General features: G+C 66.7%; 44 protein-coding genes and 1 tRNA gene (1 of these 45 running past the window's edge). 15 read left to right on the forward strand and 30 right to left on the reverse strand.

The features are described 5' to 3' along the window. The 6 genes from der to MF607_RS06550 all read right to left on the reverse strand — a co-directional run. On the reverse strand, window positions 1–526 hold the start of the coding sequence (gene der / locus MF607_RS06525; RefSeq protein ID WP_242116755.1) for a ribosome biogenesis GTPase Der. 848 nt of this gene lie to the left of the window's left edge; only the first 526 of its 1,374 coding nucleotides appear in the window; the start codon lies at window positions 524–526; its stop codon lies off the left edge, out of view. A 181-nt stretch (window positions 527–707) separates the two neighbouring features. Next, a complete protein-coding gene (locus tag MF607_RS06530) occupies window positions 708–2,039 on the reverse strand; it encodes an outer membrane protein assembly factor BamB family protein (protein ID WP_242116756.1) in 1,332 nt (443 codons plus the stop codon). A gap of 28 nt (window positions 2,040–2,067) precedes the next feature. Then, a complete protein-coding gene (locus MF607_RS06535; RefSeq protein ID WP_242116757.1) occupies window positions 2,068–2,772 on the reverse strand; it encodes a tetratricopeptide repeat protein in 705 nt (234 codons plus the stop codon). A gap of 357 nt (window positions 2,773–3,129) precedes the next feature. Beyond that, window positions 3,130–3,990 (reverse strand): 3-methyl-2-oxobutanoate hydroxymethyltransferase, encoded by an 861-nt coding sequence (gene panB, locus MF607_RS06540; RefSeq protein WP_242116758.1) that lies wholly within the window; start codon window positions 3,988–3,990, stop codon window positions 3,130–3,132. 23 nt (window positions 3,991–4,013) lie between these two features. Next, window positions 4,014–4,454: a hypothetical protein gene (locus MF607_RS06545; protein WP_242116759.1), complete on the reverse strand. Its 441-nt coding sequence runs from the start codon at window positions 4,452–4,454 to the stop codon at window positions 4,014–4,016. 67 nt (window positions 4,455–4,521) lie between these two features. Then, window positions 4,522–4,878 carry an ArsC family reductase gene (locus MF607_RS06550; RefSeq protein ID WP_242116760.1) on the reverse strand — a complete coding sequence of 119 codons (357 nt, stop codon included), beginning with the start codon at window positions 4,876–4,878 and terminating at the stop codon, window positions 4,522–4,524. Window positions 4,879–4,957: 79 nt separating this feature from the next. Here MF607_RS06550 and MF607_RS06555 point away from each other — a divergent pair, with 79 nt between their 5' ends. Further along, on the forward strand, window positions 4,958–5,335 hold the full coding sequence (locus tag MF607_RS06555; protein WP_242116761.1) for a VOC family protein: 378 nt from the start codon (window positions 4,958–4,960) through the stop codon (window positions 5,333–5,335). 3 nt (window positions 5,336–5,338) lie between these two features. Here the strand turns inward: MF607_RS06555 and MF607_RS06560 are convergent, their stop codons facing one another. Continuing rightward, window positions 5,339–7,087 carry a methyl-accepting chemotaxis protein gene (locus MF607_RS06560; protein WP_242116762.1) on the reverse strand — a complete coding sequence of 583 codons (1,749 nt, stop codon included), beginning with the start codon at window positions 7,085–7,087 and terminating at the stop codon, window positions 5,339–5,341. A gap of 182 nt (window positions 7,088–7,269) precedes the next feature. On the opposite strand from MF607_RS06560, the gene MF607_RS06565 reads away from it, so the two are divergent. Both MF607_RS06565 and MF607_RS06570 read left to right on the forward strand, forming a co-directional pair. Beyond that, on the forward strand, window positions 7,270–7,698 hold the full coding sequence (locus MF607_RS06565) for a hypothetical protein (RefSeq protein WP_242116763.1): 429 nt from the start codon (window positions 7,270–7,272) through the stop codon (window positions 7,696–7,698). A 9-nt stretch (window positions 7,699–7,707) separates the two neighbouring features. Then, on the forward strand, window positions 7,708–8,526 hold the full coding sequence (locus MF607_RS06570; RefSeq protein WP_242116764.1) for a ferredoxin--NADP reductase: 819 nt from the start codon (window positions 7,708–7,710) through the stop codon (window positions 8,524–8,526). A 185-nt stretch (window positions 8,527–8,711) separates the two neighbouring features. On the opposite strand, the gene MF607_RS06575 is transcribed toward MF607_RS06570, so the two are convergent. The 6 genes from MF607_RS06575 to MF607_RS06600 all read right to left on the reverse strand — a co-directional run bounded on the left by MF607_RS06575 (window position 8,712) and on the right by MF607_RS06600 (window position 14,137). Further along, complete coding sequence (locus MF607_RS06575) at window positions 8,712–10,844, reverse strand: TonB-dependent siderophore receptor (protein ID WP_242116765.1); 2,133 nt, start codon at window positions 10,842–10,844, stop codon at window positions 8,712–8,714. Window positions 10,845–10,924: 80 nt separating this feature from the next. Further along, the gene (locus MF607_RS06580) at window positions 10,925–11,344 is read right to left on the reverse strand and encodes a GNAT family acetyltransferase (RefSeq protein ID WP_242116766.1); all 420 of its coding nucleotides are present in this window, start codon (window positions 11,342–11,344) and stop codon (window positions 10,925–10,927) included. Beyond that, window positions 11,341–12,225: a hypothetical protein gene (locus tag MF607_RS06585; protein ID WP_242116767.1), complete on the reverse strand. Its 885-nt coding sequence runs from the start codon at window positions 12,223–12,225 to the stop codon at window positions 11,341–11,343. Before MF607_RS06585 ends, MF607_RS06580 begins: the two co-directional genes overlap by 4 nt. Before the next feature lie 61 nt (window positions 12,226–12,286). Beyond that, entirely contained in the window at window positions 12,287–12,670 is a 384-nt protein-coding gene (locus MF607_RS06590; protein WP_242116768.1) for a hypothetical protein, read from the reverse strand. A gap of 302 nt (window positions 12,671–12,972) precedes the next feature. Continuing rightward, window positions 12,973–13,284 carry a hypothetical protein gene (locus MF607_RS06595; RefSeq protein WP_242116769.1) on the reverse strand — a complete coding sequence of 104 codons (312 nt, stop codon included), beginning with the start codon at window positions 13,282–13,284 and terminating at the stop codon, window positions 12,973–12,975. 112 nt (window positions 13,285–13,396) lie between these two features. Further along, window positions 13,397–14,137 carry a Bax inhibitor-1/YccA family protein gene (locus tag MF607_RS06600; protein ID WP_242116770.1) on the reverse strand — a complete coding sequence of 247 codons (741 nt, stop codon included), beginning with the start codon at window positions 14,135–14,137 and terminating at the stop codon, window positions 13,397–13,399. A 116-nt stretch (window positions 14,138–14,253) separates the two neighbouring features. Between MF607_RS06600 and thpR the strand changes: the two genes are divergently transcribed. The 4 genes from thpR (at window position 14,254) to MF607_RS06620 (ending at window position 17,000) form a co-directional block, all read left to right on the forward strand. Beyond that, window positions 14,254–14,805 (forward strand): RNA 2',3'-cyclic phosphodiesterase, encoded by a 552-nt coding sequence (thpR, locus tag MF607_RS06605; RefSeq protein ID WP_242116771.1) that lies wholly within the window; start codon window positions 14,254–14,256, stop codon window positions 14,803–14,805. Between the two features lie 110 nt (window positions 14,806–14,915). Next, window positions 14,916–15,248, forward strand: a complete 333-nt coding sequence (locus MF607_RS06610) for a glycine zipper 2TM domain-containing protein (RefSeq protein ID WP_242116772.1) — start codon at window positions 14,916–14,918, stop codon at window positions 15,246–15,248. A gap of 77 nt (window positions 15,249–15,325) precedes the next feature. Then, the gene (locus MF607_RS06615) at window positions 15,326–15,751 is read left to right on the forward strand and encodes an OsmC family protein (RefSeq protein WP_242116773.1); all 426 of its coding nucleotides are present in this window, start codon (window positions 15,326–15,328) and stop codon (window positions 15,749–15,751) included. 79 nt (window positions 15,752–15,830) lie between these two features. Then, window positions 15,831–17,000 (forward strand): glycosyltransferase, encoded by a 1,170-nt coding sequence (locus tag MF607_RS06620; RefSeq protein ID WP_242116774.1) that lies wholly within the window; start codon window positions 15,831–15,833, stop codon window positions 16,998–17,000. Here the strand turns inward: MF607_RS06620 and MF607_RS06625 are convergent. Genes MF607_RS06625 through yajC form a run of 4 tightly spaced genes read right to left on the reverse strand, consistent with a single transcriptional unit; the run spans window position 16,988 to window position 20,267 of the window. After that, window positions 16,988–17,359 (reverse strand): MTH938/NDUFAF3 family protein, encoded by a 372-nt coding sequence (locus tag MF607_RS06625; RefSeq protein ID WP_242116775.1) that lies wholly within the window; start codon window positions 17,357–17,359, stop codon window positions 16,988–16,990. The genes MF607_RS06620 and MF607_RS06625 overlap by 13 nt on opposite strands. Continuing rightward, window positions 17,356–18,318 (reverse strand): protein translocase subunit SecF, encoded by a 963-nt coding sequence (secF, locus tag MF607_RS06630; RefSeq protein ID WP_242116776.1) that lies wholly within the window; start codon window positions 18,316–18,318, stop codon window positions 17,356–17,358. The genes MF607_RS06625 and secF overlap by 4 nt, the downstream gene beginning before the upstream one ends. A gap of 12 nt (window positions 18,319–18,330) precedes the next feature. Continuing rightward, on the reverse strand, window positions 18,331–19,923 hold the full coding sequence (secD, locus tag MF607_RS06635; RefSeq protein WP_242116777.1) for a protein translocase subunit SecD: 1,593 nt from the start codon (window positions 19,921–19,923) through the stop codon (window positions 18,331–18,333). Continuing rightward, a complete protein-coding gene (yajC, locus tag MF607_RS06640; RefSeq protein ID WP_056456166.1) occupies window positions 19,923–20,267 on the reverse strand; it encodes a preprotein translocase subunit YajC in 345 nt (114 codons plus the stop codon). The genes secD and yajC overlap by 1 nt, the downstream gene beginning before the upstream one ends. Before the next feature lie 159 nt (window positions 20,268–20,426). On the opposite strand from yajC, the gene MF607_RS06645 reads away from it, so the two are divergent. Next, window positions 20,427–20,503, forward strand: a tRNA-Pro gene (locus tag MF607_RS06645). 27 nt (window positions 20,504–20,530) lie between these two features. On the opposite strand, the gene MF607_RS06650 is transcribed toward MF607_RS06645, so the two are convergent. From MF607_RS06650 to glmM, 7 genes are all read right to left on the reverse strand, one after another. Then, the gene (locus tag MF607_RS06650; protein ID WP_242116778.1) at window positions 20,531–22,879 is read right to left on the reverse strand and encodes a hypothetical protein; all 2,349 of its coding nucleotides are present in this window, start codon (window positions 22,877–22,879) and stop codon (window positions 20,531–20,533) included. A gap of 22 nt (window positions 22,880–22,901) precedes the next feature. Beyond that, on the reverse strand, window positions 22,902–23,978 hold the full coding sequence (gene folP / locus MF607_RS06655) for a dihydropteroate synthase (RefSeq protein WP_431311910.1): 1,077 nt from the start codon (window positions 23,976–23,978) through the stop codon (window positions 22,902–22,904). After that, window positions 23,978–25,093: a site-specific DNA-methyltransferase gene (locus MF607_RS06660; RefSeq protein ID WP_242116780.1), complete on the reverse strand. Its 1,116-nt coding sequence runs from the start codon at window positions 25,091–25,093 to the stop codon at window positions 23,978–23,980. Before MF607_RS06660 ends, folP begins: the two co-directional genes overlap by 1 nt. Before the next feature lie 320 nt (window positions 25,094–25,413). Next, window positions 25,414–26,010, reverse strand: a complete 597-nt coding sequence (rnhB, locus tag MF607_RS06665) for a ribonuclease HII (protein WP_242116781.1) — start codon at window positions 26,008–26,010, stop codon at window positions 25,414–25,416. Next, window positions 26,003–27,157 (reverse strand): bifunctional hydroxymethylpyrimidine kinase/phosphomethylpyrimidine kinase, encoded by a 1,155-nt coding sequence (gene thiD, locus MF607_RS06670; protein WP_242116782.1) that lies wholly within the window; start codon window positions 27,155–27,157, stop codon window positions 26,003–26,005. The genes rnhB and thiD overlap by 8 nt, the downstream gene beginning before the upstream one ends. A 175-nt stretch (window positions 27,158–27,332) precedes the next feature. After that, a complete protein-coding gene (locus tag MF607_RS06675) occupies window positions 27,333–27,509 on the reverse strand; it encodes a DUF1272 domain-containing protein (RefSeq protein ID WP_242116783.1) in 177 nt (58 codons plus the stop codon). Beyond that, entirely contained in the window at window positions 27,509–28,852 is a 1,344-nt protein-coding gene (gene glmM, locus MF607_RS06680) for a phosphoglucosamine mutase (RefSeq protein ID WP_242116784.1), read from the reverse strand. Before glmM ends, MF607_RS06675 begins: the two co-directional genes overlap by 1 nt. Before the next feature lie 71 nt (window positions 28,853–28,923). On the opposite strand from glmM, the gene MF607_RS06685 reads away from it, so the two are divergent. After that, the gene (locus MF607_RS06685; protein ID WP_242116785.1) at window positions 28,924–30,189 is read left to right on the forward strand and encodes a dicarboxylate/amino acid:cation symporter; all 1,266 of its coding nucleotides are present in this window, start codon (window positions 28,924–28,926) and stop codon (window positions 30,187–30,189) included. Window positions 30,190–30,373: 184 nt separating this feature from the next. Here MF607_RS06685 and gorA read toward each other — a convergent pair whose 3' ends face one another. Together gorA and pgi are read right to left on the reverse strand one after the other, a co-directional pair. Then, window positions 30,374–31,723, reverse strand: a complete 1,350-nt coding sequence (gorA, locus tag MF607_RS06690; protein WP_242116786.1) for a glutathione-disulfide reductase — start codon at window positions 31,721–31,723, stop codon at window positions 30,374–30,376. Continuing rightward, entirely contained in the window at window positions 31,720–33,228 is a 1,509-nt protein-coding gene (pgi, locus tag MF607_RS06695) for a glucose-6-phosphate isomerase (RefSeq protein ID WP_242116787.1), read from the reverse strand. Before pgi ends, gorA begins: the two co-directional genes overlap by 4 nt. Window positions 33,229–33,386: 158 nt before the next feature. Between pgi and MF607_RS06700 the strand changes: the two genes are divergently transcribed. The 4 genes from MF607_RS06700 (at window position 33,387) to MF607_RS06715 (ending at window position 37,249) form a co-directional block, all read left to right on the forward strand. After that, entirely contained in the window at window positions 33,387–33,650 is a 264-nt protein-coding gene (locus tag MF607_RS06700) for a GIY-YIG nuclease family protein (protein WP_242116788.1), read from the forward strand. Window positions 33,651–33,809: 159 nt separating this feature from the next. Continuing rightward, window positions 33,810–34,631: a signal peptidase I gene (lepB, locus tag MF607_RS06705; protein WP_242116789.1), complete on the forward strand. Its 822-nt coding sequence runs from the start codon at window positions 33,810–33,812 to the stop codon at window positions 34,629–34,631. Further along, window positions 34,568–35,296: a ribonuclease III gene (gene rnc / locus MF607_RS06710; protein WP_242116790.1), complete on the forward strand. Its 729-nt coding sequence runs from the start codon at window positions 34,568–34,570 to the stop codon at window positions 35,294–35,296. The genes lepB and rnc overlap by 64 nt, the downstream gene beginning before the upstream one ends. Window positions 35,297–35,662: 366 nt before the next feature. Then, a complete protein-coding gene (locus MF607_RS06715; RefSeq protein WP_242116791.1) occupies window positions 35,663–37,249 on the forward strand; it encodes a choice-of-anchor L domain-containing protein in 1,587 nt (528 codons plus the stop codon). Window positions 37,250–37,335: 86 nt separating this feature from the next. Here MF607_RS06715 and MF607_RS06720 read toward each other — a convergent pair whose 3' ends face one another. The 3 genes from MF607_RS06720 to MF607_RS06730 all read right to left on the reverse strand — a co-directional run bounded on the left by MF607_RS06720 (window position 37,336) and on the right by MF607_RS06730 (window position 39,584). Next, window positions 37,336–37,785, reverse strand: coding sequence for a hypothetical protein (locus tag MF607_RS06720; protein WP_242116792.1), 450 nt, complete (start codon window positions 37,783–37,785; stop codon window positions 37,336–37,338). 86 nt (window positions 37,786–37,871) lie between these two features. Then, complete coding sequence (locus tag MF607_RS06725; RefSeq protein WP_242116793.1) at window positions 37,872–38,597, reverse strand: phosphatase PAP2 family protein; 726 nt, start codon at window positions 38,595–38,597, stop codon at window positions 37,872–37,874. Window positions 38,598–38,873: 276 nt separating this feature from the next. Then, a complete protein-coding gene (locus MF607_RS06730; protein ID WP_242116794.1) occupies window positions 38,874–39,584 on the reverse strand; it encodes an SDR family NAD(P)-dependent oxidoreductase in 711 nt (236 codons plus the stop codon). A 141-nt stretch (window positions 39,585–39,725) separates the two neighbouring features. Here MF607_RS06730 and MF607_RS06735 point away from each other — a divergent pair, with 141 nt between their 5' ends. Continuing rightward, entirely contained in the window at window positions 39,726–40,676 is a 951-nt protein-coding gene (locus tag MF607_RS06735) for a hypothetical protein (protein WP_242116795.1), read from the forward strand. A gap of 39 nt (window positions 40,677–40,715) precedes the next feature. On the opposite strand, the gene MF607_RS06740 is transcribed toward MF607_RS06735, so the two are convergent. Continuing rightward, the gene (locus tag MF607_RS06740; protein WP_242116796.1) at window positions 40,716–42,971 is read right to left on the reverse strand and encodes an NADP-dependent malic enzyme; all 2,256 of its coding nucleotides are present in this window, start codon (window positions 42,969–42,971) and stop codon (window positions 40,716–40,718) included. 170 nt (window positions 42,972–43,141) lie between these two features. Between MF607_RS06740 and mutS the strand changes: the two genes are divergently transcribed. Further along, window positions 43,142–45,712: a DNA mismatch repair protein MutS gene (mutS, locus tag MF607_RS06745; RefSeq protein WP_242116813.1), complete on the forward strand. Its 2,571-nt coding sequence runs from the start codon at window positions 43,142–43,144 to the stop codon at window positions 45,710–45,712. The last annotated feature ends 579 nt before the right edge of the window (window positions 45,713–46,291 follow it).

Raw genomic sequence — 46,291 nt, forward strand, 5'->3', positions numbered from 1 at the left:
CCTCCTCCTCCGGCTCAGGTTCGTCCTCGCGCTCGATATAGGGCTGGAGCGCTTCGAACAGGTCGGCGACGCCCTCGCCATGTTCGGCGGACATCTGCACCGGATCGCCGAACCCCAGCGCCAGCGATTCGAGTACGCCATTCTCGCCCGCGCGCCCCTCCGCCTTGTTGGCGACGAGCACGACGGTGCCGTCGGCCGAGCGCAGCCAGCGGGCGATTTCCTCGTCCAACGGGGTGATGCCGGCGCGCGCGTCGATCATGAACAAGGCGACATCGGCCATTTCGACCGCCGCCTGCGTCTGCATCCGCATCCGGCCCGGCAGCGTCGCGGCATCCTCATCCTCGAACCCCGCCGTGTCGACGATGGTGAAGTCGAGGCCGAGCAGCGTCGCCTGCCCTTCGCGGCGGTCGCGGGTCACGCCCGGCTGATCGTCGACCAGCGCCAGCCGCTTGCCGACCAGCCGGTTGAACAGCGTCGACTTGCCGACATTGGGACGGCCGATGATGGCGACGACGGGTAAAGGCATGGAAATTCCTGGAGTACGGGGTTGCCGCCGAGTGTAGGGGGTAAGGGAGGTTGGGTCGAGGGCGTTACCTCCCCAACGTCGTTCCCGCGCAGGCGGGAACCCATATACGCCAACGCAGCGCTTCCATCGGGAGCGCTGCGTTTATGGATCCCCGCCTGCGCGGGGATGACGACGGGTGTCGTTACTTCCAGGCGGTCAGTTCGCCCGCATCGTCGAGCAGATACAGCACGCCGTTCGCCACCACCGGCGACAGGGTGTAGCCGGCCTTCGACCGGGTTTCCTGCGTCGTGGTGATGCTGCCATCGGCGGTCGCGACCGACACCAGCTGCCCTTCGGTATTGGCGAGGAGCAGGCGGTTGCCGGCAAGGATCGGGCCGACCCAGCCGATCGGGTTCTTGCGCTTCTTCAGGTTGCGGAAGCCGGGCAGTTGCTGGACCCAGCGCAGCTTGCCGCTGCCGCGCGAGATGCACAGCAGGCGGGCATCGTCGGTGACAACGAAGATCCATTCGCCCGCGACCCATGGCGTCGAGATGCCGGCGAGATTCTGTTCCCACAGCCGCTGGCCCGACGTCAGTTCGAGCGCGACCATGCGCCCCCCCTGCCCGACCGCATAGACGCGGCCATTGTCGATCACCGGCTCGGCATCGATATCGGCCAGCGCCGACACCGAGGTCGAGGCCGAGGTGCGCGACAGGCTGTCACCCCACACCGACCGGCCATTTTCATAGCGATAGGCGTTGAGTTCGCCCGAGGAGAAGCCGGCGACGACGGTGCCCTGCGCCGAAGCGGGGGCGGCGACGCCGAACACGCCCTGCGATTCGAGGCTGCCCGACTGGGTCCACACGACCTTGCCATCGGCCTGGTCGAGCGCGAACAGCTGATTGTCCTGGCTGACGACATAGACCTGGTTGTTGGCGACGGTCGGGGCGCCGCGCAGCGGGCCGCCCGGCTTGGCGCGCCACACTTCCTTGCCGTCCGCCGTGTCGAACGCGACGACATCACCAAGGCCATCGGTGGCGAAGGCACGGTTGCCGTCGACCGACACGCCGCCGCCGAAGCGCGCGCGCGGGTTCTCGTCGCCCTTGACGGTGCGTGCGGTCCACACGGTCGCACCGGTATCGGCCGCCATCGCGGTGACCATGCCGTTAACGTCGATCACATAGAGCCGGCCATCGGCGACGACCGGCGCGGCGGCGAGGCGGGTGCGGGTATTGCCGCCCTCGATCCGCGCCGACCAGAGCTGGCTGAGCGTATCGCCCAAGGCGACATGGCCCATCGACTTGGACGGATTGCCGCCGGGCTGCGCCCAGTTGGCGTTGGTTTCGGGCAGCGGCAGCACGACCTGCAGATTGGCGAGCGCGGGATCGACCTCCGCCAAATTTTCCGAGGCGAGGATCGGCACGCGCTGTCCGACGATCGGGGTGCGCGCCGGGCCCTTGCCCTTCAAGGCGCCGCAACCGCCCAGCAGCGCCAACGCCGCGACCGCCGCCGAGAGTTTGAGATGCGTCTTCATCGAAGGGGTTCCGGAAACTGGAGAGAGGTTATTGCGCGGCGGTCTGGTTGGCCGACGCGTCGACGGCATCGACGCCCAGCGACCCGGCCATCTGCACCGCACGCGCGCGCAGCGACTGCGGCACGCCATCGGTCTGCGCGATCAGGGCGAAGGTCTGGCCCGCCTGTTGCAGCTTGTTCTGGCGGAGATAGGCGACCGCGACCATCTCGCCCGCGCTGCCGAGCCACGGGCTGCCCTTGTCGGCCAATCCGCGCAGCCGGTCGATGACCTGTTGCGGTTGCAGGCTGTCATATTCGACCGCGGTCTGGCGGACGAGCGCCATGTCGCGGAACGGCTGCGCCAGCGATTCGTCGGCGGCGACCTTGCCGAAGGCGGCGGCCGCGCCCTTCTGGTCGTTCTTCGACAGCAGCAGGTCGGCCTGCGTCAGCAGCGCGGTGGCGCGCACCGCGTCGCGATCGGACGTGGTCAGCTTCGCGACCTCGGCCGTGCCCTGCGCGACGCGGCCCTGCGCGATCTCGTCGAGCGCGGTGGCAAGTTGCTCGCCCTGTTCGGCGGCGAGGCTGGTCTGGTGATGCTGCCACCAGGTCCAGCCGCCGAACGCCGCCAGCGCCAGCAGCACCGCGGCGATGATCCACAGGCCATAACGGCGGCCGATCGCCGACATCTGCTCGCGACGCATTTCGTCATCGACTTCGCGGATGAAGGCATCGTTGTTCTGCGGGGTCAACGCCAAGGGAACAGCTCCAGGGGATGGGTCAAGCGCGCTCCTTTAGCCGAGCGTCGATGGAAACGAAAGCGAATGGTCATGAGGGCGCGATGCCGGGGTGGGACCATGGCAAATCGAGGCTGTTCGGGGGATGAACGGAGAGGTTCGTCGCTCCGGCCTTCGTCATTCCCACGGAGGCAGGACCTTTGCGAAAGTCCACTGCGCCGTGTCCCCGCGAAGGCGGGGACCCAGGGCCACAGGCGCAAACCGTTGTTTTGCTTGGCTTTGGGCCCCCGCCTGCGCGGGGGTGCGGCGGGGCTCGTGGATGGGTAGCGATTTTCGCAGACGTCTTACGCAGGCGGGAATGACGAAGAGGCGACCGCTTCAATCCTTCGACGCGTACAGCTGCCCCGGCCCCGGAAAGGCACGCGCGCGGACCTCTTCGGCATAGGACGTGACCGCGGCCGAGACCTGCCCGGCCATGTCGCCGAACGTCTTGACGAACCGCGGCGTGCGTTCGAACAGGCCAAGCATATCCTCGGCCACCAGCACCTGTCCGTCGCACTGCGCCGATGCGCCGATACCGATCGTCGGGACCGCGATGCGGCGGGTGATGTCGATCGCGATCGGTTCGACCACGCCCTCGATCACCACCGCGAAGGCGCCCGCTTCGGCGACGGCGACGGCATCGGCGACGATCTTTGCTGCTTCCTCCGGACTGCGGCCGCGTGCGCCATAGCCGCCGAGCTGGTTCACCGCCTGCGGCGTCAGGCCGACATGGCCCATGACCGGAATGCCCCGCTGCGACAGGAAGGCGACGGTTTCGGCCATCGCCGTGCCACCCTCCAGCTTGACCGCGGCGGCGCCGGTCGCCTTCAGCAGCATCGCCGCGCTTTCGAACGCCTGCTGCGGACTGGCTTCATAGCTGCCGAAGGGGAGATCGATGACGACCAGCGCGTGATAGCTGCCGCGCACCACCGCCGCGCCATGCGCCGCCATCATGTCGAGCGTGACCGGCACGGTCGAGGGCAGGCCGTAGATCACCTGCCCGAGGCTGTCGCCGACCAGCAGCATGTCGCACTGCGCGTCCATCAGCTGCGCCATGCGCACGGTGTACGCGGTCAGCATCACCAGCGGCGTCCTGCCCTTGGCGGCGCGGATGGCGGGGATGGTCAGCCGTTTCATCGGTGCCGGGGTCGGCGTCGCGCGGCTGGTGGCGGTGTCGATGGTGAAGGTCGTGGACATGGCCGTCCCCTAGCGGACCGCCCTCAGCTAAGCCACCCACGGGCATCGGCATGGCGCGCCACCGCGACCTGCAACAATGCGACGGCGAGGATCGCCAGCGGGAACGGCACGACCGTCGCCGCACCCTTCGCCGCGATCAGATCGGTCGCGGCGAACACCCAGCCGAACTGGAGGACGACCGCGAGCAGCGACACGACGAACAGGATCGTGGCGAACCGCCGCCGCAGCAGCAGAGCGATTCCACCGAGCAACCCGCCCCAGGTCGCCAGTCCGTAGATCCAGACGAACCAGCCGGGCAGCGCGAGGATATAGGCGCGGTCATAGTCCGGCATCGCGGCCAGCTGGTCCGGCCCGGTGGCGACATGGGCATAGAAGGCGGCGACCCCGGCCGCGCCCCATAAGGTGAACAGCAACGCCACCGCCCGGAACCAAAGCGGCGTCAGCCGGAACATCGTGGCAGCCATGTCTCTCCCGCAACCGAATCGCTGCGGTATCGCCGACCGGCCCCCGCACGGGCGGATGATAGCGCAATCAGCCGGCGGCCGACAATCGTTTCGCATATCGATCGGGCTTGAAACCGACCTCGATCCAGTCGTCCGCCACCAGCACCGGACGCCGGATCATCGACGGCTGGGCAAGCATCAGATCGATCGCGCGCGTGGCATCGAGGTCGGCCCTGTCGGCCTCGGGCAGCTTGCGGAAGGTGGTGCCCGATCGGTTGAGCAACGCCTCCCAGCCGAGCGCATCGACCCAGCCGGCAAGCACGGCACGGTCGATGCCGGCCTTCTTATAGTCGTGGAAGCGATAGGCGATGCCATGGCCGTCGAGCCAGACGCGCGCCTTCTTCATCGTGTCGCAATTGGGGATGCCGTACAGGGTCGGGGTCACGGAAAGCCTTTCCGAAGCATGGTGCGGTGCAGGTAGATCGACGCTGGAACGATCGCAACGTCGGTGCGATGATCGTGTCATGCTGCACCATGTCTCGCTCGGAACCTCGGACCTCGACCGCGCCCGGCAATTTTACGACCCGGTGATGGCGGCGCTGGGGCTGCGGCGGACGCTCGATGTGGCGGCGGCGGTGGGCTATGGTGCGGGGATCACGGTGTTCAGCCTGAACCTGCCCGCCAATGGCCAGCCGGCGCGTGCGGGCAACGGCGCGCATGTCGCGTTCGAGGTCGAACATCGCTCGGCCGTCGACCGGTTTTTCGCGGTCGCGCTGGCGCAGGGTGGCAGCGGCGACGGGCCGCCGGGGCTGCGGCCCGAATATGACGCGCATTATTATGCGGCGTTCGTTCGCGACCCCGACGGCAACAAGATCGAGGCGTTGACCTTCGCCGCCGGCTGAGCGCTACGCCGCCGCGCGCAGGCTGCGCGGGTGGTCCCGGCCGGCCTCTTCCGCAACACTGAAGCGCGCGACGTGATGGGTGAGCGCCTCGGCCTCGCTGGCGAGGCTGCGGGCGGCGGCGGTGGCTTCCTCGACCATCGCCGCATTCTGTTGCGTCACCGCGTCCATTTCGCCGACGGCGATGTTGACCTGTTGCAACCCGGAGGATTGTTCGTCGGCGCCCCGAGCGATCGTCGCCACCAGATCGGCGATCTCGGCGATGCGCCCGACGATGCGTTCGAGCGCGCCGCCGGTCTCGCCGACCAGGTTGACGCCGATCTCGACCTGGCTGCCGCTGGCAAGGATGCGTGCCTTGACGTCGTTGGCGGCGTCGGCGGAGCGTTGCGCCAGTGCACGGACCTCGTTGGCGACGACGGCAAAGCCCTTGCCAGCGTCACCGGCCCGCGCCGCCTCGACCCCGGCATTCAGCGCCAGCAGGTTCGTCTGGAAGGCGATGCCGTCGATCACGGTGATGATCTCCGAAATCTCGTCCGAGGCGCGCTTGATCCCGCTCATTGCCGTTACCGCCTCGCGCACGATGCGCACGCCGTCCTCGGCATCGCCCCGCGTCGCGGTCATGGTGGTGTTGGCCTGTGCCGCGCCCGCAGCGGTGCGGCGGACGGTGGCGGTGATCTGGTCGAGCGCGGCGGCGGTTTCCTCGAGGCTCGCCGCCTGTTGCTCGGTACGGCGCGACAGGTCGTCGGACGCGGTGCTGATCTCGGTCGCGCCGGTGCGGATGCCGCCCGCCGAGCGGGTGACCGAGCGCATCGCATCGGCAACCGCCGCCATCGCCGAGTCGAAATCGCTGCCGATCTTGGCGAAGGCGCCGCTCAGCCGGCCGCCGATCCGCGTATCGAGCCGTCCGCGTGCGAGCGAATCAAGTCCCGATCCGACCGTCGCGACGACCCGCTGCTGCTCGGCCTCGCGCTCGGCGGCGACGATCGCGGCACCGCGGAAGGTTTCGAGCGCGGCAGCCATCTCCCCCACCTCGTCGATGCGCTCACGACCCGGGATCGGGGTCGCGGTATCGCCAGTGGCGAGCGATCGCATCCGCGCCGACAGCGCCTCTACCGGCTGCGAGATCGAGCGGCCGATGCGGTAGGCGCAGAAGGCAACGATCAGCAGCACGACCAGCGCCAGCGCGCTTTGATACAGCGCCGCGCTCCAGATCGCGCCGTTCACCCGGTCCAGATACACGCCCGACCCGATCACCCAGCCCCATGGCGCGAAACCGGCGACATAGGACAGTTTCGGTTCGTCATGGCTCTTGTCCGGCGTCTTCCACAGATAGCGGACGAAGCCGGCGCCGTGCGCCTTCACGACCTGCGCCATTTCGACGAAATGCGCCTTGCCGGTGGCGTCGCGATTGTTGGTCAGGTCGGTATTGTCGAGTTCGGGCTTGGTCGGATGCATCAGCATCGTGGGATGCAGATCGTTGACCCAGAAATATTCCTTCCCCTCGTAGCGCATTTCCCTAAGCGTCGACAGCGCGGCCCGTTGCGCATCGGCCCGGTTCATCCGGCCGGCGACTTCCTCGCTGTGATAATGCGCCACGACCGATCGGGCCGTTTCGACCACCTGCCGGGTGTTGCGTTCGATATCGTCCTGCATGATCGCCGAAGTACGGAAGATGCTGATGCAGAGCAGCGCGATCAGTCCGAGCGCAGCAACGACGCCGATCAGGTTGATACGGCCACGGACCTTCAATTTCATGGAGTCGCCCCTCTCTTTCAGCGTGATGTGCGCCGAAAAGCTGAAAAACTCCTTTATCCGATCGTAACTTCCGCCGACCGGTCGGGGCGCGGAACCGAAATCGCCGCGATATGCCTTCCGGCCAATGACGCCCCGATCAAACACCGATAGCCTTTGCGAATGAGTATCAATAGCGAGGCTCTATGTACGATCTGATCGACCGGCCGATATCGATATTGTCGCGCGGCGACCGTTTCCTGTTGGATGCGATCCGGCTGTGGGTGGCGGCGCGCAGCGCGTGTCAGAACCCGTCGGCGTTGCTGGCGGCGCGCTTCGCACAGGCAGGCGCGCTCGACGCATTGTGCGATTTCGATGCGTGGATGACGCAGTTGTCGGAACATGCCCGGGTGCCGATCCAGATTAATTGTAAATGCGGGCTTGTGACCGACGATGAATCGGTTCTCTTGACCTTGGCGCGCGATCTCGTAACGGGTCGCGATGCGAAGGCACGCACCACGCTTTCGCTGCTGGTCGCCGACGGGGCGATCGCACCAACCTTTTGCGCGCTGGCCCGGACGGCGGCGATGCTCGGCCAGATCGGGCTGCCACCGGGGACCAGCGTCAGGACGTAAGGATTATCGATGACCGACCGCACCGCCGTCGTCCACGGCCTCGAACCCACCAACGCGCTCAGCGTCGAGCGCGTGCGTTCGGTGCGTCACTGGAACGAACATCTGTTCAGCTTCACCATCACCCGCCCGCCGAGCTTCCGCTTCCGCTCGGGCGAATTCGTGATGATCGGCCTGCCCGGCGACAACGGCAAGCCGCTGTTGCGCGCCTATTCGATCGCCAGCCCGGCCTATGCCGAGGAACTGGAGTTCCTGTCGATCAAGGTGCAGGACGGGCCGCTCACCAGCAAGCTGCAACAGATCGTGCCTGGAGACGAAGTCTATCTGGGCAAGAAGCCGACCGGCACGCTGGTCACCGACGCGCTGAAGCCCGGCGAGCGGCTGTTTATGCTGTCGACCGGCACCGGCCTCGCGCCGTTCCTGTCGCTGATCCGCGATCCCGACGTGTATGAGATGTATTCGTCGATCGTCGTCGTCCATTCGGTGCGCCGCGTGTCCGACCTCGCCTTCCGCACTACGCTGGAGGCGAACCTTGCCGGCGATCCGCTGGTCGAGGATCAGGCGGCGCAGCAATTCACCTATGTGCCGACGGTGACGCGCGAGGAATTCCACACCACCGGCCGCATCGACGCGCTGGTCGAGAATGGCACGCTGTTCTCGGCCCGCATCGGCGGCGCGCAGGCCCTCGACCCGGCGACCGACCGCGTCATGCTGTGCGGCTCGACCGAGATGATCCGCGACTTCTCGGAATATCTCGAAGGACTGGGGTTCGAGGAAGGGTCGAACGCGAAGCCCGGCGATTATGTGATCGAGCGGGCGTTCGTGGGGTAATACCCTGATCCCATACCCGTTTGGTTCGAGCAGCTTCGAGCGAAGTCGAGAAGCGTCCGTCGAGAACGCACCGTTTGGGGCAAGACGTTCTCGACAGTCGCTTCTCGACAGGCTCGAAGCTGCTCGAACCAAACGGTTGGGAGCGTAGGAAAAGAAGGGGGCGGCACCACCGCCCCCTTTTCGCGTCAGTAGCGGACCCGCACCGTGCCGAGCACCGTGCGCGGCGCGATGAAATAGCCCTGGTCGTAATTGATCGCGCTCAACGCCTTCGCGTCGTTGATGTTGCGGACATTGGCGCTGAGCGCGATGCGCGGCGTCAGTTCGTAGCGGGCCATCAGGTCGACCGTTGCATAGCCGTCCTGCGTGATCTGCACCGGCTGTCCGGTGGTCGCGGTGACGCCGGGTTCGAGATACATGCGGCTCTGATACTGGCCCGACGCGCCCAGTTTCAGCGCCGGCAGCATCGTCGGCGACCAGACGATGTTCAGCCGCGCGGTGTTGCGCGGGACGAAGGTGCGGACCGCAGCGTCCCCCTCCCCGCGGATGCGCATGGTCGTGAAGCCGCCGGTTGCCTGCAACCCCGGCGCGACCTGTCCGCTGACCTCCAGCTCGATGCCCTGCGACTTGGCATCGACCCCGCGATACAACGTCTGGCCGATCGTCGCGTCGAACCCGGCGGCTTCGGCGGTATTGTTCTGCCGCGCCTGGAACACGGCGATACTGGCGTTCAGGCGGCCATCATACCATTCGCCCTTCAGCCCCGCCTCCAGATTGTCGCCCTCGATCGGGTCGAGCAGGCGGCGGTTCGCATCGACCTGATCCTGCGGATTGAAGATCGTGGCAAAGCTCGCATAGGCGCTGATATTGCCGGTCAGGTCATAGGTCGCCCCGACGAACGGCAGGAAGCGGGCGCGATCGTAATCGGTCGGCGCGCCATAGGACACGCCCTCGCTGAACGCGCGGGTGGCATTGCCGCCAATCATGACCTTCAACGCATCGGTCGGGTTCAGGCGGACGAGGCCATAGACCGTCTCGCGCCGGACATGGGTGTCGAGGCTGCGCGAAAAGTCCGGGAAGTTCGGTTCGGGAAACGATCCGTCGAACCCGCTGAACAGCGGCAGCGAGACGCCGATCGTCGACACGTCATAGGCCGAATCCTGCGTATAACGCTGTGCCGAGCGGTTGACGCCGAACATAACGTCGTGCGCGCGGCCGAACAGCGACACGGTACCGCCGATATTGGCATCGATCGTCAGGTTGCGCGCGAACGACCGGAACGCGCCGGGATAGCTGACGATGCCGAGACCGGTCGCACGATCGGGGGCACCGTTGCCGCCATTGGCGTAGTTGTTGCCATAGACGTAGAACAGCCGGTCATCTTCGTCGATCGCGCGGCGCTGCACGGTCAGCTTCGCGGTCCAGTTGCCGAAGCGGTGGGTCACGTCGCCAAAGATCTGGCGGTCGGTGACGTCGAAGCTCGACCAGTCGGGCGCGCTGTTGGTCGAACGCGCATAGTCGATGCGGCTGCCGTCGCTATAGTAAAGCGGCAGCGCGCCCCACATCGCCGCGCGACTCTTGTGGTTCTGATAGCCATAGCCGGCACTGACGACGGTATCGGGGCCGAGGTCCGCCTCGACGATGCCATAGCCGGTCCAGCGCGTCAGGCCGTAGCGGTCGAGATAGCTGTCGGTGTTCAGATAGGAACCGACCGCGCGGGCGCGGACCGATCCGCTGCTGGTCAATGGGACGCTGACATCGCCGTCGAGGCGGAGATTGTCGAACGACCCATATTGCGCGCTTGCCGAGGCGGCGAGGTCGCGGGTCGGACGCTTGCGGATGAAGTTGATGACCGCCGACGGATTGCCGGTCGACGACAACAGCCCCGGCGCGCCGCGCACCACCTCGATCCGGTCGTACATCGCGGTGTCGATCGACCCGTTCTGGATGCCGAACGGGAATGGCAGCCCGACGCCGTCGATCTGGAACGTCTGGATGTCGAAGCCGCGCGCGGAATAATAGAAGCGATCGGTTTCCTGCGCCTGCACGTTCACGCCGGGTACCGTCGCCAGCAGCTGGTTGATGTCGTTGAGCTGGAAATCCTCGATCTGCGCGCGCGTCACGACGCTGATCGATTGCGGGGTTTCGCGCTGGCTGAGCGGCAGGCGCGTCGCCGTGGTCTGCGTCTTCACCGCATAGTCGTCGCTGCCCTCGGTCCGCGTGCCGGTGACGATGATATCGTCGCCGCGCTGCAGTTCCTCGGTCGGCGGCACCTCCGGGACGGCGGTGGCGGCGGCGAGGAGGATAGCGAAGGCGGACATGCGAAACGATTCCCTGACTGTTTCGCGCCGGGTACGCCGCCGTTACTGCTTTTGCAAGTGACTATCAGTAGCCTAGCATGTCAGGGTACGGCGTCGGTCAGGAAGCGACCGAGCACGACGACGTCCTGCCGCGCAAGGCCGATCGCGGCATAGAAGCCTAGCGCGGCGGCATTGTCGCTGCGGACCATCAACTGCACCTTGGGCGCGCCGGCATCGCGTAGCCAGTCCTCGGCAGCAGCGAACAAGGCGCGGCCGATCCCCTGCCCCTGCAGATCGGGCGTGACCGCGAGATAATAGATCCAGCCGCGATGTCCGTCATGGCCGACCATGACGCTGCCGATGACGTCGCCATCGTCGCGGGCCAGCAGCACGGTCGATGTCGCGCCCGTCAATGCCCTTGCGAAATCGGCGTGCGGGTCGTTCCACGGCCGGGTCAGGTCGCAACGCTGCCACAGCGCGACCACCGCCGCCGCATCGTCGGGCGTTGCCGGCGCGATCACCGGGCGATGCAGGTGCTGCCCGCCCACAAAGCGGTGACATTGTCCTTCGCGTCATAGATGCCGGACAGGCCGCCGCTGCTAAATTCGCGGCCGAGGCTGGTTTCCTCGACCGGCGCGTCGATCGACGATTCGACGGTAGCGCGCTTGGCGCCGATGCCGACTCCGCTCATCGTCGTGAGGCCACGACCGCGCGCCGACCAGCCGACGAAGCGGCCCTCCTGGAAATAGACCGCAATCTTCGGATAGGTGGCAATGTCGAGCGGCCCTTCGCCGCAATCCTCGTTGCGCGAACGTTCGGGCAGCGTCTGGGTCGCCGCCTCGACGACGCGCAGCACGATCTCGCTCGGGCTGCCGAAGGCGAGCGACCGGCTGCTGGCCCCGGCAACGGTCTGCAACCCGTCGGGGGCGAGGTTGAGCGCGATCGCGTTGCGCGCCGCCGCCTCGGCACCGGCCGGCGCATCGCAACGGACACGACGGACCGGCCCGGCATCGCCGTTCATGTCGAGCGTCCCGCCCTCGCCCAGCGCAAGGCGATAGCGGCGCTGCTCGGTAATGCCGCCACGGTCGCCGACGACATCGACATCGATCGCCCCGGCATCGGCGACGGTAATGCCGCGCACCGGCACGTCGCGCTCGCCGATGCGCAGGGCGTTGGCCGTAACGATCAGCCGGTTCGCACCGGCCGGATCGGCGGCACAGGCGGCGCCGTCGCTGTCCCAGCTGCCCACGAAGCGCGTCGGGATCGCCGCCATCGTCTCCGGCGTGGGCGACGGGAAGGGCAGGATCGGATCGTCCTGCGACAGATTGACCGACGCAGCGGGTTCGTCGGCCTGCCCGCATCCGGCCAGCAACGCCAGCACTCCGATCGTCCACCGCCGCATCCACCGACTCCCGTTACCCGACAGTGCAGGACTGCCGGATTTCCCCCGAACGCGAAAGAGGTCAGTGCGGCAGCGGCGCCGCTCCGACCGCGACGACCGGGGGGCCGAGCGACGCGAAATAGGCCTTGGCCGGCAATTCGATCACGGTCACCCGTCCGGCATTGGCGCGTTCGAGCGACTGGGTGAAGGAGCGCGGCTTCTTCATCAGCTTCCGGTCCTCGACGACGGTCAGGCCCGATCGTCGCGCGGCCTCCGCGACGAAATGGACGCAGTTGCGGCGGTTGAGATTATAGTGCGAATCGCCCGCCTCGCCCCATTCGTCGATCAGCGACCGGACCGCGGCATATTGCGCATCGGTCAGCACGACCGAGAAATGGGCGTTGCTGCGATCGATATAGGATGGCTTCGGGCGGTCGATCCGCCCCCCGACCGATCCGGTCAGCAAAAGCGGGCGTAATCGCCTTCGCCGTGAAGCCATAGCTGCCATCGACCGCTGGTCCGCCGGCATCGGGCGTGCCTGAAAAGCTGAAAAAGGCGTGCGGGAAATTCTGGCCGAATTCCTGCGACCAGAAGGTGATCGTGACCGCCGCCTGTGCCGGCACCACCGCCTGCACCGCCAGCAACAGCACCGCGAGGACCCGCAGCACGGGCCGGAACCACCGATCGGTCGTCATGCCCCCTCCATAGCGAACGCGGCGCGCCGGCACCAGCCGACACGCCGCGTCCTGTACAACCGCTTCCGTACGGTCAGTCGGCCTTGCCGTCCCGCGCCAGTTTCGCTTCCTGCTCGGGATCATAGCCCGACGACGGTGCCGGACCGTTATTGTGGATCGGCTGGGTCGAGGCAGGCGGGTCCGACGCGTCCATCGATTCGTCGAGCCCGCGGTCGAGCCGCGCATCACTGTCGCCCGGATCGCTTTCCATCCGGCCGGCGATGCTGTGATCGCCACCCGCATCGCCGCGTCCCGGCGGGGTGTGCGCTTCGCTTTCATTGCCGTCCGGGGCGACCGACAGCGACGAGAGCGCCTTTTCGTCGATTCCGGTGGTGTCGTTGGTCATGTCCCTCACTCCTTCACGCACAAAAACGAAAGGATCACGAAGGACGTTCCCCGAATACGAAAAGGCCCGACGGTTTCCCGCCGGGCCTTTCGCATCGTCGGTGATGCAGCGATCAGTCGCGATTGCCGAGGAACGACAACAGGAACTGGAACATGTTCACGAAGTCGAGATACAGCGACAGCGCACCCATGATGACCGCCTTGCCCGCGAAATCGGTACCGGCGACCTGGTAATAGAGGCCCTTGATCCGCTGCGTATCATATGCGGTGAGGCCCGCGAACAGCAGTACGCCGATCGCGCTGATGACCATGCTCATCATGCCCGACTGGAAGAACAGGTTGAGCAGCGACGCCACGATCAGACCGACCAGACCCATGATGAGGAAGGTGCCGAACCCGGTCAGGTCGCGCTTCGTCGTGTAGCCATACAGGCTTAGCGACAGAAACGCGGCCGTGGTCGCGAAGAAGGTCAGCGCGATCGAAGAACCGGTGTAGCGCAGGAAGATCGTCGACATCGACAGACCCATGATCGCTGCGAACGCCCAGAACAGCCCCTGCGCCGCGCCGGTCGACAGACGGTTGATGCCGAAGCTCAACACCATCACGAAGATCAGCGGCGAGAAGATGATCGCGTATTTCAGGATGCCCGGCTGATAGAAGACGGCCGCCGCCGGCGAGGTGTCGCCACCCCACGAAAACAACAGCGCGACGATGCCGGTCAACAGCACGCCGGAGGCCATGTAATTGTACACCGAAAGCATGTAGGACCGCAGCCCTTCGTCGCGCGCCATGTCGCGGTCGCGCGTACGGGTAATCGGTGCGGCCGTCGTCCGGGGATCGGACCAGTTCGCCATTGTAAACTCCTCTTCCCGGCACTCATGCCGGATGATGGAAATATCGTCCGCCGCGGCGGCGATTTCAAGCCATACGCGGGGAGCAACATTTTGTTACGCTGCCGGGAGAATCCGCAATGCACCGTCTGTTTATCGCCCTGCGCCCGCCGTCGCCGATGCGCGAGACGCTGTTCGACGTGCAGGACGGCGTCGAGGGTGCACGGTGGCAGGATGACGAGCAACTGCACCTGACACTGCGCTATGTCGGCGAGGTCGAACGACCGATGGCCGAGGATATTGCCGTGGTTCTGCAGGGGGTTCGCGCGCCCGCGTTCGACCTCGCGCTATCGGGTGTCGGACAGTTCGATGCCGGGCGGCGCGGCCGCGCCCTATGGGCGGGGGTGACGCCGCACAATGCGGTGGCGGCGCTGCATCGCAAGGTCGACCATGCGCTGGTCCGGCTCGGCCTGCCGCCCGAGGGACGTGCGTTCCTGCCGCATATCACTTTGGCCCGGCTCAACAAATCGAGCGGACCGACCGAAGCGTTTCTGGCTGCCCATGCGGGCCTCGCCTCGCCGCCGATGCGATTCGATCACTTCATCCTGTACGAAAGCCATGTCGGCCATGCCGGCGCATGGTACGAGTCGGTGGCGCGCTATCCGCTCGGGTTCTCGCCCCAGAGCGGCTGACGAAACGTCCCGTCGGGGGACAGGTGCAAGCTGTCGTTTCGTTCATGAAACCGTCAGGCGGAGGGTGCGTTAAACCGGCCAGCAACGACATGGACGAAAGGAAATCCCCCATGCGCAATATCATGCTGGCGCTGGCCGCCGCATCGCTGATGGCCCCGGTCGGGACGACCTGGACCAAGCACGGCATTTCGGTCGGCAAGACCGAGGCGGAGGCGCAGCGGCGCTACAAATATCGCGAATGGCGGGGCCGTGACGGACGTCGCTATTGCCGCAAGCCCAATGGCACGACCGGGCTGGTCGTCGGCGGCGTGGCCGGCGCGCTGGTCGGCCGCACGGTCGATACCCGCGGCGACCGGACGCTCGGCACGCTGCTCGGCGGTGCCGCCGGTGCGCTCGCCGGCCGCGAGATCGAACGCAGCGGACAGCGCGGCCGCTGCCGTTGAACCTTCGCCGGTGTGACGAATTCTGAAGGGCGGGTCCAGCAACGGGTCCGCCCTCTCTCTATCGCAAAGGTTTCCGCATGATCCGCAGTGCATCCGCTCGCTATGAAGGTCTCGGCAAGGACGGCAAAGGCCATGTCTCGACCCAGTCCGGCGTGCTCGACAACCAGCAATATGGCTTCAACACCCGGTTCGAGGACGGCAAGGGCACCAATCCCGAGGAACTGATTGCGGCTGCCCATGCCAGCTGCTTCACCATGGCGCTCAGCTTCGCACTGGCTGGTGCCGGCTATAGTGACGGCACGCTGGAAACCACGGCGAAGGTCAGCCTCGACAAGGATGGCGACGGGTTCAAGGTGACGAAGTCGGCGCTGACGCTGACCGCCAACGTCCCCGGCATCGACCAGGCGAAGTTCGAGGAGATCGCGGCGGGCGCCAAGGCCGGCTGCCCGATTTCCAAGCTATTGAATGCCGAAATCACGCTGGACCACACGCTGAACGCCTGATGCGGATGGGGCCGGGGCCTGCCGCCCCGGCCCGTTTTCGCGGCAAAGCCTTCACCATTATCGGCTATGGCGGGCGGCGATGTTGCGCGTCCTGACCCTCGCCACGCTGTTCCCCGACGCCACCCGGCCGAATTTCGGGGTGTTCGTCGAACGGCAGACGCTGGGTCTCGCGGCGCTGGACGATGTGGAGGTCCGCGTCGTCGCGCCGATCGGGCTGCCGCCCTTTCCGCTTTCGCTCCATCCGGGCTATCGTCCGCTCGCGCGCCTGCCGCTCCACGAAGACTGGAAGGGTCTGAGCGTCGATCGCCCGCGCTTCCTGAACCTGCCCGCCACGCACGGCCGGTTTCATGCCGACGCGCTGGTGCGATGCCTGACGCCGCATCTGGATGGCTTGCGCGAAACATTCCGGTTCGACGTACTCGACGCCGAATTTTTCTTTCCCGACGGGCCGGCGGCGGTGGCGCTGGGGCGGCGCTATGGCGTTCCGGTGTCGATCAAGGCGCGGGGCGCGGACATTCATCATTGGGGCCATGCGCCCGCGACCGCCAAGCAGGTCCGGGCGGCGGGGCGGGACGCCGATGGCTTGCTGGCAGTGTCGCAGTCGATGGCCGCCGATATCGCCGCTGCCGGGATCGACCGCCCGGTCCGGGTGCACCGCACCGGTATCGACCGCAGCCGGTTCGGCACCGTCGACCGGGTCAAGGCGAAGGCACGGTTGGGCGTGGCCAGTCCGCTGGTCGTGTCGCTCGGCGCGCTGATCGCGCGAAAGGGACATGGCATCGTGCTGGAGGCGGTCGCCGCCCTGCCCGGCGTGACGCTGTGGATCGTCGGCGGCGGACCGGATCAGGCGGCGCTGGCGGGGCGGATCGCGGAACTGGGGGTTGGCGACCGGGTCCGGCTATGCGGGGCACTGCCGCATGACAGCCTGCCCGATCTGCTGGCGGCGGCGGACGTGATGGCGCTGGCATCGTCGTCGGAGGGGCTGGCCAATGCATGGGTCGAGGCATTGGCGAGCGGGACGCCGATCGTCATTCCCGACGCCGGAGCAGCACGCGAGGTCGTAACCCGGCCCGCCGCCGGCCGCATCGTCGCGCGCAACGCGGCGGCATTTTCGCAGGGGATTGCAGCAGTGCTGTCGCAGCCAGCCGATCCGGCCGCGACGCGCGCGACGGTCGATGGCTATAGCTGGGAGCGCAATGCGCTGGAGCTACGCGATCACCTGACCGCGCTGGTCGGTCAGAAGGGGTAGAAGGCCGCGACGATCCGCCGCCCTTCGTCGCGAAGCACGCCCCAGGCGCGTGCCGCCGCGCGGCTGTCCATCGCCTCGATCCCCAGCCCGCGCGCATCGAGCGCACGGACCAGCGCGCGCGGCGGCTGGCGCAGCGTCGCGCCGGTGCCGAGCAACAGGAATTCCGGCGCCGGGTCGATGCCCAGCACCGCCGTCAGCGCATCGGCATCGAGCGCCTCGAACGCGGGCGGTTCCCACAGGTCGGCTCGCTGCGGCGTCATCAGCAGCGCCGGATAGATGCCGTCATCGACCCGGAACCCGCCGGCCGTCATGCCCGATACGAGCGGGCCGTCGCCCCGGCGGGTCCGGTCGAGCTTCACCGCGCGCCCTTTTGCGGGACCGGTTCCTTGACCGTCCCCTCACCCACCGGCGCACCGGGCTTCAGCCCCAGCGTGATGAGCAGCGACGACGACACATAGATGGACGAATAGGTACCGACGATCACGCCGAGGATCATCGCCGCGGTGAAGCCGCGCAGCACATGGCCGCCGAACACGATCAGCGCGGTCAGCGCCAGCAGGATGGTCAGCGAGGTCATGACGGTGCGCGGCAGCGTTTCGTTGACCGACAGATCGATCAGCTCGCGCATCTCCATCTTGCGGTACTTGCGCATGTTTTCGCGGATACGGTCGTCGATCACCATCTTGTCGTTGATCGAATAGCCGATGATCGTCAGCACCGCCGCGACGATGGTCAGGTCGAACGCGAACTGATCGCGGAACAGCGCGAAGAAGCCGAGCGTCATCAGAACGTCGTGGATGATCGCGACCGCGGTCGACACGCCGAACTGCCATTCGTAGCGGAACCACGAGAAGATCGCGATACCGACGATCGCCAGCAATACGGCGAGCACGCCGTTGGTCACCAGCTCCTCGGACACCTTGCCCGACACGGTCGAATAGTTGCTGAAGGTTGCTCCCGGAAATTCGCTGGCGAGCGCGGTCTTCACCCGTTCGACCAGACGGTCGGTCGCGCCGGCATCGCCTTCCGGCACCGGCAGACGGATCGACACCAGGGTCGGGTCGCCGAACTGCTGGATCGCGGGTTCGCCCACACCCAGCCGCTCGATCGTCGCGCGCACGCGATCGATCGCCGGCGGGCTGGCGAACTTCTCTTCGATCGCGACGCCGCCCATGAAGTCGACGCCGAAGTTGAGGCCGCGGACGAACACCAGCCCGACCGCCAGAATGCTGAGGATCAGCGTGACGGTGAACGCGATCTTCCGCAGCGCGACGAAGCGGATATTGGTGTTGTCGGGGACCAGCTTGATGAGACGCATGACGGCCGGGCCTTAAATATGGATGTCGGTCGGACGGTTGCGGCGCATCCATCCGGCGACCAGCATCCGCGTGAAGGTGACGGCGGTGAACACCGAGCTGGCGATGCCGAGCAGCAGCACGACCGCGAATCCGCGGATCGGGCCGGAACCGAGGATCAGCATGATCCCGCCGGCGATGGCGTGGGTCACGTTCGCCTCGAAGATGGTACGGCTCGCTTCCTTATAGCCCAGTTCGAGCGACTGGAGCACCGATCGGCCGCGCCGCCGTTCCTCGCGGATACGTTCGTTGATGAGCACGTTGGCATCGACCGCGGTACCGATGGTTAGCACGAAGCCGGCGATGCCGGGCAACGTCAGCGTCGCCTTCAGGAACGCCATGACCGCAAGGATCATCAGGATGTTCAGCACGACGGCGATCGTCGAGTAGATGCCGAACCGGCCATAGGTCATGACCATGAACGCGATGACCGCCACCGTGGCGATGATCGCGGCGGTGACGCCCGCCTTGATCGAATCGGCGCCCAGTTCGGGGCTGACGGTGCTTTCCTGCACGACGGTCAGGTCGACCGGCAGCTTGCCCGAGCGCAGTGCAATCGAAAGCTGATTGGCGCTGTCGACGGTGAAGCCACCGCTGATCGTCGCGCTGCCGCCGAGGATCGGTTCGTTGATGTTCGGCGCGGAAATGACCGAATTGTCGACGATGATCGCGAACGGCTTGCCGGTATTTTCCTGCGTCACTTTCGCGAAGCGGCGACCGCCTTCCGAATTGAAGTTGATCGTGACGTTGGGCTGACCGTTCTGGTCATAGGTCTGACGCGCATCGGCGAGCTGATCGCCCGAGATGATCGTCGAGCGCTTGACCGCAATCGGCGCACCCTGCGCCGGATAGGGCAGGATCTGGCTGCCGGCCGGTGCCTGTCCGCGCGCGACGGCGGCCGGATCGGCGGTCAGGTCGACCAGCTTGAATTCGAGCCGCGCGGTCTTGCCGAGCAAGTCCTTCAGCGCCTTCGGATCGGAAAGCCCCGGCACCTGCACGACGATGCGGTTGGTGCCCTGCTGGATGATCGTCGGTTCGCGCGTGCCCAGTTCGTCGATGCGGCGGCGCACGACCTCGGTCGCGTCCTTCATCGCATTCTCGACGGTCAGGCGCAAACCGGCCTGGGTCGGGGTCAGGACGAAGCGCGTGGTATCGCGCACCTCGATGTCCCATTCGCGCTGGCCGGTCATGCCGGCACCACCGCCGGTCAGGCTGAGCAGCTTCTCGCGCGCGGCATCGACCTGCGTCGCGTCGCGGACCATGAAGCTGATCTGTCCGCCCCGCGTCGAGATATCGCCGATGGCGACACGCGGCTGGCGACGCATCTCGGTCGCGATCCGCTCGCGCATCGCCTCGATCTGGGTCGCGGCGACGTCTTCGGTCTTCGCTTCGAGCAGGATGTAGCTGCCGCCCGCAAGGTCGAGGCCGAGATTGATCGTCTGCGACGCGTACCATGCAGGCAGCTTCGCCCGCATGGCTTCGGGCAGCAGGCTCGGCACCGCGAACAGCGACAACAGGATCACGGATGCCCAGATGGCGATCCGTTTCCAGCGCGGAAAGTCGAGCATCAGTCGTTCGCGGGCTTGGCGCCGGCGGGCGGCGTGACCTCGGCGATGGTCGCCTTGACCACGCGGACGCGGGTATTGGCGGCGATCTCGACCTCGACAAAGGTCTCCTCGACCTTGGTCACCTTGCCGATGATGCCGCCGGCGGTGACGACCTGGTCACCGCGCTTCACGGCAGCGATCGACGCTTGCAGCGTCTTCATCCGCTTCGACTGCGGACGGATCAGCAGGAAGTAGAAGGCGACGAAGATCAGCAGCAGCGGCGCGATGCCGATCAGCGTGCCGAGGAAACCACCCGATGCCGCGGGCGCGGCAGCGGACTGGGCAAAAGCGGAAGGTACGAGCATTGCTGGCCTGAATGTCCGAGATAGCGGACGCCGCGAACACGGCATCCTGTCAATTGCGGGCAGCTATCATCTGCACGGGTCGCACGCAACATTTGCCCGCTTGCACGCTTCGGGCTTGCATGGGCCGGAAACCCGGCCTAAAGGCACGCCCTCTCTGATCGGGGCGTAGCGCAGCCTGGTAGCGCATCACACTGGGGGTGTGGGGGTCGCAGGTTCGAATCCTGTCGCCCCGACCAGAGAGTTCGGGCGAATCGCCCTTCCCCTTATTTGGTCGGCATCTTCACCCGCAGCACCGCATCGGGCGCGTCGTGCAGCCGCAGGTAGAGCGCGTCCTGCGCCGCAGGCACTTCGACCGATCCGCCGACGAATCCGGCGGGCAGCGGCGTCGCATCCTTCATGTCCGGCGTCGTGCCGATCGCGGCGACGACGAACAGGTCGCGACCGCTGACCGTGCAGCGTTCGCGACACGCGGCCCCGCTCAGCACCGGCAGGCGGACCAGCGACCCCAGCGGCTGCCACGCCCCCGCCGCCCCGCCGCGCCATGGCCGGAAGCGCAACGCCCCCGCCGCCGCCGCACCGAACGCCGATTGCGGGGCGATCGTCGTCACCGCGATATCGTCGCCGACCCGCTGCACCGCCCCCGAGGCGATGGTCAGCCGCTTCGTCGTGTCGCCATTCGCGATCTCGACCCCGTCCTCACCACCACTTAGGCCCCCGGCGATCCGCGTCGAGAAGGTCAGCGTCGCCCCGGTCGGCACCAGCCCCTCGGGCAGTTCGATCGGCAGCGCACCCGTCGGCGTGTCATAGGCGACCCGGCGGTCGAGCAACGTCGCCACCGGCCGGGCCGGAGCGATCATCGCCGCCACCGTCGCCGTCCGCCCGTCGCGAAGCTGCACCGCAGCGTTCTCCCCCGCTTCGGCCAGCGGCTGTTCGCTGCTCAGGGTCAGGCGATCCCCCTCCCCGACGCGCGTGAGCGCGCCCGCCGCGAAGCGGGTGGCGCCGACCGTCAGCCCCGTCACCTGATCGAGCCGCGCCCCCTCCAGCACGCCCTCGCGGTCGCCGGCATGGATGGTGAAGCGATCGAGCCGGCTCGGTTCGGCACGTCCGGTCAGCGCGATCTGATCGGGCGCGACCGCGCCGAAGCGGACGACGGTCAACGCCAGCGCGCCGGGGCGGGTCTTGGCCAGCGGTAATGTCACATCGAGCGCATCGGGCGCGGCCGACTTCCACGTCAACGACCGACTGAGACCCGCTGCGTCGCGCAGCGTCAGTCCTGCAACGCACGCCGCCGCGCCGCCACGCAGGGTCAGCGGATGGTCGCGCCCGACGATCACCGTCGCATCGGGCTGCACCGTCCATGCCCCCGGCCCGTCGAGTTGCGCCGGCACGCGCGGACCGCTGAACGCATCGAAGCCCCAGCGTCCCTGCACCACCGCTTCGGTCACCGGCCCCGCCGCCTGTACCGCGCCGGTCGCCAGCACCAGCCCGCCGCGCTCGGCATCGGGGGTCAGTGGCAGTGTCGCCACCTTCCCATCGGCGCCCGTCACACGCAGCACCAGATCGCGCGCATAATCGGTCGCGAACAGCAGCGACGCATCGTCGAGCGGCAGCACGAGGTCGGGCCTGGCAAGGCAAAGCGCGCCGGGCGCCGCCGACCGCCACAAAGGCGGCGGCGCATCGCCGATCGGCGGTAGCGGCGCGACCAGCACCGATCGCGGATTCTGGAACGACGGCGCGCTGTTCAGTTGCAGGTGGATCGCCTGACCCTGCCCCAGCGCCAGGGCCGGAAGATATTGATATTGCGCGCTGCGAAACGCCCCGAACAGCCGCGCCAGATCGCGCGCAAGGCCGATATAGGGGCTGTAATAGCCCGCCCCGCCCTCGCGCGTCGCCGCCACCCGGTAGGCGAGGTCGACCGGGGCACCGGTCAGCGTCTCGGTCAGCGTCGCGCCGCGCTGCGCCTGCAATACCAGCGAATCGCGCTGCTGGGTCAGGCATGTCGCCTGCAACGCGCGCTGGCGCAGCAGGCAGTCGGCGTTGAGCTTGATCCGGAGCGCATCGGCGAGCACCGGCGCTGCAGTGGCGAGTCGTTCGGGCGCGCGCTCGCCGATCCGGCCGATCGCGCCGACGAACGCGTCCAGTCGTTGCCGGTCGAGCGATGCCTGATACAGATCCTGCGCCGCGCGGACGAACACGCCCGGCCGGCCCCGCACCGCGCCGCGCACCGCCGAAAAGCCGCCACCGGCTTCGGGGGCGAGGAACAGCAGCACCTGCTCGGCGCCCTCGGGCACCGTCACGGTCAGGACGTTCTTCTTCCGGTTCCACGTCTCGACCGAGAAGAACCAATCCTTGGGCGGCGGATTGGTCGCCCCGCGCAGAAAGGCGACGACCAGCAGATAGCGCGCCGCCTGATCGTCGGGCAGCAGCGCCTTCGCGGTCAGCGTGTCGCCGCCGCGCAGCGCCGGCACCGCCGCGACCGGCAGTTCGACGTCGCCGCGCCTGACCATGACCGACACGTCGGGACCGGCCAGATCGAAGCCATTTTGCTGCGCCTGCGCGGCATTGGCGAACAGCGCCGACAGCGCGGCGAGCAACAGGAGAACGCGAACCATGCGCGCCGCTATAGCGGACGCCTTATGGCGCGACCAAGGCAGCATCACGCAGGCCGCGCCAGACGCGGATCGCCTGCACCGTTTCGGCCACGTCATGCACCCGCACGATCTGCGCGCCACGCTCGACCCCGGCCAGCGCCAGCGCGACCGATCCGCCGAGGCGCTGGTCCGCCGCCGCCTCGTTCGACAGCGCGCCGATGATCCGCTTGCGACTGGCCCCCAGCAGCACCGGACAGCCAAGGCCATGGAACAGCGCCAGCCCGTTCACCAGCGCCAGATTGTCCGACAGCGCCTTGCCGAAGCCGATGCCGGGATCGACCACGATCTTCGCGCGATCGACCCCGGCGGCGACCACCGCCTCGACCCGCGCTTCCAGCCAGTCGAACACGTCGAGCAGCGGATTGCGATAGCCGTTTCCGCCATGCGGCCCCTGCGCCGGGGCGGGCGAATGCATCAGCACCACCGGGCAGCCGCTTGCGACCACGACGTCCAGCGCGCGCGGATCATAGGCCAGCGCGGCGACGTCGTTGACCAGATGCGCGCCCGCCGCCAGCGTCGCCTCCATCACCGCCGCCTTGCGCGTGTCGACCGAGATCGCGACCCCCGCCGCCGCCAGTCGCTCGACGACCGGCACGACGCGGGCGATCTCGTCGCCTTCCCACACCGTCGCCGCGCCGGGCTTGGTCGATTCGCCGCCCAGATCGATCAGCGCCGCGCCCGCCGCCGCCATCGCCACCCCGACCGCCGCCGCACCCGCCGGATTGTCGACATGCCGGCCGCCGTCGGAGAAACTGTCGGGCGTGACGTTGAGGATCGCCATCACCTGCGGCTGATCGAAGCGCACCACCCGCTCGCCGAGCGTCAGCGGAGCACGCGACGTCGTGATCCGCCGATGCAACAGCCGCGCGCGCTCGGCCTTCTCCAAAGGCAGGCCCGCCGCCCACGCATCGAAGCCGGCGACCGGCACGACCGTCCGCCCGCCACCGCGTTCGCGTACCTCATAGGCCGCGAACCACAGCATCCCGCCCGCCAGTCGCGCCACGCTGCCATCGGGCAACCCGACCGGTGTGTCGACGAAGCGGACCGGCCGCAGATACATCAGGGCTGAGTCGCGAGCAGCCATTGCTGGCGCAGTGCATCGACCGGGGTCAGCCCGTTCGGCCCCTCGCTATGCCAGAAGGTCCAGCCATTGCACGACGGCGCATTCTGCAACGTCGAACCGAGCTTGTGGATCGACCCCGCCGTGCCGCAGTCGGACAGCAGCGACCCATCGGCCAGCACCGTCGCGCGGAACCGGCGCTTGGCATCGGTGACGACCGATCCGGCTGGCAACAGGCCGTTTTCGACCAGCACGCCGAACGCCACGCGCGGCGGCTTGGTCGGGGCGCGCATCGCCCGGATCGCCGATTCGTCGAGCGGCAGTGCCGCCTCGATCCGCGCCGTCGCCGCCTCGACATAGGTCGCGTCGCGCTCGATGCCGATGAAGTGCCGCCCCAGCCGCTTGGCGACCGCCCCGGTCGTGCCGGTGCCGAAGAACGGGTCGAGCACGACATCACCAGGATTGGTCGATGCCAGCAGCACGCGGTACAGCAGCGCCTCGGGCTTCTGCGTCGGATGGACCTTCGTCCCGTCCTTGCGCAGCCGCTCCGGCCCGCCGCAGATCGGGAATTCCCAATCCGACCGCATCTGCAGTTCGTCGTTCAGCGTCTTCATCTGCCGATAGTTGAAGGTGTAGCGCGCCTTTTCGCCCATCGATGCCCAGATCATCGTCTCATGCGCGTTGGTAAAGCGTGTGCCCTTGAAATTGGGCATCGGGTTCGACTTGCGCCACACGATGTCGTTCAGGATCCAGAAGCCCTGGTCCTGCACGATCGACCCGACGCGGTAGATATTGTGATAGCTGCCGATGACCCAGATCGTGCCGGCGGGCTTAAGGATGCGGCGCGCCTCGCCCAGCCAGTCGCGGGTGAACTTGTCATAGGCGGCGAAGCTGTCGAACTTGTCCCAATCATCGTCGACCGCATCGACCTGGCTACCATCGGGACGCAGCAGGTCACCGCCAAGTTGCAGGTTGTAGGGCGGGTCGGCGAAGATGCAGTCGATCGACTTGGCCGGCAGCGAGCGCATCGCGTCGATGCAATCGTCCATCAGGATCCGGTCGAGCGGCAGCGTCACCGTCTTGGGCGCCTTTGCCCGGATTTTCGTCGCTACCATCGTCGCCAGTCCCCCTTGAATCGGCTCCATTTCGGGGAATCAGCGAGTCGCGGTCAAGCGGAAATGCTTGACTCTTGTGGTTTGGTAGATTCGTTCCGGCGACGAATCGAGTCGCCGAAGGGCAGATATTGAGTCTGTCGAACGCACCCGGACTCAACATCTGGTAGCCATCGGTTCGTCGCAAATCCTCCCCGGCACGGGGAGGGGGACCGCCGCGACGCGGTGGTGGAGGGGGATCGCGGCATACGGAGCCGTTGCGTTGCACCGACAGCCCCCTCCACCAGCTTCGCTGGTCCCCCTCCCCGCGGAGCGGGGAGGAATTAAAGCGCCAAACACATCTGCGCGACCGGTGCGAAACTGCGCCGATGCAGCGGCGTCGGCCCGAGCGTCCGCAGCGCGTCCAAATGCACCTTCGCGCCATAGCCCTTGTTCGACGCCCAGCCATAGCCCGGATGCAGCGCATCGGCTTCGACCATCATCGCGTCGCGCGTCTGCTTGGCGACGATCGACGCCGCCGCGATCGACAGGCTGATCGCGTCGCCGCCGATCACCGCGACGCTGGGATGACTCCATTTCGGGCAGCGATTGCCGTCGACCAGCACCATGCCGCACGCCATCCCCAGCGCATCGACGGCGCGTTCCATCGCCAGCATCGTCGCCCACAGGATGTTGAGCCGGTCGATCTCCTCGACGCTCGCGATACCGACACCGACGGTCGCGCAATCGAGCAATCGCGCGTGCAGATCGGCGCGCCGCTTCGCACTCAACTGCTTCGAATCGTTGAGGCCATCCGGAATGCAATCGCGGTCGAGCACTACCGCCGCCGCGACGACCGGCCCGGCGAGCGGCCCGCGCCCGGCTTCGTCCACCCCCGCCACCGGCCCGACATGGCGCGCCTCGTGGCTCCAGTCAGGCATCGGCGATGCGCCACGGCGGATAGCGCCGCATCTCGCCCGCCTGATACAGGCAGACCTCGTTGCCCGCCGGATCGAACAGTCGCGCCTCGCGCCAGCCCCAGGGGCGGTCGACCGGTTCCTGTGCGAAGGACACGCCTTGCCCCTTCAGATAGGGCACGATCACGTCAAGGTCGCCGACCTCGAAATAGACCGCCGGCACCTTGCGTTCCTCGGTCATCTCGATCGAAAAGGTCGCCCCGCCCTCGGTCTCGAAACGGGCATAGCGGCGGCTGGAGCGGACGATGGGTTTGAGGCCGAGCAGGCGATAGAAATACTCGCTGGCCGGCACGTCGCTCGCGGGCACCGTCACCTGATTGAGCATCGGCGACCAGCGCGACTGGTTGAGGTCGAGCCGCACGTCCTGCTGCGCCATCGGCCCCGCACCGCGCCCCAGTTCCTCGGCGCCCTGCATCGCGATCCGCACGAAGCTGCGCGCCCGGCCGATCGCCTCGGCCAGCGTCCATTCCTTCGCCAGTTCGCAGGCGATGGCGGTCGACAAAGTGCAGCCGGTGCCATGCGTCGCCATGCCGTCGACGCGCGGCGCCGACCATTCGACCAGCGGCGCGGTGCCGCCCTTGCGCTGGTGCAGGCGGTCGATCACCACCTCGCCCTCGCCATGGCCACCCTTTTCGAGCAGCGCGCAGCCATGATCCAGCACCGTATCGGCCCCGCCCAGCGCCGCCAGCTCGAGCAGGTTGGGCGTGGCGACCGTCGCCACCGCCATCAGCCGTTCGAACGCCGCGACCGTCGCCTCGTCGGCGAGCCGCGCGCCACTGGTCGCGATCATGACGGGATCGAACACGACCGGAATGCCGCGCAACTCGCGCAACCGGTCGGCCAGTGCATGGGCGGTGCGCGCCGATCCGATCATGCCGATCTTGACCGCGTCGACGCCGATGTCGCGGACCACCGCGTCGATCTGCGCCATCACCATGTCGGTCGGCACCGGATGGACGGCATCGACGCCCAGCGTGTTCTGCGCGGTGATCGCGGTGATCGCGGTCATGGCGTGACAGCCGAGCATCGTCGCGGTCTTGATATCCGCCTGGATACCGGCGCCGCCACCGGAGTCGGAACCGGCGACGATCAGGATGCGGGGCGTGGTCATGTCGGTGGCGTTAGCATGACCGGAGCGGAGAGCAAGTTCCTCCCCGCCTGCGGGGAGGGGGACCGTCCGCGCAGCGGATGGTGGAGGGGGATCGGCGGCGCAACGCAACGGCTCCGTATGCGCCCCCCCCCCCTCCACCAGCTTCGCTGGTCCCCCTCCCCGTGCCGGGGAGAATTTATTTGCGGCGCGTCGGCCGATCGACCAGTTCGCCCCGACAATTCGGGCACACCTCATCAAGTTCGTCGGCGCAATCCGCGCAAAAGGTGCATTCGTGCGAACAGATGAACGCGCCATGCGCCGCCGCCGGCAGCGACGCATCGCAGCGTTCGCACTTGGGCTTCATCTCCAGCATCAGGCAGCCGCCTGCCGCACCGCGTCGCAGATGCGGTCGACGACCTGCTCGACCTGGCCCCGGTCGTCGCCCTCGGCCATCACCCGGATCACCGGCTCGGTCCCCGATGCGCGGAGAACCAGCCGCCCGCGTCCCGCAAGTTCCGCCTCGACGCCCGCGACGACGTCCTTGACCCGCGGATCGTCGAGCGGCTTGCCGCCGGCGAAGCGGACATTCTTGAGCAATTGCGGCAACGGGTCGAAACGGTGCAACACCTCGCTCGCCGGCGCGCCCGCGCGCTGCACTTCGGCCAGCACCTGCAACGCCGCGACCAGCCCGTCGCCGGTCGTCGCATAGTCCGACAGGATGATATGCCCCGACTGCTCGCCGCCGACATTATAGCCCGAGGTCCGCATTTTTTCGAGGACGTGCCGATCGCCGACCGCGGTGCGCACCAGCCCCAGCCCCTGCGCCGAGAGATGGCGTTCGAGGCCGAGGTTCGACATGACCGTCGCGACCAGCCCGCCGCCCTTCAACCGGCCGGCCCGCGCCCAGCTGGCGGCGATCGTCGCCATCAACTGGTCGCCATCGATCACCCGCCCCGCTTCGTCGACGACGATCAGCCGGTCGGCATCGCCGTCCAGCGCGATGCCGATCTGCGCGCCCGACGCCACCACCGTTTCCGACAGGAGCTGCGGCGCGGTCGATCCGACGCGGTCGTTGATGTTCTTGCCATCGGGGGTCACGCCGATCGCGATCACCTCCGCCCCCAATTCCCACAGCGCGGCCGGCGCGACATTATAGGCGGCACCATTGGCGCAATCGAGCACCAGCTTCATCCCGTCGAGCCGAAGGTTCTCGGGAAAGGTCGCCTTGGCGAAATGGATATAGCGGCCGCGCGCGTCCTCGATCCGCTTGGCGCGGCCGATATCGCCGGGTGCCGACAGTTCGATCTCGTCGCTATCGATCAACGCCTCGATCGCCAGTTCGTCGGCATCGGACAGCTTGTACCCGTCCGGCCCGAACAGCTTGATGCCATTGTCGTGGAACGGATTATGGCTGGCGGAGATCATCACGCCCATATCGGCGCGCATCGAATGGGTCAGCATCGCCACCGCCGGCGTCGGCATCGGCCCGACCAGCACCACGTCCATCCCGACCGAAGTGAAGCCCGCGACCATCGCGTTTTCGAGCATATAGCCCGACAGCCGCGTGTCCTTGCCGATCACCACGCGGTGACGATGATCGCCGCGCCGGAAATGCGCGCCCGCCGCCATGCCGATCCGCATCGCCATCTCGGCGGTCATCGGCTTGCTGTTGGTCAGCCCGCGTATACCGTCGGTGCCGAAATATTTCCTTGCCATCGTGCCATACGCCTTCAGGTTGAGCCTTTGCGTGGCGCGGCTATTACCGCCACTTTGTTAAAAGGGCGAGCATGTCGCAAGCGACACGAATATTGGCGGGATTGGGCGCAGGGCTGGCGCTGGGCATCGGGCTGGCCGCGCAATCGCCAGACACCGCATTGTCGGGCATCGCCATCGCCGAACCGATCGGGACCGCATGGCTGAACGCGCTGCGCATGACCATCGTGCCGCTGGTGGTGGCGCTGCTCATCACCGGCATCGCCCAGACGGCGGAGGCGGCGCGGGCAGGCCGGATCGCGACCCGGTCGCTGTTGCTGTTCATCGTCATCCTGTGGACATCGTCGGCCCTCGGCGCGCTGGTCACGCTGTCGCTGCTCGATCTGTTTCCCTTGGGCGAGACCGCCGCACAAGCGTTGCGCGCGACGTTCGGCACCGCCGCTCCGGCGGCAAAGGTGCCGCCCTTCACCGACTTCCTCGTCGCGATCGTCCCGACCAATCCGGTATCGGCGGCGGCCAACGACCAGTTCCTGCCGCTGATCCTGTTCACGCTCGTCTTCGGCTTCGCGATGACGCGGCTGCCGCAGGACAATCGCCATGTGCTGGTACGGCTGTTTCAGGCGATCGCCGACACGATGCTGATCGTCATCAACTGGGTGTTGTGGCTGGGGCCGATCGGCGTGTTCGCGCTCGGCTATGTCGTGGGGGCGCGGGCCGGGACCGCCGCCTTCGGGGCGCTGGTCCATTATGTGCTGGTGCTGATGACGGTGGGGCTGTCGATATGGCTGCTCGCCTATCCGCTTGCGCGGTTCGGCGGGCGGGTGTCGATCGCGCGCTTCCTGAAAGGGACCGCGCCGGCACAGGCGGTGGCGATCTCGACGCAAAGCTCGCTCGCCTCGCTGCCGGCGATGCTGAAGGGGTCGGGCGACCTCGGCGTGCCGGTGGCGACGTCGGGCGTGGTGCTGCCGATGGCGGTGGCGCTGTTCCGGGCGACCGGGCCGGCAATGAACCTCGGCGTCGCGCTGTACGTCGCGCATGTGTTCGGCGTACCGCTGGGCGCCGGGCAGATCGCGGCGGGGATCGCGGCGGGGGCGATCACGACGATGGGCGCGGCCAGCCTGCCGGGGCAGATCAGCTTCGTTTCGTCGATCGCGCCGATCGCGGTGGCGATGGGCGTGCCGGTCGAGCCGCTCGCCCTGCTGGTCGCGGTCGAGACGCTGCCCGATATCGTCCGGACGCTCGGCAATGTGACGATGAACGTCGCGGTGACGACGGTGATCGGCGAGCGGGTTGGCGGGGAACGGGTATCCGAAGCGGACGCGATATTGGCGGACGACTAACTCCTCCCCGCTCCGCGGGGAGGGGGACCAGCCGCAGGCTGGTGGAGGGGGATCGCGGCGCAACGCAACCGTGCCGTATGCGGACACCCCCCTCCACCAGCCTTTGGCTGGTCCCCCTCCCCATGAAATGGGGAGGATTTGGCGTTCCGCTCGCGGCAGCGGGCCGGAACGCCCCACCACTACACTACTTCATCAACACCAGTTCTTCGGCCATGGTCGGGTGCAGCGCCACGGTCTGGTCGAACTGCTCCTTGGTCAGTCCGGCCTTCACGGCGATCGCCGCCGCCTGCAGGATTTCCGGCGCATCGGGTCCGATCATGTGCAGCCCGACGATCCGCCCGGTCACGTCGTCACAGATCATCTTGTACAACGCGCGTTCGTTGCGCCCGGCCAGCACGTTCTTCATCGGGCGGAAGTCGGACAGATAGACCTTCACCGATCCCAGCTTCGACTTGGCCTCGCCCTCGGTCATGCCGACGCCCGCCATCGGCGGATGGCTGAACACCGCGCTCGGAATACAGTCGTAATCGACCGTCACGTCCTTGCCGCCATAGGTCCGGTCGGCAAAGGCCTGCCCCTCGCGGATCGCAACCGGGGTCAGCTGCACCCGGTTGGTGACGTCGCCGACCGCATAGATGGACGGGCAGGTCGATTGCGCTTGGTCGTTGACCTTCACCGCGCCCTTGTCGTCCAGCTCGACGCCCGCCGACTCCAGCCCCAGCCCTTCAGTATTGGGGACGCGGCCGGTCGCGAACATCACCATGTCGACCGTCACCGGCTCATGGTTCGACATCTTGACCGTCAGACAGCCGTCGGCGCCCTTCTCGATCCCCTCGAACTCGGCGTGGAAGCGGAATTCGATCCCCTTGGTCATCGAAATCTGCAGCAACCGGTCGCGGATCGATTCGTCATAGCCGCGCAGGATCACGTCGGTACGGTTGATGAGGATGACGTGCGCGCCGAACTGGTGGAACACACCCGCGAACTCGTTGGCGATATAGCCCGCACCGGCGATAAGGATGCGCTTCGGGATCGCGTCGAGATGAAACGCCTCGTTCGAGGTGATGCCATGTTCGTGCCCCGGACAGGACGGCACCGCCGGCTTGGCCCCGACCGCGATCAGGATACGCTCGGCGGTTACTTCGCGTCCGCTCGACAGCTTTACCGAATGCGGTCCGGTCACCGTCGCGCGCTCGTGAAGGATCTCGACGCCGTGATTTTCCAGCGTGCTGGTATAGGCGCCGTTGATCCGGTCGACCTCGCTCAGGACATTGTCGCGCAGCCGGGGCCAGGAGAAGTCGCATTGCGGCGGGACGTCCCATCCGAACGCATTCGCATCGCGCAGATCCTCGGCGAAATGCGCGCCATAGACCAGCAGCTTCTTCGGCACGCAGCCGCGGATGACGCAGGTACCGCCGACGCGATACTCCTCCGCCACCGCGACTTTCGCGCCATGCGCCGCCGATACGCGGGCGGCGCGGGTGCCGCCCGATCCCGCGCCGATGACGAAAAGGTCGTAGTCGTAATCGCTCATGCGAGTCCTGCCCGTGCCAGAAGGTCGTTGGTCGACGCATCGAACGTCTGACCACCGCGATCGGCTGCCTTCGCCATTTCCTTGCCTAGCTCGACGCCGAACTGGTCGAACGGATTGATGCCGAGCAGCGCCGCGTTCACGAACGTCCGCGCCTCGTAAAAGGCGATCAGCGCGCCGAGACTGCGGGCGTCGAGGTCTTTCAGCAGGATCGTCGACGACGGCCGGTCGCCGGCATAGGCACGCGCCGGATCGTCATTATGCTTGCCCGCCATCAGCGCCGCGCCCTGTGCGAAGGCGTTGAGCAGCAGCTGCCGGTGATGACCGGGGTCGAGCGTATCGCCCGCCTCGATCACCGCGACGAATTCCAGCGGCACGATCCGCGTCCCCTGATGCAGCAGCTGGAACACCGCATGCTGCGCGTCGGTGCCGACCCCGCCCCAGGTGATCGCCGCCGAATTGCGGCCCAGCGGCTCGCCCGCCGCCGTCACCGACTTGCCGTTCGATTCCATTTCGAGCTGCTGCAGATAGGAGGGCAGCAATCGCAGCCGCTCGTCATAGGCAAAGGTCGCCCGCGTCTCGAGGCCCATGACCTGCGAATAATAGAGGTCGGCGAAGGCGGCGAGTACCGGCGCATTCTTCGTAAGGTCGGCAAGGCGGAAATGGCGGTCCATCTCGGCCGCGCCTTCCAGCAATTCCTCATAGGCCTGGAAACCCAGCGCCAGTGCGAACGGGAAGCCGATCGACGACCACAGCGAATAGCGCCCGCCGACACTCTCGGCAAAGGGCAGCACGCGGGTTTCGTCGACGCCCCATTCCACCGCTTTGTCGGGCGCGGCGGTCAGCGCGATCACCCGGCCATAGGGGTCCTCGACCCCGCCCTCGCTCATCCATGCCAGCGCCGATGCCGCGTTCAGCATCGTCTCGGTGGTGGTGAAGGTCTTGGACGCGACGACCAGCAGTGTGGCGGCGGGGTCGAAGCCCTTGAGCGCTTCCTCCATCGCCACGCCGTCGACGTTGGACACGATCGCGACGTCGTACTTGTCCTCGTCCCGGCCCAGCGCGTCGAAGATCAGGTCGGGGCCGAGCGCCGACCCGCCGATGCCGACATGCAGGATGTGGCGGACCGGACCGAAGGCATCGGCCTCGATCGCGTCGATAACCTGCCGCATCCGCGCCTGAAATCCGCGCGCCTGCGCGACGTCTTCCGGGTTCCCCTCGCCACGCTCGGCGGTGTGCGTCGCGGCGCGCCCTTCGGTGACGTTGACGACCTGCCCGCTGAACAGCGCGTCGCGCTTTGCGGCAAGCTCCATCGTCGCAGCAAGGCCGGTGAACGCCTGCAGCGCGGCATCGTCGAGATGCGTCTTGGCAAAGTCGAAATGGATGCCGCCGACATCGAGGGTCAGCTTGCCCAGCCGGTCGGGGTCCTGCCCGAACAGCTCGGTCAGTCTGGTTTGCTTCAGCGCTTCGATCGCGGACCAGTCCTGCATCGCCATATCATCCCTCATCTGCCGTCGGTTGCCTTGCCCGATGCCCTAGGGCGGATGACGGGGGGAGGTCCAGCACGATCAGAACGCCTTCGCCCCAAACGTCATGCCAGCGCAGGCTGGCATCTCCCTCCGCATCACGATACGCCCTACCGATGCGCGGCGGCTGAACTTACATCATGGCGAACCGCCCGTTCGGCATGACCTATGTCGGCGTAACGTCCAACCTTGCCGCCCGCGTTTGGCAGCACCGGCGGGACGAAGGCTCAGCCTATTGCCGGAAGTACGGGATCAAGACGTTGGTCCTTGCGGAACGTCACGACGACATTGAAACCGCGATTCGGCGGGAAAAGGCGATGAAGGCCTGGCGGTCGGAATGGAAGCATCGGTTGATCGCGGAGTCCAATCCGGAATGGCGGGATTTGTTCGACGACATCGTTTGAGTCGAGAGAGACCCCAGCCTGCGCTGGGGTGACCTACGGGGCTATGCGTCCTCCCAACCTACGTCGCCCCAGCGCAGCTGGGGTCTCCCGCGACTCTAGCTCGGCCCCTCGCCCCCCAAGCCGCTTGACGCCCCGCCTCGCCCCACGCATGGCGGAACCATGGCTCTCGACCCCGCCCCCACGACTCCCGCCACCCCCAAGCCGAAGCGTTCGGAAGGGGCGGACCTGATGGTCTTCCTGTTGAAGCTGGCGATCGTGGTGTTCATCATCCGCTCGTTCCTGTTCTCGCCCTTCTCGATCCCGTCGGGGTCGATGCAGCCGCGGCTGCTGATCGGCGACTATCTGTTCATCACCAAATGGAACTACGGCTATTCGCGCTACTCGCTGCCGTGGAACCTGCCGCTGATCCCCGGTCGCATCCTGCCGCGCACCCCGGCACGCGGCGACGTGGTGGTGTTCAAGGCACCGCCGACCGCCAAGCAGGACTATATCAAGCGCGTGATCGGCATTCCGGGCGACACGGTGCAGATGCGCGGCGGCCAGCTGTTCCTGAACGGAAAGGCGATCCCGAAGCAGCGCATGCCCGATTTCGTGGTGCCGGTGTCGCCCAACACCGACTGCGCCTATGAATTCCAGCGGGTCGTCGCCGAAAAGCAGGTCTGCGCCTATCCGCAATATCGCGAGACGCTGCCCGGCGGAAAGAGCTACAACGTCCTCGACCTCGGCACGACCGAGGCCGACGATACCGGCGTGTTCACCGTGCCCACCGGCCACGCGTTCCTGATGGGCGACAACCGCGACGACAGCGCCGACAGCCGCTTCCCGGCGCGCGAAGGCGGCGGGATCGGCATCGTCCCGCTGCAGAATATCGAGGGCAAGGCGGTCGTGAACTTCTTCTCGACCGACGGATCGGCACAATGGCTGCTGCCTTGGACGTGGGTATCGGCGGCGCGGTGGAACCGCATCGGGGAAGGCTTCTGAGCGACGCGCTGCCCGGCTGGGTCGAACAGGCGCTGGGCCGCGCCCCGACCCGCATCGACGATTACGCACGCGCGCTGACCCATGGCAGCACCGCGAAGGCGACCTATGAACGGCTGGAGTTTCTCGGCGACCGGGTGCTCGGCCTCGCGGTGGCCGAATGGCTCTACGAACGCTTCCCCGCGGAGAGCGAGGGCGCGCTGTCGAAACGGTTCAACGCACTGGTCACCGGGGCGGTCTGTGCCGAAATCGCGCGGTCGATCGGCGTCGTCCCGCATCTGAAGCTCGGCAAGCAGGCGCGCGACGATGGTGCCGGCGACAGCGACAATGTGCTCGGCGATGTGATGGAGGCGCTAATCGGCGCCTTCTATCTCGACCATGGCCATGAGCCTGCCCGCGCGCTGGTCCGCCGCCTCTGGGCTTCCCGGATCGACGCGCAACTGCGTGTTCCCCGCCACCCCAAATCAGCGCTGCAGGAATGGGCCGCCGCGCATAACCGCCGCCCGCCCGAATATGCGATCGTCGACAAGAGCGGCCCCGGCCACGCCCCGCGCTTCACCGTCCGCGTGACCATCGGCAAGCTCGCCGCGATCGAGGCGACCGGCACGTCGAAGCAAGAGGCCGAGACGGCAGCCGCCAAGGCGATGCTCGCGCAACTGGGCGGATAGAGCGGGCTTATCCGCACCCCTCGGCGATCACATGCTGCGGGCCGGTTGCGGAGACGAAGCGCGTCGCTCGACTAATCGATTCCGCTTTGCCGGTCCAAAGCGAAGGTCGCGACGATTGCCATCGGCTTCGTTTCGTGCGTGTCGTCACTTGCGACCCTCACCGCCATTACCTGACTACTCCAGTAATTCAGCTAAATGACAGTAGACGAAGCACTTCCCACTCAACACCGCTCGAAAATAATAGGAAGTTTCCATACCTCAAACGCAGTAAATAGTAAAAAAAGATATACGCGTCCTCTATTTACACTTAAAATCAACCTTGTTATTTGCGACTTGCACGCCAATGCTTTGTCGGGGTAAATAATCATGGTCGATAATGTCATTACGACGCCGAGCAGTGTTTCCGAAATTGAGAATTACCTCAAACCGGGTATGACGGACGGCTTCACGCTGTCGGACATTGCGCTGACCGGCACGTTGAACGCCGTCGGCGTGTTCGACTCGCTTACGCTTTCCGACGGAATCAACTTCTCGCGCGGCGTACTGATCACGTCGGGGTTGGGTACGCCGGCCCGGAGCAACACCGCCACCGGCTTCTCGCAATCCAACGGGCTGCCGGGAAATGCCGATCTGAGCGCCTTCGCGTCGGCCGCCTTTTCGGGGTCGGGCATAACGCGGGACGCTACCGTCCTGACCCTGACCTTCACGGTGACCGACCCGTCGATCAACTCGCTGTCGTTCAAGGTCGCGTTCGGATCGGAAGAATATCCGGAGTATTCGAGCAGCAGCTTTGTCGATATCGGCGCGATCTGGACGGGAACCGGGGCAGAGGCCAAAAACTATGCATTGATCGACGGCAACGTCGCCACCCCGCTCGCCGTCATCAACGAGAATATCAACCTCGGAAACTTCATCAACAACCAGAACGGCCAATTGTCCATCCAGTATGACGGACTGGTCAATGCGCAGACGATCCTCGTGCCGGTAACGATGGGCGTCAACACCATCTACATCGGCGTTGCAGATACCGGCGATACGATCCTCGATTCCGGACTGTTCATCTTCGACATCACCGGTTCGGGGTCCGATACCGGCGGCACTTTCCAGCAGATCGCGGTCGAAAACGGCAAGCAGTACGATGCCAGCGAGAACAACACGATCTTCACCGGAACCGCGTCGGACTTCGACCAGACCAGCTTCAATGGTTTTGACGAGAATGACCAGTTGCTGATTACCGGCAGCTTCTTCGAATCGAGCGGCGCAAAACTGACCGTCGGATCGCTCGACCTGCGGTTCGATACCGATGGTGACGGCCTGGTCGACACGACCATCAAGCTCGAGGATCCGGTACCGAACGCGACCGTCGTGATCGCATCCGGCGGCGAGGGCACGTCCGTGACCCTCGCCCTGCTCGCCGCTACGACGGACGGCGCTGACAGCATCGACGGCACTGACGGGCTCGATTTCCTGTCGGGACAAGGGGGCAATGACGTACTTGGCGGGCTGGGCGGTGCCGATGCACTGTCGGGCGGGGCAGGCAACGACCAGTTGCTGGGTGGTTCAGGCGACGACTGGCTCGACGGGGGCACCGGCAACGACGTGCTGACCGGCGGTGAGGGTGCCGACGTCTTCGTGTTCCACAACGCCACCGAAGCGACCGGCCGCGACCGCATCACCGACTTCGGCGCGGACGACGTGCTGGTCACCACGGCCCGCATCTTCGACAGCAACGAGGACGGCGTCATCGACTTCGGCCGCAACCGGGTGCTGGACCTGGTCGGCGGCGGTCAGGTGACGATCAGCGACAGCGCCGGGAAGGCGGTCCGCGCCCTCGAATTCGACGGCAGCTTCGTCGACGGCGGCGTGACCTATTATGTCTACAGCCGGGTCAATTCGACAACGGGCACCGACTTCTTCGCCAAGGTGTCCGCGACCGAAGTCATCGCGCTATAGGACGAACGTCCGCACCGGGGGGGGGGGGGAATGCCCCCGGTGCGGCGCCGCTGCGATGGCCGTTGCCCGTCCGGCGGGGCGTGGCCTTACTTGGCCGCGCCGGTCTGCTTGTCGAAATCGGCCTTGGTCACGTTCAGCATCAGCCGGTTGCCCTTCACCGCGAACACCTCCGACGGGATCATCGCCCGCGAACTGCCCGACAGCAGTTGCACGCCATCTGGCTTCACCGCCTCGATCGTGCCAAGTGCCGCACCGGTCGAGTCGTAGACGTTCGCCCCGACCAGCAGGTCGGCGGCGACCGCCGGCACGATGCGGTTGGTATTGCGTCGCGTCGGCCGGGCGTTGGTCGTCGTCCCCGCCTCGTCGCGCAGATTGTCGAGCGCGAATTGTTGGTCGCGCTCGCTGCCGGCGCTGCGCGACGTGTCGTTGCCCAGTCGGGCATCGGTCGACGGCGCACCCCCGCTCGGCACCTGCGCCTGTGCCGATCCTGCGCCGCATGCCAGCATCGCGGCCACCAAAGCGAACCTCACCTTCATCCCTACCTCCTGTAACTCCCGCATTCCGCGGCATTGTTTGCGTTAACGCTACGCCTGCGCGGAGCGGCTGGCAAAGGTTTCCGTCGTTACCGCCCGCCGAGCAGCCGCAATTCGATCCGCCACCACCCGATCGCCCACAGCGCGCCGAACAGCCACCCCGCCAGCACGTCGCTCGGCCAATGCACCCCCAGATAGACCCGGCTCGCCCCGATGGCGATCACCAGCAGCACCGCCGCCGTCATCGCACAGATCCGCGCCGCCGGACGCCGCAACAGCGGCCATGCCAGCGTCGCCAGCGTCAGATACACGATCGCAGAATTGGCGGCATGCCCACTCGGAAAGCTGTTCGACGTCTCCGCCATCAGATGCGGGACCAGATCGGGCCGCGCCCGCGCCACCATATGCTTGACCAGCACATTCGCCCAACTCCCGCTCGCACAGGCGACCGCGACCAGCGCCCCGGTCCGCCATCGCCCCATGCTGCCTAGCAACAGCGCGACGAACGCGACGACGATCGTCAGCACCGTCGTACTGCCCAGCGCGGTCACGTCGCGCACCATCGACGCGAAGCGCACCGAGCCGATCGGCACCCCGTCACTGCCGCGCAACGCCAGCAACAGCCGCCGGTCGAGCGCGAAAACGTCGCCCTGCATCACCCGCGTGCCGAGGAAGAACAATAGCAACAGCACGCCCCCGGCGGTCGCGATGCCGACGATGCTCCATGGCATGCGGCGCGACGGGCGGAGTTCGGGACGCAACGGATCGACCATACCCGACCGAACGCGGCAGGCGGCGAAACGGCTGCCGATCATGCGGCGAATCCGGGGCGGTCGATATCGAGCCGTCCTCTCGGCCGACCACTTCCTTTCCGGCAGACGATGGCCGTGTGGAAGGTTCGCGCTTGAGCATGCCCTCGCGCCGGCGAGACTTCTGCAAAAGTACCGCCTCGTACCCCGGCGCATTCGGAGGACGGCGGTACGGACAATTGTCCCCGACTTGATCCGGGGTACCGCTTTTCCAGCACGCCAAGGACGAAGCAGCCCCCGGGTCGCGCGCGGGTCAACGATCTTCACGGCGGCCCGATTACGTCACGGCGCGATCTCTGCCCCGTCCCATGCGAAGATGCGGCCACTCTGCGCGGGGGCGAGGGCGTCGAGGACAGCGAGCAGCCGCTCCGCGCTATGCTTGGGGGTGAACAGCTTTTCCGCCGGCACGCCGCGCTGGAACGGTTTGCTCAGGCCCGTGTCGACGGTGCCGGGGTGTAGCGCGACGCACACCGCCTGCGGCCGGGTGCGCGCGAGTTCGATCGCGGCGGTGCGGACCATCTGGTTCAGCGCCGCCTTCGACGCGCGATAGCCGTACCAGCCGCCGAGACGATTGTCGGAGATGCTGCCGACGCGCGCGGAGATGCAGGCGATGGCGGCCGGCGCGTCGCGGGCCAACAGTGGTGCGAAATGCTTGAGGACCAGCGCCGGACCGATGGTGTTGACGGCGAACAGATGCGCCAGACGTTCGGCGTCGAGATCCCGCAACGACCGCTCCGGCCCGCCGCCTTCGTCGTGCAGGATCCCGGTGGCGACGATGACGCGGATCAGCGGCGCTTCGATGGCCGTGGCGGCTGCTTCGATCGACGCCGGATCGGCGATGTCGATCGGGTGATATTCGACATTGCTTTGGAGTGGATCCGGCTTGCTACGGGCGGCGGCAATGATGCGATCATAGCTATCGGAGGCAGCGAGTTCGGCGACCAACGCCGCGCCAATGCCGCCATTTGCGCCGATAATTAGGGCTGTCTTCATATGCGCTCCCGATGTCCTGAAAAGAACGACCAGGTCCTCACTCGATATCCCGCCGGTACGTCGGCGGATCATTCGACGCGCGGCGCGGCGTCATTCCTAAACATGATTGCGCGGCACCGGCTGCGCTTGTCTACTTTTACGATGCTCGCGCTTCTCGCCGCTCTGGCAGCTTCGTCTGCCACCCCCGCGCCTTCCGTCGAGTTGCGTATGATGATCCGGGATGGTCGCCGCATCGTAGCGGAATCAGGCGATATAGTATGGCCCGGTATCGGCACAGTCACGTTGCCGATCGACCTGATCGAGAACGACCGCGAGATACTGTTCTGCGGCCGGCACGCCCTGGGTTTCACACCCGCTGCGATCGATCGGGTCACCGGGTGCGGAATGCAGTGGCGCAAGCGGGGACTGCCCGTCGATCTTGCCGCGGCGTCGACAATGGGTGACCAGCCGCTAATACAAATGGGCCTGCCCGGCACCCTCGAACTGTCGCGTGCGCAGTGGATCGTCACGCTGCTGCACGAAAGTTTTCATCAATATCAGGCGTCGTTGCCGGGATATCAGGCCGCCGTCGATGCTATCGGGGTCGATTTGAATAGGCCAGGGGGCGGCTGGTTCCTGTCCTACCCTTTCCCCTATGCTCGCCAAGACGTGGTCGCCGCGTTTGCGAGGATGAACCGGTGCGCCCAGGCGTTTCTCGCCAACCAATCGCCCAAAAAGGTCCGCCAACTGGTCAGCGATTATGTGACGGCCCGCCGGGAAGCGGAAGCGGTCGTCAGCCCAAGGGACTGGCGTTATTATGAGTTTCAGGTCGGGCAGGAAGGTGTAGCGCGCTGGTATGAATTACGGCTCGCTCGGAGCGCAGGTCGCCGGGACCGGCCGATCGCGGCGGTCGCGACCGACAAATGGGACGGTCTTGTCACCAGCCTGCGCGCTACCGAAGCGCAGGGACTGAGCATCTGGAAGCGCAACGCGCTCTACGTTTTCGGCGCGGTCGAGGCAGAGATGCTTGATCAAACCGTGCCCGACTGGAAGCAGGTTTATCGACAGCGCCCGTTTTCGATCGGAGCCCAACTGGCAAATGTAACTAGATAGGCAGTTGGCGGGGGGGCGCTCAAAGAACGCCCCCTCTCGTCACCCCACCATGCCACCGGCCGCCAGCACCGCCAGCGTCACCAGTTCGTTGGCGGTGCTGGTCATCGGCGCGATCTGCACCGGCTTTTCCATGCCGATCAGCATCGGGCCGATCACGTCGTCGCCGCCAAGTTCGCGGAGCAGCTTGGCCGAGATATTGGCCGATTGCAGCCCCGGCATCACCAGCACATTGGCCGGGCCCGACAGGCGGGCGAAGGGGAAATTCGCCATCTGACGCGGGTTGAGCGCGACGTCGGGGGCCATTTCGCCCTCATACTCGAAGCCGACCTGCCGCTTGTCGAGCGCGGCCACGCCGTCGCGGACATTGTCGATCCACTGGCCCTCGGGATTGCCGAAGGTCGAGTAGCTCAGGAAGGCGACGCGCGGTTCGTGGCCCATGCGGCGGGCGACGGCGGCGGTGCGTTCGGCGATGTCGGCCAGTTCCTCGGCGCTCGGCCGTTCGTTGATCGTGGTGTCGGCCATGAACACGGTATGGCTCTGCCCGACCAGCAGGTGGATGCCGAACGGCACCTTGCCACCGACCGGATCGATCACCCGCCGCACGCCGCGATAGGCCTGTGCATAGGTGCGGGTGATGCCGGTAATCATCGCATCGGCGACGCCGAGCTGCAGCAGCACCGCGCCGAAGGTGTTGCGATCCTGATTGATCATCCGTTCGCAGTCGCGCTTCAGAAAGCCGCGACGCTGCAGGCGCTGGTACAGGAAGTCGACCATCTGCGGCACCATCTCGCTGGTGCGGCTGTTATGGACTTCATATTCCTCGGGGTTCGCGACACCCATTGCGCGCAGACGGTCATAGACGTCGTCGCGGCCGACCAGCACGGGGATGCCATAGCCGCCTTCCTTGAACGCGATCGCGGCGCGCAGCACGACTTCCTCTTCGCCTTCGGCGAACAGCACGCGCTTGGGATGCGCACGGGCGCCCTCATAGGCCATGGTCAGGACCGAGGTGGTCGGGTTCAGACGCGCGCGCAGCTGCTGGCGATAGGCGTCCATGTCGAGGATCGGGCGCGTCGCGACGCCCGAATCCATCGCCGCCTTCGCCACCGCCGAGGGGACCAGTTCCATCAGGCGCGGGTCGAACGGCGCGGGGATGATGTATTCGGGGCCGAAGCTGTGCTGCGTGCCATAGGCCAGCGCCACTTCCTCGGGCACGCGCTGCCGCGCCAGTTCAGCGATGGCGGTGGCGGCGGCGATCTTCATCTCGTCGTTGATGCCGGTCGCGCGCACGTCGAGCGCGCCGCGGAAGATGAAGGGGAAGCCGATGACGTTGTTGACCTGGTTCGGATAGTCCGAACGCCCGGTCGCAACGATCGCGTCGGGGCGCGCCGCCTTGGCCAGTTCGGGGCGGATTTCGGGTTCGGGATTGGCCATCGCGAAGATGATCGGCGACGGGGCCATGTCCTTGACCATTTCGGGCTTCAGCGCACCGGCGGCGGACAGCCCGAGGAACACGTCGGCGCCGTGCAGCGCTTCGGTGAGCGTCCGGCGATCGGTGGCGGCGGCGTGCGCCGACTGCCACTGGTTCACATCGTCGCGCCCCTGATAGATGACGCCCGTACGGTCGCACATGATGACATTGTCGTGGGCGACGCCCATCGCCTTCATCAGTTCGGTGCAGGCGATGGCGGCGGCGCCCGCGCCGTTGACCACGACCTTGACCTCGGACAGCTTGCGCTTGGTCAGCAGGCAGGCGTTGATCAGGCCGGCGGCGCAGATGATCGCGGTGCCGTGCTGATCGTCATGGAACACCGGAATGTTCATGCGCTCGCGCAGCGTCTGCTCGATGATGAAGCATTCGGGCGACTTGATATCTTCGAGGTTGATGCCGCCGAAGCTCGGCTCCATCAGCTCGACCGCGTCGATGAAGCGGTCGACATCCTCGGTCTTCAGCTCGATATCGATCGAATCGACGTCGGCGAAGCGTTTGAACAGGACCGCCTTGCCCTCCATCACCGGCTTGGACGCCAGCGCGCCGAGATTGCCGAGGCCGAGAATGGCGGTGCCGTTCGAAATGACCGCGACCAGATTGCCCTTGGCAGTATAGTCATATGCGGTGGCGGGATCCTCGTGGATGGCGCGGACCGGCACCGCGACCCCGGGCGAATAGGCGAGCGCGAGGTCGCGCTGCGTCGCCATCGGCTTGGATGCGATGATTTCGATCTTGCCCGGGCGCCCTTCCGAATGGAACAGCAGCGCCTCGCGCTCGGAAAACTGGTCGGTGGCTTCGGACACTGGCGCTTCTCCCGTTTGTCAGCGGCTTTACGCAGGCGAAGGCGGATCGGGCAAGGGTGTTATCCCGGAAGTTGGGAAGCAGCATGGCGTTGCCCTCCCCCGCCCATGCCGGTATCGCACGGCCCATGGCGACCAAGGCTCGGGCGGAGGATTCCCCCGCCCCCACCCCGATGATGCAGCAATATCTGGCGTTGAAGGCGGAGGCCGACGATTGCCTGCTCTTCTACCGGATGGGCGATTTCTTCGAGCTGTTTCATGACGATGCGAAGATCGCCGCCGCCTGCCTCGATATCGCGCTGACCGCGCGGGGCGAGCATGAGGGTGCGAAGATCCCGATGTGCGGCGTGCCGGTTCATGCGGCGGAGGGGTATCTGGCGCGGCTGATCAAGGCCGGGCACCGCGTCGCCATCGCCGAACAGGTCGAAAGCCCCGAGGAAGCGAAGCGTGCGCGCGGATCCAAGGCGTTGGTGGCGCGCGCGATCGTTCGGGTAGTGACGGCGGGGACGCTGACCGAGGAAGCGCTGCTCGACGCGCGCGCGGCCAACTGGTGCGTCGCCATCGGCGAGGCGGCCGGGGGCGTGGCGATCGCCGCCGCCGATGTGTCGACCGGCCGGTTCGAGGTGATCGAGACCGATGCCGCAGGGCTCAGCGCCGCGCTCGCCCGGTTGCAACCGGTCGAGGTGGTCGCGGCCGAGACGTCGGCGTTCGCGGAGACCGCGACCTGCCTGCGCGGGCGCGCCGATTTCGACAGTGCGGCGGGCGAGGCGCGGCTGAAGACGCTGCACGGGGTCGCGACGCTCGACGGGTTCGGGCAGTTTTCGCGTGCGGCGCTGGCGGCGGCGGGCGGGCTGATCGCCTATCTCGACCATACCGCACGGGGACAGTTACCGTTCCTGCGCCCGCCGGTCTGCGCCGCCGATGGCCAGTGCATGGCCATCGATGCCGCGACGCGCGAGAGCCTCGAATTGACGCGTACCGCCGCCGGCGCGCGCGCGGGCAGTTTGCTGGCGGAGGTCGACCGGACGGTGACCGGCGCAGGCGCGCGGCTGCTGGCGGGCGACATCGCCGCGCCGTTGATGGACCGTGCCGCGATAGAGGGCCGGCTGGCGGCGGTCGGCTGGGCGCATGACGATCCAGGCCTGCGCGACGAACTGCGTACCACGCTGCGGGCGTTGCCCGATATCGGCCGGGCGCTGGGGCGGATCGCGGCGGGGCGTGGATCCCCGCGCGATCTCGGCCAGTTGCGCGACGGACTGAGCGCCGCATGGGCGTTGGGGCAGCGGCTCGACAGGCTGGCGACGGTGCCGCCGCTGATCGCCGACCTCGCGCCGCGCCTGCGCGGGCATGGCGAACTGATCGACCTGCTGACGCGCGGTCTCGTGCCGATGCCGCCGATCGATGCGAGTGCGGGCGGCTATGTCGCCAGCGGTTTCGACGCGGCGCTCGATGCATTGCGCGATACCGGCGCGGGCGGGCGGCGGGCGATCGCCGCGCTGGAGGCGCAATATCGCGAACGCACCGGCATCGCCGCGCTGAAGATCCGGCATAACGGCGTGCTCGGCTATCATGTCGAGGTGCCGGCGCGCGCCGCCGACAAGCTGATGGCGGCCGACAGCGGCTTCACCCATCGCCAGACGCTGGCGGGCGTGGTGCGCTTCAACGCCCCCGACCTGCACGAAGCGGCATTGAAGGTGACGCAGGCCGGCGCGCACGCGCTGGCCGCCGAGGCCGCGCATCTCGAGGCGTTCACCGAAGCCGCGCTGGCCGACCGCGAGAGCATCGCCGCCACCGCCGACGCGCTCGCCCGGATCGACGTGACGGCGGCGCTCGCCGAACGCGCGGCGGAGGGCGGCTGGGCACGGCCGACCCTGGTCGATCATGCCTGTCTGGAGATCGTCGGCGGGCGGCATCCGGTGGTCGAGAGCGCGGTGGCGAAGAGCGGCGGGCGGTTCGTCGCCAACGACTGCCGCCTGTCGGAAACGTCGCGGCTCTGGCTGGTCACCGGGCCGAACATGGGCGGCAAGTCGACCTTTCTGCGGCAGAACGCGCTGATCGTCGTGCTGGCGCAGGCGGGCAGTTTCGTGCCGGCGACCTCGGCGACGCTGGGGCTGGTCGACCGGTTGTTCAGCCGGGTCGGCGCGTCGGACAATCTCGCGCGGGGCCGGTCGACCTTCATGGTCGAGATGGTCGAGACCGCCGCGATCCTCGCGCAGGCGACGCCGCGGTCGTTCGTGATCCTCGACGAGGTCGGGCGCGGCACCTCGACCTATGACGGCCTCGCGATCGCATGGGCGGTGGTCGAGGCGATCCATGAGGATAATCGCTGCCGCTGCCTGTTCGCGACGCATTATCACGAGCTTACCCGGCTGGCCGAACGCTGCGACGCGCTATCGCTCCACCATGTCCGCGCGCGCGAATGGAAGGGCGATCTGGTCCTGCTCCACGAACTGGCCGAGGGGCCGACGGATCGCAGCTACGGCATCGCCGTCGCGCGCCTCGCCGGCCTCCCCCCGGCGACGCTGCAGCGCGCCAAGGCGGTGCTGGCGAAGCTTGAGGCCGGCAAGGCCAAGACCGGCGGGATTGCGGCAGGCCTGGACGACCTGCCGCTGTTCGCCGCCGTCGCAGCGGTGGAAGCGGCGCCGGTCGATACGCTGCGCGAGGCGCTGGGGGAGATGGATGTCGACGCGATGTCACCGCGGGAGGCGATGGAGGCGCTGTATCGATTGAAGGAGTTGGTTTAAAAGTTGAGCTCGTCCTTTCGCTTCATATCCGCTTCCAAGCAGTTTAACTGAACCTGCGTTCTGGTAATTATACATAGCATAGCCAACCATTTAACATGGTCTGCGAATGACAATAGTCAGTCATTCAGAAAGTTTATTACGATAAAAGTTATGCTTGTTATTTGTTCAGTCGACATATACTTTATGATATACACCAACTCTCAAAGTTTATTTAATTGAACGTTTATTTAAATTTAAAACAATCATGCACGATGCGGCGTATTCGCCTTATCGATTGTTAGGTACACCCGCACGTAGGCGCTGGATTTGTATGTCGGCGTGTAAATCACGGCCATTGCTAGGATTGTTTACGCGACTTTGACGCCAGTCGCGCCAAGTAATGGGGAACTTGTATTGCCGCCCGGTTAATCCGTTATTTCCATCGCTGCCTCCAGAAACCCACGCCCCGCGCCTGAGCTGCCCCCTTCTGAGTGGTCCATCGACTATGACAGTCTGGATCAAGGAAGGGACGACGAATGCCAGCGAAGAAGCACAAGCCGGAGGAGATCATCGGCAAGCTGCGTGAGGTGGAGATCATGC

The sequence above is a fragment of the Sphingomonas lacusdianchii genome (assembly GCF_022664395.1).
Taxonomy (GTDB): domain Bacteria; phylum Pseudomonadota; class Alphaproteobacteria; order Sphingomonadales; family Sphingomonadaceae; genus Sphingomonas; species Sphingomonas lacusdianchii.

Bases quoted from the DNA above. Each gene is read 5' to 3' on its own strand.
- MF607_RS06530 (WP_242116756.1), bottom strand. From the start codon at position 2,039: ATGAAGACGCATCTCAAACTCTCGGCGGCGGTCGCGGCGTTGGCGCTG.
- panB (WP_242116758.1), bottom strand. From the start codon at position 3,990: ATGTCCACGACCTTCACCATCGACACCGCCACCAGCCGCGCGACGCCG.
- MF607_RS06545 (WP_242116759.1), bottom strand. From the start codon at position 4,454: ATGGCTGCCACGATGTTCCGGCTGACGCCGCTTTGGTTCCGGGCGGTG.
- MF607_RS06555 (WP_242116761.1), top strand. From the start codon at position 4,958: ATGCTGCACCATGTCTCGCTCGGAACCTCGGACCTCGACCGCGCCCGG.
- MF607_RS06560 (WP_242116762.1), bottom strand. From the start codon at position 7,087: ATGAAATTGAAGGTCCGTGGCCGTATCAACCTGATCGGCGTCGTTGCT.
- MF607_RS06565 (WP_242116763.1), top strand. From the start codon at position 7,270: ATGTACGATCTGATCGACCGGCCGATATCGATATTGTCGCGCGGCGAC.
- MF607_RS06570 (WP_242116764.1), top strand. From the start codon at position 7,708: ATGACCGACCGCACCGCCGTCGTCCACGGCCTCGAACCCACCAACGCG.
- MF607_RS06575 (WP_242116765.1), bottom strand. From the start codon at position 10,844: ATGTCCGCCTTCGCTATCCTCCTCGCCGCCGCCACCGCCGTCCCGGAG.
- MF607_RS06585 (WP_242116767.1), bottom strand. From the start codon at position 12,225: ATGCGGCGGTGGACGATCGGAGTGCTGGCGTTGCTGGCCGGATGCGGG.
- MF607_RS06595 (WP_242116769.1), bottom strand. From the start codon at position 13,284: ATGACCAACGACACCACCGGAATCGACGAAAAGGCGCTCTCGTCGCTG.
- MF607_RS06600 (WP_242116770.1), bottom strand. From the start codon at position 14,137: ATGGCGAACTGGTCCGATCCCCGGACGACGGCCGCACCGATTACCCGT.
- thpR (WP_242116771.1), top strand. From the start codon at position 14,254: ATGCACCGTCTGTTTATCGCCCTGCGCCCGCCGTCGCCGATGCGCGAG.
- MF607_RS06610 (WP_242116772.1), top strand. From the start codon at position 14,916: ATGCGCAATATCATGCTGGCGCTGGCCGCCGCATCGCTGATGGCCCCG.
- MF607_RS06615 (WP_242116773.1), top strand. From the start codon at position 15,326: ATGATCCGCAGTGCATCCGCTCGCTATGAAGGTCTCGGCAAGGACGGC.
- MF607_RS06620 (WP_242116774.1), top strand. From the start codon at position 15,831: ATGTTGCGCGTCCTGACCCTCGCCACGCTGTTCCCCGACGCCACCCGG.
- secF (WP_242116776.1), bottom strand. From the start codon at position 18,318: ATGCGTCTCATCAAGCTGGTCCCCGACAACACCAATATCCGCTTCGTC.
- secD (WP_242116777.1), bottom strand. From the start codon at position 19,923: ATGCTCGACTTTCCGCGCTGGAAACGGATCGCCATCTGGGCATCCGTG.
- yajC (WP_056456166.1), bottom strand. From the start codon at position 20,267: ATGCTCGTACCTTCCGCTTTTGCCCAGTCCGCTGCCGCGCCCGCGGCA.
- MF607_RS06650 (WP_242116778.1), bottom strand. From the start codon at position 22,879: ATGGTTCGCGTTCTCCTGTTGCTCGCCGCGCTGTCGGCGCTGTTCGCC.
- folP (WP_431311910.1), bottom strand. From the start codon at position 23,978: ATGTATCTGCGGCCGGTCCGCTTCGTCGACACACCGGTCGGGTTGCCC.
- MF607_RS06660 (WP_242116780.1), bottom strand. From the start codon at position 25,093: ATGGTAGCGACGAAAATCCGGGCAAAGGCGCCCAAGACGGTGACGCTG.
- rnhB (WP_242116781.1), bottom strand. From the start codon at position 26,010: ATGCCTGACTGGAGCCACGAGGCGCGCCATGTCGGGCCGGTGGCGGGG.
- thiD (WP_242116782.1), bottom strand. From the start codon at position 27,157: ATGACCACGCCCCGCATCCTGATCGTCGCCGGTTCCGACTCCGGTGGC.
- MF607_RS06675 (WP_242116783.1), bottom strand. From the start codon at position 27,509: ATGCTGGAGATGAAGCCCAAGTGCGAACGCTGCGATGCGTCGCTGCCG.
- glmM (WP_242116784.1), bottom strand. From the start codon at position 28,852: ATGGCAAGGAAATATTTCGGCACCGACGGTATACGCGGGCTGACCAAC.
- MF607_RS06685 (WP_242116785.1), top strand. From the start codon at position 28,924: ATGTCGCAAGCGACACGAATATTGGCGGGATTGGGCGCAGGGCTGGCG.
- gorA (WP_242116786.1), bottom strand. From the start codon at position 31,723: ATGAGCGATTACGACTACGACCTTTTCGTCATCGGCGCGGGATCGGGC.
- pgi (WP_242116787.1), bottom strand. From the start codon at position 33,228: ATGAGGGATGATATGGCGATGCAGGACTGGTCCGCGATCGAAGCGCTG.
- MF607_RS06700 (WP_242116788.1), top strand. From the start codon at position 33,387: ATGGCGAACCGCCCGTTCGGCATGACCTATGTCGGCGTAACGTCCAAC.
- lepB (WP_242116789.1), top strand. From the start codon at position 33,810: ATGGCTCTCGACCCCGCCCCCACGACTCCCGCCACCCCCAAGCCGAAG.
- rnc (WP_242116790.1), top strand. From the start codon at position 34,568: ATGGCTGCTGCCTTGGACGTGGGTATCGGCGGCGCGGTGGAACCGCAT.
- MF607_RS06715 (WP_242116791.1), top strand. From the start codon at position 35,663: ATGGTCGATAATGTCATTACGACGCCGAGCAGTGTTTCCGAAATTGAG.
- MF607_RS06720 (WP_242116792.1), bottom strand. From the start codon at position 37,785: ATGAAGGTGAGGTTCGCTTTGGTGGCCGCGATGCTGGCATGCGGCGCA.
- MF607_RS06725 (WP_242116793.1), bottom strand. From the start codon at position 38,597: ATGATCGGCAGCCGTTTCGCCGCCTGCCGCGTTCGGTCGGGTATGGTC.
- MF607_RS06730 (WP_242116794.1), bottom strand. From the start codon at position 39,584: ATGAAGACAGCCCTAATTATCGGCGCAAATGGCGGCATTGGCGCGGCG.
- MF607_RS06735 (WP_242116795.1), top strand. From the start codon at position 39,726: ATGCTCGCGCTTCTCGCCGCTCTGGCAGCTTCGTCTGCCACCCCCGCG.
- mutS (WP_242116813.1), top strand. From the start codon at position 43,142: ATGATGCAGCAATATCTGGCGTTGAAGGCGGAGGCCGACGATTGCCTG.